Below are 57,671 nucleotides of genomic sequence, written 5' to 3'. Positions count from 1 at the left end.
TGGCAGCATCTCCCAATCAGCTATACTGGATATGTTTACGGTGCTGCACTTGCCTGGAATGTAGATAACAATCTAAAAGTGAACACTGCAAAGTATCTAAATACATTCATCTTTGCCGATCGCTCCGAGGGTATTGGTCAACTACTCCTTGATCTCGGCAATTACTATCAGCTTGAATCCGAGATTATTCGTTCAAATGATACGGAAATGTCCCTGCTTCTTCGCACTAATCTCGACAATTTGTTAATTGTAGAGAAACTTACCGAAGAACATTTCAACAATCTCGAAGAATACATGCTCTCTATCGAGGCACGACTCTCGGGACTTGATCTACAATGTGATGATGCTGATCTTGTCCTAAAGGAACTGAGTAACGGAATCCATTTTGTGAAACACGCTGTGCAGCTTGGCAGAATCAAACTGCAGCTGGCATCCTCACCAGATTCGATTGACCCTAACCTGATTACGGAGCAAATCAATGATTTGAATGTTCTTCTTCATCAATATCGTCTATTGTGGACCGAGCGCAACCGACTCGGTGGCTTGGATCAAAGTATTTGGAGACTTCTACGTCTAAGAGGTCAATACGAAGCATTGAAATCGAAGTAATTTCCTCATCCTAGCTACGCTTGGCGAGTTTAACGTTAAATCTAGCGTTTTCGACTCGCTAAGCGCAGCTCTTCATATTGATTCTCAAGCATCTCCCGTTCCCGCTCCTCATGCTTTTCTCTGCCAATTCCCTCTTTCATACTTTCCTCATCCTCATAGATTTGCCACAAATCAGAGAACAAATAATCCTTGATTTCTACTGTTTTTCCATTCAAGATCCCGTTTCTCCAAATAAGACCCGCAGAGGTACGCATCACAATGCGGCCGTCTGGCGTTTCAGCCTTTTGCCCCATTCGAATCGTCATAAGCATTTGACCCAAAGTATAGCACTCCATTTGTCCTTAAACCTCCTAAATTTTAGTTGTAATGGAATAAAGAGAAGGATATAATCAGGGCGAAAGAACCAGGTTTTTGTAATTTCATTAGAGGAGGGATGCAATGTATTGGCTAAATGATTACGAAGAAGAACTCCGCTTAGTATTTCAAGAGAGCAAAAAGATCATCTCCGAATTTCCAGCGCCTCTAAATTCACAAGGCATGTCCTATCTTGAACATTTTAACGTATTTAATGCGGAAAGCCACAAAAATTACATATGTTATCTATTACCCTTTTGGCTTCAGAAAGGCTGCGGACTCTCAGCAGAAATTACCCGTCAAATGTCGATGGGCAATGTCTTCTTTATGCTATATTTTTTCATACAAGATGACCTGATGGATAGCAAAGAATCCTCTACATACGAAAGACTACCTTTGGCGAACCTGCTCTATGTTGAATTTTTGAATATCTACAGAGGTTTATTTCCGAATGACTCCTCTTTCTGGACTTCATTTAATCGCTATATTGCTCAATGGGCAGACAGTGTTAGTAATGAATCCACCAGCGATTATTTTCTTAGCGATCGAATCAAAATCTCTTATAAAGCCAGTCCGCTCAAATTATCCAGCACTGCTGCCCTTCTTCTATCTGGTAAAGATTCTCTTGTACCGCAGACTGAGGAAATGATCGACTCCGTTCTACTTACCCTACAAATGCTTGACGACTATGAAGACTGGAAAGAAGATTTAGCAGAAGGCAGCTATAATTGTATACTCTCACTTACACGGAGTAATCTATCCACTGATAAAGAAACCTCACTCACATCGAATGAGGTCGAATTTTTCCTATTCACTGCAAGCGGACTACATACCTATACCGAATTAGCGCAGGATACACATCATAAAGTGATAGCTTCCAGCTTAGATGTACCTCATCTTCTTGCATTTCATTCTATGCTAGTGACGAACTTACAACAGATCTCTGATTCGATTGAAGCAGAAAAGCAGCTATTACAAGGTGGAGGCTTATTTTATTATCTTTCAAAAAATATACAATAATTCTATTATTTTGTAGAAAAAAGAATAGTATTAGAACAATTGCTATGTTATATTATTTAAGGTAAATATATACATTTTGGAAAGGGTGATTATTATGTCAGAAGCAGTTCTTAGAAATCAAGTCATTCAAAAGGCATGGGAAGATCCAAGTTTCAAGCAAAGACTACTCGCAGATCCAAAAGCAGCTCTCCAAGAAGCGCTAGGCGTAATCATTCCCGACAGCGTTACCTTGAAAGCCGTTGAAGAAGGTTCAAATGAATTCTATCTTGTAATCCCACCAAGTCCATCATCAGATGTATTGAAAGCAACCGCAGCCCCACGCGGTTCTTGGTAAGACAGCAAGATTAACCTCATAGGGAGTAGGAATCATCCGGGGCTTCTGCCAATGGCAGTATGGTGATGGATTCGGTTCCTACTCCTTTTTTGCTTGTAAATCTTACTTCGCCATGCATAGCTTCTATGATACGAAAGGTGACCATCAAGCCTAATCCTGTTCCTTTATTTTTCTTCGTGAAATACGGTTCTCCGAGTCGGTGCAGAACATCAGCGTCCATTCCCTCCCCATTGTCTTTGATGTGAATAATCACTTTATCATCTTCGCCGTACACCGACATATAAATGAACCCTTCCTCCCTGAAAGATTCAATGCTGTTCTTGATAATGTTGATGAACGCCTGTTTAAACTTCGAGGAATTTCCTTTTACCCATAATGGACCGGATACATCCAGAATCATCTTTCCTCCATTGATGTGACAAAGAGGCTGCATAATGCTCTCAATATGCTTAAATTCATCATATAAATTCAGGCTAGAGATCGTCTCAAATTCCGGTTTAGCAAAGGTCAAGAAATCGGTAATTATATTAGATGCGCGATCAAGTTCGCTTAAGGCCATTGACATATAAATTTGTTCTTCGTTAACGGACTTCTCGCTAATCAGCTGAAGGAAGCCTCGAGTTACTTGTAGTGGGTTTCGCACTTCATGGGCTACGGATGCAGCAAGCTCGCTAATGATCTCCATTTTTTCTGAACGCTCCAATTCATTGTTGAAACGCTCTAATTCTCTAGAATAATTAACAACCTGTTGATGGCTATAGGCCAATCTTCGCTCCAGAATTACGATCAAGGAAATAATGAAGACAACAAGCCCCCACTTCCACAAGAACAAATCATAGTTCCCTTTTTGGATGTAATACCATAGTAGCTCTGCAACTACTGTAAACGCAGCGATCCCAAATCCAATAGCAAAAACATCAGCATCTTTATTTCCTTTAAGCGAGAACATAACCACACATACGATTAATAGAATGAATTGGAGGATGAAGATGAACCCTATAATAGTGGTAGAAACAAAATAATAGAACTCAATATAACGATTATTCGATAGGAGATTGATAAAAAGACATAGGAAACAAAAAGAGGAGTAAAGGACTTGAAATTTACGGAATTTTTGAATGATACTGAACTTACCGCAACCGAATAACTTTTCAAATAAAAAGGTGAGGGCCGGTAAAAGTGAAAAAAGGGCTAAGTCCAAGCAGACATTGCTGATTGGTCCCAATTTACTGTAAAAGGTATAAATGAAGGGGGAGTAGGTTAATGAAAGGATGCCTGTAGACGCTATAACCACTGCTAATGAGGCAACACTGGAGAAATATTCTTTGTTTATGTAAAAGGCACTTATAAATAGAACGATGGCCACCAGAAAAAAAGCGCAGCCCAGAATCACATCGCTTAGTCCATTCTCAATATATTTATTTATTAATTGACTGTGTTCACCAATCACAACACTATCTTTAATTCCGATTCTGTCTTGCATCGTTGCTGTCCAGATATATAGTGTTTTCCCGTTATCTTCTTTACTTAAAGGCAATAGCAAAGAATAATTATCCTTGATATAATTACGATCTTCCTCGAAGATCAAACGGTCCTCCACATAAACCTTCACATCAAGAGCATATAAAGTATCGATATACACCGAAGGAGATACATATGTAAGATCAGGTAAGGCAATACGGGTCCAAGAAGAGGATACCCCTGAAGGTAAATCTGGGATTCCCTTCTTAGAATCTACGTTCATCCAGCTTTGCTGGCCTTCACTCCACGGAACCTCTTTTCCTGTATTTCCTGTTTCAGGCCCCCATTTCATTTGCCACTTTGTAATTTCTTGAGATGAATATGGGTTTGCCGCCGATACAATAATAGAATCTAAACCTATCCAGAGGAAAGAAAGGATGATAACAATGTGGAGTATTTTAACCATCAAGCGCATATAGGCACCTCAGAAGGAAGTTTCAGAAACAATATTCTGTGTGTACTACTTCGCTCACTACACTACCCTTTCCTCCTAAAAAACGGAATAATCATAAATTTCTCCTAAATTTTTCTATACTTTGGTAACTTGATGATAATCTCCGTTCCTTCCCCCTTCTCACTTTGAAACTCCGTTGTCCCTTCCATCGCTTCAATAATTCGGAAGGTGACCATAAGTCCAAGCCCTGTTCCTTTTGTTTTATTAGAGTAATAAGGCTCACCCAATCGGGCTAGTTCACTGCCATTCATCCCTTCCCCGTTATCACGTACACTGATCATTACATGAGCTCCGGATTCCCAGGCTGTAACTCTAATCAGTCCATTATCCTGCAAAGCTTCGATGCTATTTTTTATAATATTAATAAAGGCTTGTTTGAATTTGGCAGATGACCCAATTACGCAGAGATCTGACTGTAGGTTGAGTTCAATCAGTCCCCCTTGCAAATTGGCAAGCGGAGAGAGAATACCAGAAACATGGCGTAACTCTTCGGATACATCAAGCCTTTCAATAGTCTCCAAGCCCGGCTTAGCAAAGGTAAGGAAGTCTGAAATAATAACCGTGGCTCTATCCAGTTCTGCGATGGCCATCTGCATATATTCCCTCTCCTTATGATCTGACCGTTCCCCTAGGATCTGAAGGAAACCACGGGTCACCTGTAAGGGATTTCGTACCTCATGCGCTACAGAAGCCGCTAATTCACTAATAATCTCCATCTTCTCGGAGCGCTGCAAATCATTATTGAACTTCTCAAGCCTACGAGAATATTCAACGAGTTGTTCATGGTTTCTCGTAAACCTTCTCCCTAGAATGACGATTAAAGATAATACGAAAAACATCAACCCCCACTTCCACCAATATAATTGATAGGATTCTCTGGATATGTAGTACACGACCAATTCAGTAAGAGATACAAAGGAAAATATAGTAAACCCTGTAGTGAAAACAATGGCATCTGCATTACCGCGATAAGTATGAATAAACGCCAAGCTTACCAATAATATAAATTGCAAAATCATAAAGATGCCTAGAACGTTAGTTGTCATAAATCTATAAAAGTCTTCCAGCTGATACGACAGAAGGATATTAACAACCATTAGAGAAAAACAGAATATAGAATAAACCATTTGAAATTTACGGAATCGGGTGACGATTTGTTTTTTCCCTGAACCGAAAATTTTCTCAAAATAAAATGTTAAGGATGGTAATAAGGTATACAAAGCTAAATCAAAAAATACAAGCACGATTTTCCCATAATCACCGAGGACGATCGGCAAGAACGAAGAATACGTAACCACTATTACTCCAATGGATAAAAGAATTAGCACCAGTAAAAATCCGTCTGTAAAAAATCCTTTTCTCATGAATAGCGAGCAAATCAAGAGCACAATAGCTACAAAGATAAACGTCGTCCCAATGATGATATCCAGTAAGCCCTGCTTCACATAAATGGACAACAACGTACTATAACGATCTACTCTAATTTCGCCTTCAATCCCTAAATCCTTGCTTCCTCCCTGGGTCCATATGTATAGTTTTTGCCCTCCATCTTCTTTGGATAGAGGAATTAGAATTTTGCTGCCGTTGAAATTATACTTATCCTCAGAATCGTATACTAACGCGTTATTCAGATAAGCCTTAACGCTATTTCCATATATCTTATTAATGAACAATGCTGATTTGTCACTTAATTGCGGCAAAGAAAACCGGAGCCACGCTGAGGATACACCTCTTGGTGTCTCTGGTTTATTATCTTGAGGCGTTACGCGAATCCATTCATCATCTGAAGCTGCTACAGCTTCTTCGACAGTCTCTACTTCAGTATTTCCAAATCTAATTTCCCAACCCGGCAGCGCAGAGTCTGATGATCCAGCACTCACTATCGCCGCACCGTAAGGCACTATTGCTGTTAGCAATAGAAATAATAGCAAAGTAGCCGCTATCTTTGGTTTTGGCAACTTCATCGTAGCACCTCAGTAATTCATTAGTTGTTTAAATGATCATATATGATTCTTAATTTCGACAACGTTCGCACTATTCCTGCCTATTCTTGTAAATTTTCTCGAAAAAAGACGTTATTTATCAGCGTTAATTCCCTGATTATTTGTAAAACGATTCGATCATAGGCATTCGGGTAAAGATACATAAGAGAAGTCCAAATCTTATCCTACTGAGGGAGTGAACGGCTATGGAAGATACACCTAATAAAACTGAAGCCGATTTTGTATATGAGCGTTATATACAAGCAGATATTGATGTAGATGATGTTGTCAATGAAGATGCCGACCCCGTGTTGGTTGGCGATAAATATTTGGCGGCGGATATTGGTTTAAACCAACCTGAGGAAACACTCGAAAGAAATGACTTACTGGAATCCGATGCATTCCTGGCTGCTGAAACGGCAGGACTAACAAGCAGGGATATGGATGATGCTGAGGACGAGGAGCTACTAGAGATGGAAGAGGAGGATCCGCCACTGGAGGATATTCCCGATGCAGATGAGGTGTATCCTGGATCCATCATCGATCCTGCTTCACCGCCAGTGGATGGCATGCCCGGAACAGACTTCTTAAACGGATCACATGGAGATTAGAATAAATAAAGCCGCCGGGCTAGAATCCGGCGGCTTTATTTGTTTTTCAATACAAGTGCTGACCTCAGTAAGGGTTACTATTGAAGCACTATGGTTATTCTGCTGAACGTGCTGCTGCGATTTGTGCATCCAGCTTGCGGGTCTTCACCAATACCGCTGCTACAAGCAGCATCACCCCATTGATTACAAACACCCAACGAATCTGGATAAATGCCCCAAGTAAGCCGCCTATAATAGGCCCGGCCATTGTCGCGAGTTGAGATGCCGCTTGATTGAGACCAAAAGCACGTCCACGAAATCCGGGCTCAATCACTTGTACAATCATTGCATTTACAGATGGAAGTACACCGGCATAAAACAAGCCATAAGCAAAACGAAGAACGGCGAATTCCACATAACCTGTAACAAAGAACTGCAGAATATTACCGATACCTCCACCAATTAAACCAATGAACAAGATCATTCCAAAGCCCTTACGGCTTCCGATTCTACCCCACTGCGGAGCCATCAGCACAGTAGCAATACCCACAGCAGAGAATACAATTCCTGAGCTAAGCGAGGCTCTGCTTTTGGCGATTCCCATGTCTAGCAAATGTATCGGAATAAGCGGCTCCAGAATCATAACTGAAAAGGTGCTAATCCCCGCCAACAATAGCAAAGTCATAAATGCGCGATTACTTCTCGCTTCCTTGATATCATCACTTACATGGGATCTCGGAGCAGATCGATCAAAGTTCTCCTCCTTAGCAAAGAAAGTAGCGATAAGTGCCGAAACAAGCACAATACCTGCTGAGAATAAAAAAGCAACCCGATTGCTAGTGTAAAAACTCACTAAACCGCCGATCAACGGACCAATGATACTACCTGTTGCTCCGGCCGTAGACATAATACTCAGCGCGTATCCTGTCTTATCTTCAGGAGTGTTCGTGGCCACCATGGCAATCGCAGCGGGAACAAATCCAGCGAGCAGCCCTTGCAGTACGCGCACGATTAGAAAGACATAAGGATCATGCACGAAGTAATTAATCAGATATAAGGCTGCCAAACTAAAGCCCGAGCGAATAAGCATCGGCTTCCGACCGTATTTGTCGGCGAGGGAACCCCAGTAGGGAGAAATTAAAGCGCTGGCTAGAAAGGTTATGCCAAAACTAACCCCAGACCAAATTTCCAAATGATTCGTAACCCCAAGCTCGTCACTCAAAAAAATAGAGAGGAACGGAATAGAGATCGAATACGCCGTACTACAAAAAAAGACACCCACCCAAAGCACGATTAAGTTCCGTTTCCATGAAAAGCGCATGATCTACACATCCTTTCTTGATGTTCTCGCGGAAACATTCCTATTATTGTAAACCTCTTTTAAGAATGTGCCAATCCCACAAGTCACAACTGACCTTTGCATGTAAAGGGACAAAGAGGTTATTATGAGAAGTACCTACGAGATTATTCAAGAAAAAGGAGAGATTGATTAGTGAAGTCTACAAGAGCAAGATCTGCTATCCTAATGGTCATGTTATGCCTGGTGATGGTTATTGCAGCGGGTTGCGGGAATAAGCCTACCAATAACAATGCCAGCAGTAATAATGGAAGCAGCAGCGGAGCAGCAGGAAATAACACAAGCAATGAGACAAATTCCGGGGCTAACGAAGGACTTCCTTCAGCTACAGCAAGCCACCCCATAGTGACCATTGAGATGGATAACGGTGGCATCATCAAAGCCGAGCTTTATCCTGAAGTTGCCCCTAATACTGTGAACAATTTCATCTCACTGATTCAAAAAGGATTTTATGACGGCACCATATTCCATAGAGTAATTCCTGACTTCATGATTCAGGGCGGTGACCCTGATGGTACAGGTATGGGTGGCCCAGGGTATAGTATCGCTGGAGAATTCTCCGGAAACGGGTTTACTAATAACTTGTTGCATACAGAGGGCGTTCTGTCCATGGCAAGATCACAGGCTCCAGATTCTGCCGGTTCCCAGTTCTTTATTATGGATGCAGCGTATCCAAGTTTAGATGGAAGCTATGCTGCTTTTGGTAAAGTTACCGAAGGCATGGACGTGGTTAAAGCTATTGTTGGTTTGAAAACAGACAGTTCAGATCGTCCGGAAGAGCCACCGGTGATGAAGAAAGTAACCGTCGACACACTGGGCGTCACTTACCCGGAACCACAAAAGGTACAATAACGAGCAAAAACGCCTTCGGCGTCCTTAACGGACGGTAAGCGTTTATGCGAGAAAAAATATAAGGATAATATATAGCGTGAAACTTATAAATTCTTATATTAAAAAAACTCGGTATGCTCCCATCCGGAACGTGATTCGGAGGGACTACCGAGTTTTTTTTAATATAAGCTTACCGTCCTTTAGGGACGACAATGGCGCTTTTATGTGAAAGACTAATTTAAGTACCTATGCGACCTATCCCCGTAGTGATCTTCTGCTAAGAGCATGTTGGCCGTTACGCAGGAAAGTACTACGAGTATTTCTTAATAAGGATATCCGTTCCTCTGCAAGCTGATTTGCCGCGACAGAAGTTGGAATTCCATTTAGACGTGAGATTTCCAGTACGCGGGTGATGTTATCATAAATTTTCGAAACCTGCTTAAACGCACGCTCCCTATTATAACCGTTCAACTCATCCGCGATATTAATAACGCCACCGGCATTAATCACATAGTCAGGAGCATACACAATGCCCATTTCGTGAAGAGTATCGCCGTGATAGGCCTCTTTTAACTGATTGTTGGCCGCACCTGCGATCACCTTCGCCTTAATTACCCGAAGAGACTCATCATTGATCGTTGCTCCGAGTGCGCATGGAGCATAAATATCACAATCTGCACTGATAATATCTGCGGGATCGACGGCTTTAGCACCATAAGCCTCTACCGCGCGCGCCACAGCTTCTTTATGAATATCGGTTACAATAAGCTGAGCGCCCTCTTCATGAAGGTGCTTGCAGAGTGAAAAAGCTACATTTCCAACGCCTTGAACAGCGACAGTCTTCCCTTCGAGTGAATCATTGCCAAATGCCGCTTTGGCCGCCGCCTTCATCCCTTGGTATACGCCATAAGCCGTAGCTGGTGACGGATTGCCCGAGGAGCCGTATGTAGGTGATGTACCTGTAACATAATCTGTCTCCTGATAGATTATGTTCATATCTTCTTCTGTTGTGCCAACATCTTCGGCAGTTATATAGCGTCCATTCAAGCCCTGTATGTATCTTCCGAAAGCACGGAACATCGCTTCGTTCTTATCCTTCTTGGGATCTCCTATGATTACTGTCTTCCCACCGCCTAAGTTCAGACCCGATACTGCATTTTTGTATGTCATTCCTTTTGCTAATCGAAGTGCGTCAACAATTGCATCCTCTTCTGTAGCGTAGGTCCACATCCGTGTACCACCCAGTGCGGGCCCCAGTGTTGTGTCATGAATGGCAATGATGGCCTTTAACCCTGATGCTTTATCCTGACAAAACAACAGTTCTTCGTAATCGTCCCGCTCCATTGCTGCAAACAATTCCATTCTTAATATCCCCTGTCTTTTTGTTATATTCCACATGTTGGTGATTACTCTTACCTCTCAAAGTATTGTAGCAGAATGCGTCGTAAAACAAAAAGAACCGCGTCACCCTCATAACTTCTAATGGATGACGCGGCTCTTATATGAATGCTACTGCACAGAATAGAGTGCAAGGGTCAGCATGCGTTACAGCTTAGCAATGGTTTCTGTAAGAACAGGTACGATTTGCGATTTGCGGGATACTACACCTTTGAGAAGTGCCTTATTGTCATCAAGCTTCACGTTGTACGCCTGTTCTACTGCTCCTGCAACACGGCCCAGAGCCAGACCTACGGAATCGTTATTGAGGATATCTGTAACTACGAACAGGAACAGATCCAATTCTTTTTCAGCAATAATGGAAGTAAGTGCAGTTTCCAGTTCGGCTTGCTTGGAGAGAACATCATTAACATCCACCGCGTTTACTTGTGCGATTTCTACTTTGTATTCACCCATTTTAAATTCCTTTGCATCCAAGGAAATCAGTTGAGCGATACTCTTGTCGCTAAGGTCAGCGCCAGCCTTCAACATATCAAGACCGTAGCTTTCTGCATCTACACCAGCGATTTCAGCAAGCTCGCGTGCTGCTGCTACATCTTCCGCTGTGCATGTCGGTGATTTAAACAACAAGGAATCGGAAATGATGGCAGACAGCATCAATCCAGCGATTTCTTTAGGGATAGCAACTCCGTTTTCTTTATACAACTTGTTAAGAATAGTAGCTGTACAGCCTACTGGCTCAGCACGATAGTACAACGGATGTGCAGTTTCAAAGTTTGCGATCCGGTGATGGTCGATAACTTCAACCACACGTACTTGATCAATGTCATTCGCACTTTGTTGGCGTTCGTTATGGTCAACAAGAATAACCTGATTGGCTTCACCAGCAACGTTCTCTACCAGACGAGGAGCAGCGACTCCGAAATGATCAAGCGCAAATTGCGTTTCACCACTAACGTCGCCCAGACGAACGGCCTCAGCATCCCAACCCAATTCCTTTTTGAGTGCAGCATAAGCAATTGCAGAACAAATGGTATCCGTATCCGGATTTTTGTGTCCAAAAACCAAAGTTTTTTCCATTTCCAATCTCCTTACTATGTTTTAGTGAGATTAATATACCATACATTGATAGCGGCTTCCAGATTGTCCAGTTTGAAAAAATGCTTTATGGCCATTCTAAGGCTGTTCACGTCTAGTCTTTGGAAGCGGATCTGGTTTGGTTTCACCATGCAGCGGTTCATTGTCCGAGAAAAGATCTGGATTTTCCTTCAACATCTGACTCAGAATATTCGTAGTTTCTACCGTCCCGCATACCCTAACCAGCGCATCTCCAAATTTCCCCTTTCGCATGGCACCACCTTCCTCAAGCTCGCGTTCCACTTTCCAAAAATGCTCCGACCAAGAGAGACCACAATGTCTGCGGGAAGGCACCATGATTTCATCTCCATCCGGTGTCACCGTGTATAACTCCTCATGACTATCCGTCATTCTACCTGGAATATCGACCCACTCTTCAATGCCATGAATGAACGTATTCCGCCGCAGATCAACGCCCAGCAGTACAATTTCCGCCTTCCGATCAAGCAGCTTGCCCCATGCTGAGCCACGGGCACACGGCGTATCCCAGCGTTCATCCCCCGTAGTGAACTGCTCAGCATCTGCACCTAAAGCCGCTACAGAATGTGTCGGATGCCAAGAGCGAATGACATCAGGACGTTTACGAAACAGTTCCGGTAATATACCTACACAAGATGGGGAATCTAGAACTGAGAACCGCGGATTATCCGCATTAATATAAGCCCATGTATGAGTTGGCAATACGAGCAGTCCGTCCTTCATATATTCACTGAGTACATCCAGTACTGTGTTCGCACCTCCATCTACTTCGCCAACGCTTTTTAATGAAGAGTGGACCAGAATGGTTCCGTGTGGATCAAGCTTCAGCTCCTGCAATTGTTTCATCAAGCTAGTTGTTGTGTGCATTGTACGCTCTCCTTATGTATGGATTAGATTTTGCGATTCATAAATATAAACTTGCAATTGTTTTAATTTACTATTAAAATTATAGTAACTTAATAATATTCACTAATTATTGAACGATCACAATATAACTTGCTCACATTCAGCATTTACACGGAGGTAATTTCACATGACTTTAACATTAAAAGGACTGCACCACGTATCCGCAATTACAGGCAAAGCGCAGGAAAACTTCAAGTTCTACACCGAAATCCTTGGACTGCGTCTCATTAAAAAGACAGTAAATCAGGATGATATTTCAGTGTACCATTTATTCTATGGTGATGAGAAGGGTAATCCCGGAACCGAATTAACTTTCTTCGAACTCCCGATGACGGGTCGCAACCGTGAAGGTAATAACAGCATCTCCGCGCTCTCTCTTCGAGTACCGAGCGATGCCGCACTTACCTATTGGGAGCAACGCTTCACTGAGCTTAACGTAGAGCACGGAACGATTCAAACACTCGGCGGTCGCCAGACTTTATCCTTCCGCGATCACGAAGGGCAACGTTTCATTCTCGTATCTGACGAAAATGATTACGGTGTAGCCGGCGGAACGCCTTGGGCCAAAAGCCCAGTACCTGCTGAGTACGGGATTATCGGTCTAGGTCCCGCACATCTTACTGTTGAAAGTGCAGAGCATACAGCGGTTGTACTGGAGCAATTGCTTGGCTTCCGCCGCAAAGGCACTTATCCTTCAAGCGTAGCGGGCCAGCCAGATGTGCTCGTATTCGAGACTGGAGAAGGCGGATCGGGCGCAGAAGTTCACCTGGAGGAACGTAATGATCTAGATCAGGAGCATTTAGGACGAGGTGGTGTGCACCATGTCGCATTCCGCGTGGATAATGAGGAGGAATTGAAGCAATGGGTCGAACATATACGCACAGCTCAGCTTCCTAACTCCGGATTCGTGGATCGTTTCTACTTCCGCTCCCTTTATTTCCGTGAGCCTAACGGTATTCTTTTTGAACTGGCTACTGACGGACCTGGTTTTGCTACTGATGAACCGATGGAAAGCCTTGGCGAATCCCTTGCCTTGCCACCTTTTCTTGAATCCAAACGTGAGCAAATCGAAGCTTATCTTAAACCGCTGAATACTCGGCAGTAAGATTCTTCAGTTCGTTTAACAAAAGGTGTGAGTCGCTTATGCGCTCACACCTTATTTTTCATTAATGATTAGCCATCTTCCCTACAATGTCTAATAGCTCCGACAGATCTCGAATTTCATATTTCGGTTGAACAGCCGATGTGTTCTCTTTACCCAACGGGTTAAACCAGCAAGTATCGATCCCATAATTGATTCCGCCTTGGATATCAGAGGTTAAGGAGTCACCAACAATCAGCACTTTTTCCTTATCCGAAATCCCCAATTTAGCAAAAGCATAATCAAAAATCCCTGTCTCCGGCTTCTGACAGCCAGCCTCCTCAGAAATAATGATCTGCTCAAATGTTTCACTAAGCGGCGAACCTTGAATTCTGGAGGTTTGCACTTCTTTAATTCCGTTCGTGATGATTGCTAATCGGCAGTCCGCAAGTTCCCCGCACAGCTCAATCGCTCCCTGAATCAGAAAAGTTCCCTCGCCTAAGAAACGTAGATAGGCTTCACTAAAAGCCTCAGGATTCAGCTCCAGCGCATTTGCAGCAAATAACCGATTGAACCGTTCCACACGTAATGCCGCCGAACTAATCTTCCCTTGCTCCAAATCCCGCCACAGCGCATGGTTGATCTCCTGATAACTGGCAGCATAGTCCTCAGCACCTGTTGGCAAACCAAAGTGTAAGAATGCGTTAGATAGTGCGTGGCTTTCTGCCATTCCGTAATCAAACAGTGTATCATCAGCATCGAATAAAATAACGTCGTATTTCATACAATATCCCCCAAAACTCTTTTCTCAAAAAGGTACTACAGTGATACAATCAAGTCAACTTATCAGCCAGACGACAAAAATTTACTTTTTTAAGGTAGTTTTAAGCGAACTGTGTTATTTTAAAAAGAAAACGGTGGTGAGCGTCATATTATACGTTTTATCGTTTCTAATGTCTTTTTCTATCGTATACTTTCTAATTCCGCCGCTCGGCAGACTGGCTTTCCGGCTTGATTTTGTGGACAAGCCCCGTCAAGACGTTGAGCGTAAAATCCATAGAGAACCTATACCGCTAACGGCCAGTTACGCCATATTCATCGGATTCTTTATCACTTATCTGGTATTTGCCCGTGAATTCTCCATGGAGACCGTCGCACTGTTTGCAGGAGGCGTGCTGCTGCTAACCATAGGTACCATAGATGACTGGTACAAAACAAAAGGTAAAGATTTCCCGGCACTGCCAAAAATGATTGTTCAGGTTAGTGCGGCTGTCCTTGTATATCTTTCTGGCAACGCATTTACAGGCTTCTACAACCCCTTCTCAGGGGATTATATCGTTCTACCCGTAGTATTACAGTTTCTGCTGACGATTATCTGGATCTTTGGCGTAACCACTGTCATTAATTTCTCGGACGGCATGGATGGTTTGGCTGGTGCTTTGACGGCTATTTCAGCTATAACACTATTTATTGTCGCATTAACTAAGGGGCAATCCTCTTCTGCGATTATGGCGATTGCACTCGTCGGCGTTACCATTGCTTATCTACGCTATAATAAACCGCCTGCCAAAATCTTTATGGGCGACGCCGGGGCAACCTTCCTCGGTTTTATTCTTGCGGTAATAGCACTCGACGGCGCGTTTAAGCAAGCCACAGCCCTGTCGCTATTCATCCCGATTCTGGCGCTGGGCGTTCCGATCTTCGACAATATTTTCGTCGTCGTCAAGCGCTTTATCCAAGGCAAGTCTATTTATCAGGCTGATGCTACCCAGGCTCATTACCGCCTGCTCCGTGCAGGTCTGAGCCAGAAGCAAGTCGTTGCCGTGTTATGCTTGATCAGCGTTTGTCTATCCCTATCCTCTATCATTCTGTTGTTGATCGAGACTTGATGTATTGTTAGCGAAGGAATATCGTTATAAACAAAGTATCATCAAGAAGGCCATTGAAGGAATAAAAACGAGCAAGTTTCCAGTATGGAGACTTGCTCGTTTCTTGTTTGAAGCTACTTGAAGAATCCGGATTATTATGGTCCTCGGGATCTAAGTTGGGCTGTGGTGCGTACGCCGATCTAACTAACCTTGGGGCTGTCTGACCCAGGAAGCGTTATTCGTCGACGATTCCCTTCCAATAACGACACCTGAGTCCGTTAGCTACACTCGCAAATTCTCAATTCAATGATTCCACTAATCGAACCTCCACTTAGTTCACTAATCAATGTTCTACTCAGTGTATCTACTCATATCCCAAATTTAACTCCCTGCCTACGCATCCAAACACATCACATCATCTCAGATGTCACTTTCTTGCGTAAACTCAGCCAATCTACTGTAAATGCGAATGATCTCATCCATCGGCATTCTAACCAATCCACTGGAAGAGGGGGCGACGAATTCACGTACACCATCTACCGTAGGAGACACATCTCCCTGGAATCCCCAATCGACTTTTTTTCTCCGGCTAAACTCTGTATATACACCTTTTCCAACGAAGCAAGCCACCTGTGGGCGATATAACTCCAGCTTGGAGCGAAGCAATTCGCGGCCCTCATTATATTCCTCACGAGTAATATCATCGATTCCGCGTGTAGGCCTAGCAACAATGTTCGTAAAACCATAACCCAGCTTAAGCAGCTCCCCGTCCTCAGAAGCGTCGTACAACCGAGGCGTAAGTCCCGACTGCTGCAAGATTCTCCAGAAATTATTACGCGGATTTGCGTAGTGATGCCCCAATTCACCTGAGCGGATACTCGGGTTAAAACCTATAAATACGATCTGTAGTCCGTGATCTAAATGATCTGGAATTTCATCCATGTGATTTTACCTCCTACCAAAACAACGCTCTTATTTCCCTATTGGGTGTAAATACTAAGACAGGAAGGCGGAACTGGTGCCGCCAACCAGACCTCATTACCTGCATAATAAAAGGTTACACCCATTTGACCAGCGCTAATCGTATCAACAGTCAGCAAAATCAATTTCCCTCTACGACTTCCAGCCAGACTGGCAAAATGTGTCCCCTCGGACAAATGAACATACTGCCGTCCCATTGGTCGGAGTCCTTCCTCCATAATGACAGGAAGCGCACCAGAGTGGGTACCGTGATATAGCGTAGGTGGAGGAGTCCCCGGCTCATAAGTGATTTTCGTATGGCTATGCCCATACCGCGCTTTGATTCGTTCACCTTCAATTTCAATCCGTTGCTTCTCACAGCCTGCAACCACTTGCCGAATATCTCCCACAGTTACCTCAGACCATCTAGGAGACTTCACAAGCACGGACAGCAATTCGTCTAACGTACAGGAACCATCCTCAGGGTCCAAAATAAGGCCATACTGCTCTGGAGTATGCCGGAGCAATTTAGTCATAAATTTGCTTAACGACATTTCTGTAGCGTTGCTCAACATTATATTACCACCTCTATTCACAACTCATTTCTATTCTTCTACAGCCGCATTCCGGAGCTTCTCCTCCATTTCCATTATCCACGAGGTAACATCTCGCCCTGATCTTTCAGCCTCACGCAGCTTTCCCAATAGATGTTCCCGATCTAGTAAAGCAGCTTCAGCGACATGGGCATTTTGGGAGGAAATCAGCTCGCGTGCTTTCAAGTTACACGGTACGATCTCCGCGTCTAGGAGCAGCAAATCGGTGTTATTGTTCGCAAAATAATTCGCCGTACGAGATCTTCGTTCATCCTGCGTAACACTTCCGATTCAGTATCCCTATCAAAAAAAGCTCGGCCTGTACGTGTATAAATCGTGCCTAGCGTCGGTCTGCCCACATAGAATCGCGGTCTCTTCATCTCGGAATAACAATAGGATGGCCCGGCTGACCATATGTTTTTTCTCCTCAATCATTGTCTTAACAACCTGCACCTGTCGCCTTGATGATCAAATGCATAAACTTCACCTCTCCTTAATTAACAATTATTGAAATTCTGATTTACCAGCTCCACTGCCCCGTTTCCCCCCAGACCTCTATCAGTGCTGATCGGAACAAGTCATCTAACGCTTCATCCATAACACCTACGCTCTGTTCAAAAGCAGAAGCAACCGCCTCGTAATGAACAATTCGTTCCTCCAAGTACATGTTGATTACATCCAAGCGCGGCTCCAGATTTAGTTCCTCACCTGACATTTTGCGAGATAACAGGTTCTGTACGGTTTCCTGTAATTCAGAACCATGCGGAATCAGATCCTGTACAAGAATGTTAAAATCGAGTGGTGGCACTTCGTTATATTTTTCAATCCAAGCGCATGCTAAGAGTGGTCTTAATACGTAAAAATATTTCTTAATCTTAACCTCACTGCCTTGCAGATAATCCCGGTAATTTCCCCGCGCCATGTTCAAATAGTGGTAAATACATGATTTTGGCGAAAAGCTTTGTGGTGAGAGCGCACGGATCTTTTCGGCTACAGCGTATTTCTCTTCATAGCGGATAGGAGACTCTAACCATTCCAACAGAGGCGGATTAGATTTACGAAATAGATTAAGCCCCTTCTTCAAGTCCCAACCGTTAATATCAAGCATCTCACTGATCGGCCGCTCTATTACATCTCTGTGCTCAAAAATGGATAAATACGCCTCAGGTCTCCGTATGTATAGGAATCTAACATCATAATCACTATCCTTGGATGGAAACCCCCAGGCCCGGCTACCCGATTCACACGCATACAGAATGCGAACATTTTCTTCAGATTCGATAGTCCGAAGCTGCTGAATGACCGATTGATGAATTCCCTTCATCTTAATTCCTCCCTTTTAACTTCTGAATATGCAAAAAAGACCACGGACTCCATCGTCCATGGTCGGGCTTCAACCTGATTACAGTTATATTTACCGGGTAATAATGAAATGTTATTTAACCGGAAATGAATACACTGGTTCTGAGGTTGACCTGTAAGCCAAGGTGAGAGATGGACGAACATATGAGAAAACATTATACGAAAACGAAAGCTGATTATTCATATTCTCATTCATCTGTCCTTACCCCCTGATCATTTTGTATACACTCAGTTCCATTTATTACCTAACACATCTCCAAAAGCATAATCTAACTATCCAGTTTCTGTCAACCAGTAGTCTTTTCTCTGTAGTCTTCTACCTACCACTATCCCTTACCTTATTTTAGTAATGCCTTCAATTCGGACGTCATTCCCGATGCTTTTAACATTACGAAATCACTATAACCCTCCTTGTATAGCAATTTCACAAGATAGTTGCCATTCTCTACTCCATAATTGAAACGTTGATCCAAAATATCCGCTAATAGCGTCTTATCCTTCGTAACAACTGTACGATTCTTTTCACGTGCAAGCACTACTCTTTGTTCAGGACTGGTAGGATTCTTAGGTGTTTGCTTATCCATAAAGTCATCTTTTATTATCTCTGCCGATTGTATATCTTCAGCGGTTGTCCGGATTTTATCCGCATATCCTTTATTAATCATCCATTTCTCTAACTCATGAAAAGATGACTTCCACGGATAATAATAACCATAACTTGAAGATGGCTGATTACTTTCCTCTTTTACCTTTACCTCTGTTTGGATACCAGCCACATCAGGTTTCCCGTCCTTATCTATCTGTACTTCGTAGGACATATTCGAAATTTCGCGTTTGATAATCTCTTTTAGCTCTGAAATTTCCCGAGGATCAGAGATGGCTACTTTTTTATTCCTGTTAGTAACCCACATATAATCCAGGTCTTTGTCTAAGAGAGCTAAATTATACTTTTCATACTTGTAAGCTTCGGTATCCTTAACCGCCTTGAGCTCTGATTCAAACCCCTTATTAGGGATCCAGTATTCCCTCACTAGCTTGTCACCGTTCTCCAATTGATAGGCCAGAGTAAAATATTCATAAACGTATTGTTGTGAGTTAAGCTCTGGGCGTACTGCAACTACCGCTTGATGAAGTTTACGGACAGCTTCTATATAATCTTTATTATTGGAAAATGGGTCCTGCCCCATATAGGGTGTAGTGTATAAATCATCCGTTGGGGTATACATCCGATAGTTAGATCCCATATAAACACCGCTAATCTTATCACTAGAAGGCACTCTAGCTTCATACCCGGTAACACTTGATACTGGGATATACACAAGCAGCCCTAACATTACTGCATAAACTGCAAACTCGGCTACCACTTTACGCGTCATAATCTGCCAAGTTTTCCGAATAATCATTTCTGCAGCAATATAACCAATAATGGCTCCAATGGCATATCCACTAATCACCCAGCCCATTTGCTGTTGCTTCATTTGTGCAAAATAATTACCGGAAATAAGCATGGCACATAACATAACCCCTGCTTTAAAAAGCGGGTTGAAATATCCAAAAGCGATAGCCTGACCAGCTTTTTCCGTATTACGTTTACGGTATAAAAGATAGGATAATCCAATAAACAAAAGTGACAATACACCATAAACCCATAATTCTGTATTGGTGAATGGTTTGCCGGTATAATAATATACAATATGAACAAAGGGAGACCACATCTGCAAACTAGAATCACGTAAGTTTACATTTGCATTCGCATAACCATAAAGATACATGGCTAAATGACTATTGATTAATGAGATCAGTACAGCAGGCAGAATAAGCAAAATATAAATGATAATTCCCTGAAGAATAGATTGACCTGTGCATATTCCCACAAAAACACTAAAGCAGAAGAGAAACAAAGTCAGAATACTAACTGTGATACACCATTGCCAAATATCTGCGCCCTGAAAAATATAAAAATTACCACTCCATGACTTAACAACCGCAACCACCCCAGCAGTTAACCAAACCGGTAGCAACAGTAAGGTAAGTCCACTTGTCAGATGAGCTGTAAATAAATGCTCTCTGCGTAAAGGCAAGCTATGCCAAAGATCTGAGGGTGATTTCGCCTGAAGGTATCTGAATAAGAATAGTCCGGCCGCAACAGGGATCGTAATAATGAACAATGCTTGCACACTACCAGCGATTCGAAATAAATGATCAATTTCCTGCGGCTTTGCATTTGGATTGTTGCTCATGAAGAGCTGCAATGGAAGTGCGAACAATAAGCCAAGTGCATATATAATCCCTATCCAACCGTGCTGGCGGAAGTTTTGACGAAAAACACTGCTATTAAAGTAGTAACGGCTGCGCGTCATATCCGACATCCCCCATTTCATAAATAAAGATCTCTTCTAACGTCAATGGAAGCAAATCGAATACGTATGGCTCGTATACCTGAAAAGCCGCTTTGATCCGTTCACGGTCCCCTTTTACAATGAATAGGTTCACACTTCCCCGGCGCTCTTGATGCAGAATTTGCAGCTTCGCTGCTAACGGAATTTCATGCCGTTCATCTCGGAATGCCACTTGAATCTTATGTGTATCCGCCTTAAGATCATCGAGATCCTTCTCAATCAGCATTTTCCCGCCGTGCATAATTCCGACATGATCGCACAGGTCCTCAATCTCACGAAGGTTATGCGAGGATATGATTACTGTCAGCTCGCGTTCAGCTACCTCCTGAAACAGCAGATTTTTGATCTGACGCCGCATGACCGGATCTAACCCGTCAATCGGTTCATCCATAATAAGCACATCCGGCATACAACTTAAACATAACCAGAATGACGCTTGCCGCTGCATTCCTTTGGAGAAACGACTAAGCTTACGCTTCTTATCGAGCTGAAATACAGTTCCCAAATCTTCAAAACGCTTCTGATTCCAACTCGGATAGATCGAGCGATAGAAGGCTACCATTTGCAGCATTGTAGATTGCGGGAAAAAGTACGGAGAATCCGGCATAAAAATAACCCGTTGCTTAGACTTCGGGTGTTCGAACACCACTTCACCATCCACCTTCACGGTCCCTTTATCTGGAGAGTAAATGCCCGCCAAGGTCTTCAGCAGCGTAGTTTTACCCGCGCCATTAGACCCGAGCAGCCCATATATGGTTCCTTTATGTACTGTTAAAGAGATATCGTCGACTGCCTTCTCGCCTTGAAATAACTTGCTGACTCCTCGAATCTCAATCATCGCTCTTCCCTCCTTCTCTCTGCTTCTCTACTTGTTTGTACAATGAACTAATCTCAGCTGCGGTGAATCCAAGGTATACAGCTTCTGCCATCAGTCTGAGCAGCGCATCTCGGACTTCAGCTTTTTTGGCCTCATTTTGTTCCTTTTTCATCGGGGCTACAAAACTGCCTTTCCCCTGCAATGAATAGATATACCCTTCACGCTCCAATTCACGATAAGCCTTCTGAATCGTATTGGGATTCACGGTTAGCTGTTGGGATAATGTCCTTACCGAGGGCAGTTGTTCATCAGTCTGCAAAATACCATGTAAAATCATCTCCTTGACCTTGTCGGTCAGCTGCTCATAAATCGGCTTGCGACTGCGAACATCCAATTCGAACATAATCTTCCTCCTCCCACTATCTTACAATAAACCCATTATGACGTGTATTAACTGTACTACTATTATTAATACAGTTTGTTCTTTATGTCAACGCAAAAAATCCCCGCAGTTATATAACTACTGCGGGGATTTTTTCTCATAAATAGACAATTTATCAGCTGAGGTATTCACACCCTCGATTCTTGGCTCAGAAAAACCCGGGTTCGCTCCTGCTGCGGATTGTCAAAAATCTGCTCCGGTGTTCCAGACTCCGTTATCTCACCGTCATCCATGAATATCACACGATCCGCTACGTCACGAGCAAAGTTCATCTCATGAGTGACAACAATCATCGTCATCTTCTCCTCAGCAAGCTGACGGATAACACGTAGCACCTCGCCTGTAAGCTCGGGATCAAGCGCGGAGGTGGGTTCATCAAATAATAAAATATCCGGATTCAGCATTAACGCTCTCGCAATGGCAACCCTCTGCTTCTGTCCACCGGAGAGATTAGCAGGATACACATCCGCTTTTTCAACAAGACCTACCTTAGAGAGCAAGTCCTTGCTTCTAGCCGTAATCTCCTTCACGCTCTCCCGCTTCAGCATCCTTGGAGCTAGCTCTAGGTTGCCCCGCACCGTTAGGTGTGGAAATAAGTTAAAGTGCTGAAACACCATTCCCATGGACGCCGTGATCTCACGAATATTTGCTCCACTAGCGTATTTCCCATTCTCAACGAGCGGCTTGCCTTGGATCGAGATGCTTCCGCCTGTAACTTCCTCTAGATGTACTAAACTACGTAGCATCGTACTCTTACCTGAACCCGAAGGCCCGATAACAGCAATAGCTTCACCCGCCTCGATATTGAAACTAACCTTCTTCAATACATCCAAATTGCCGAAGGATTTCTGTAAATCCCTTACTTCTATCATGCTACTCATATTCGGACAGTCCTTCTACTCGAATTTAAAACGTTTCTCCAGTGCTTTAAAGAATAAAGTAAGCACTAGCGTCATCAGTAAGTAAATCACTCCCGCTACTACAAAGGGAGTTACTGTAAAGTCTCGATTTACTGCTGTTTTGGCATAGTTCAGTAGCTCAGGTACAGCAACGGCATACAGTAGTGCCGTATCTTTTACTAATGAAATTGATTCGTTGGCCACAGCTGGCAAAGCTACTCTGAACATTTGTGCCAGAATTACCTTACGCAGTGTTTGCCATTTACTCAGTCCGAGCACCTTAGCTGCTTCATGCTGCCCTTTATCAATGGAGAGCATGCCCCCACGGAAGATCTCTGCAAAATACGCTCCATAGTTAAGAATAAATCCAAGACTCGCAGCAACGAAGCGATCCATAACCAGATACTGACCAATCACCGGAATCTGTGGTAAGCCAAAGCAAAAAAATAACAATTGCAGTAAAAGAGGGGTTCCCCGCATGACATAAATATAAGTATGTGCAATCCATGCCAACGGTTTGATCACACTCTTCGCCATCAAAGTGACTAGGAACCCGAGCGGAATCGACACTAAAATAACAATAAGGAACAATAAAACAGTTGTACGCGCGCCTTCTAACATCGGCCCGGAAATTTGTATAATATAATCCATTTTCATTTCTCCAATAAACTCTGTATATTGACCTTCTATTTCAATACCTTATTTTCACCAAACCACTTTGTGGAGATCTTCTCAGCCGTTCCATCGTTGTTCATTTCATCCAAAGCCTTTTGAAGTTCTTCTAGCAGGGCTTCATTGCCTTTCTTTATTCCAATACCGTACTGCTCAGGAGCAAGCGATTCATCTAGCAGCTTAAAGGTATTCGGCTCTTTTGACATATAATATCTAGCTACAACTTCATCAATCACAACACCGTCTAGACGCTTAGTCTTCAAGTCAGTGAGCGCTAGGACGTTATCCGGAAATTCCGACAGATTAGCAATTTGGTCTTTAATCGGATTAGCATTTAAAGCATCGGAAGCGGAGGATAGACTTTGAAGCCCTACCTCTTTACCAGCCAAATCCTCAAGCTTTGAAATAGAGGAATCCGCTAATACGACTACTACCTGACTATTCTCAAGATAAGGCTTCGTGAATAATACCTTTTCCTTGCGTTCATCTGTGATGGTATAGCCATTCCAAATCATATCAATACGACCACTATTCAGTTCTGACTCCTTAGCGGACCAGTCAATAGGCTGAAAAGTAATTTCTTTACCCATTTTTTCAGCTGCAGCTCTGGCGTAGTCGATATCAAACCCAACAATTTCATTGTTCTCATCTCTAAAGCCCATCGGAGCGAACTTATCATCAATCCCGATCACCAGCTTTCCATCCTTACTCCCAGAAGATGAGCAGCCTGATAAAGCTCCAATTACCATGATCATAAATAAGATTAGCAATGCATTTTTCTTCATCTCTTTTATCCCCCATCGTTGACACAACTGCGTGTGCTTTAGTTCGCTAATACGTTATCAGAGTATCATGATAACACGACAGATTAACTACGTCGATAGATTAGAGAAGCCTACATGTGTCAAATCTACAAAGATTCAGACAACAAAAAGAGACGACAGATTAGATCTGTCGCCTCAACGATAGGAATCATTTGATCTTAGTATCCAGAATTAACGTTTATCATTCCAGAAGTTGTTAGGTTCCATATCCGAAGTAATAATATGAAACGCATAGCCTTCCTTCTTCAACGTTTCTAGGATGCGTGGAAGAACTTTAAGTGTAGCCTTTTGATCATGCATCAGAACCACTGGGCTGCTCTTCTTCAGATTATGAACCTCTCTCATAACCGTATTATAGATGGAGTTACTATCATTCTTAAATCTCCAATCCTCAGAGTCAACGTTCCAATCCCACAGATGATACCCTTGTGTTAGTATCTTATCTCTATAAGATTTGGTTAAATAAGGTTTACTACCATATGGTGTGCGAATCAGTGTTGTACTTTGACCCGTAATCTTCTTCAGAATGGCATTATCGTCATTCATCTCTTTCAACGCAGAAGCAGGAGAAGCATAAAATTTATCTTTCACATGTGTCATACCGTGTAAACCAGGTGCATGTCCTTCCTTCACTAAGCGTTTCACTTGAGACGCATGTGCGTTCATGTTATTTCCTAGCATGAAGAACGTAGCTTTCGCATCATACTTAGCTAAGATATCAAGTAGTTGAGAGGTTGTAGCGGATGGGCCATCATCAAAGCTAAGATAAACAACTTTACCGTTCGTGCCTGTAGTTACATTTTGTTGCAAAGCTTTTTTATGTTGATTCACAAATGCAGCATCGTCTAATTTAGCCCCGGAATTATGAACTCTTAATAAAGATTGAGCTGGTTTAAACGAAATTGAGAACCCAAGATGAGTTGTCATTTTCACCGGAACCATAGTTCTTCCATTTTTAATAAATGTATTCAGGGCGATTGTCTTTCCATTAGGAAGAAGTGCTGTTGCGTGATCATTCAGCAGTTTGATGGATCCATTATTTCCCTTAACATTAATGCCATCGCCCTGAGCGATTAGATGAAGATTCAGTTCCACAGACAAATCACGTAACGGAACAAAATATGTATCTTTTATCGACACTGCATCAATGTCAGTTAATTTATCATTTACACCTAATTTCAGGGATCCTGCACCAGCAGCATCTACTGAATCTATTTCTCGTACCAATCCAGTACATACGAACAATACTATAAATAATAGCCACACTTTCTTTTTAAACATCTCAAAAAATCTCCCATCTCGTATATTTATCTATAACATTACCATAGATTAATAGAAAGAAATTTGAGAGATTGTAACTTAATACATAATAATTTGTTACCCTTTTTGACACTCACAGATATTTCGACATTTTTCGCAAATGACGTATTCTAACTAATTCCTAACACACCAACAAAAATGGTTAAATTCCAGTCCTTTTGCGCAAAATAGATGTGTCCAAATTAGCAACTTTAGTAAATTATTGAACAAAGTTTGAACGGATTTAAATAACCAGCAAACGCCGTGGCTACAGTGATCTTTATCATATCATTAGGAACTTGTAACAAATTGATCACACATATTTAACTTGATCGCCATTTTTAAGGACTATTGTGGCTAAAATGGCAAAATAAGTCTTTTGCTTTCTTTCTCATTAATTCTTACTATATATGAAGGTAATGATGAGGGTTAATTAATAGAAGTATTGAAGGAAGGAGCTTAAGCATGAAGAAAAAGGGACCGTTATACGCTTTATTTCTCAGCCTAATTTTACTCTTGCCAGGATGCAGTTCAATCGCTGTTCTGAATCCGAAGGGGCCGGCTGCGAGAACTCTGTCTGACACGATCATCCTCTCCATTGTTGTGATGCTCGGTGTTCTAGCAGTTGTCTACATCTTATATGTCTTCGTACTATTGAAATACCGCGCTAAGAAAAGTAACGAAGATTATATTCCTCCTCACGAGGAAGGAAACAAATGGCTGGAGGCCATCTGGATTACGATTCCGATTATTATCGTGGCATTCCTCTCCGTGGTCACTGTCAAAACGACAGTAGATGTAGAAAACGTTGCAGCGGATTATAAAGATCAGAAACCGCTTGTAATCTATGCTTCCTCCTCCAACTGGAAATGGCACTTCAGCTATCCAGAGGAAGGTATTGAAACTGTAAACTACGTGAACATTCCAGTTCACCGTGCTGTCGAGTTCAGATTGTACTCTTTCGGTACGATCTCAAGTCTCTGGATCCCACAATTGGGAGGACAGAAATATGCGATGAGTGACATGCTTACAACACTGCATCTTTCAGCAGATACTGTAGGTTCTTATACCGGAAGAAATGCGAACTTTAATGGTAAGGGTTTTGCCCACATGGAGTTTGAAGCCCTTGCGATGACTGATAAGGACTATCAGGAATGGGTAAAAGACGTTAAAGAAACAGCAGGTCCATTGACCGAAGATGAATTCAAAAATCTTTTGAAAATGGAATATGTCGGACGTAAAACGTACACCAATACTCACTTATCCTTTAGCCCTCCTCCGGGAGATCATGGCGACCATATGAGTAATAATGGCACCGAAATGGATATGGATAATGGAACGACGGAACACCAGGATAATAAAGAAATTCACCCGACTCCTGCACCATCTAGCGAGACGGAATTCAACAGTGAACCTAATCCAGAACTGGATGAACAAAGCACTACACATGACGGACATTAGTCAATGTTAATTGAGCAACTTGAAAGGAGCGATTCCTAATGGATTGGGATAAATTTAAGGTCCACGGCGAACCCCTGATTTACGGGGCAATGGCAAGTATTGTTCTGGCTACAATCGGGATTATCGTCGGCCTAACCTATTTTAAAAAATGGGGATATTTATGGCGCGAATGGTTAACTACCGTTGACCACAAACGTATCGGGGTTATGTATATCCTCGCTGCGCTACTAATGCTTTTCCGCGGCGGCGTTGACGCTATTATGATGAAGCTACAAACCGCAGCCCCAGACATGAAATTTCTTGACGCACAGCATTACAACGAGGTATTTACAACACACGGCTTGATCATGATCCTCTTTATGGCCATGCCGTTTATTATCGGTCTGATGAACGTTATCGTACCGCTACAAATCGGTGCCAGAGACGTTGCCTTCCCACGTCTTAACGCCGTCAGCTTCTGGCTCTTCTTCTTCGGAGCAATGCTGCTTAACATCTCTTTTGTTATCGGGGGATCACCAGATGCTGGTTGGTCTGCGTACTTCCCGCTGGCAAGTATAGAGTTTAGTCCAACGGTGGGTAACAACTACTACTCGCTCGCGCTGCAAATATCAGGTATCGGTACACTCATCACAGGCGTTAACTTTATTGTAACGATTCTGAAGATGCGTGCTCCTGGCATGAAGCTGATGAAAATGCCAATGTTTACATGGTCGGTACTAATCACGAACGTAATTATCGTATTCGCATTCCCAGTGCTTACGGTAGCGCTCGCTTTGATGATGTTCGACCGGTTATTCGGCTCTCAATTCTTCACGATGGCCAACGGCGGTATGGATATGTTATGGGCCAACCTTTTCTGGGTATGGGGACATCCAGAAGTATATATCGTTGTACTACCTGCCTTCGGTATTTATAGTGAAATTATCGCCACCTTCTCCAAAAAGAACCTGTATGGATATACATCCATGGTCTTTAGTATGTTGATCATCTCCCTCTTGTCCTTCTTAGTATGGGCTCACCATTTCTATACAATGGGTCAAGGCGCTATGGTTAACAGCTTCTTCTCGATTACTACCATGGCCATTGCTGTTCCAACAGGTGTGAAAATATTTAACTGGCTATTCACCTTACGAAAAGGGCGAATATCATTTACGACGCCGATGCTATATTCGCTCGCCTTTATCCCGATCTTTACGATCGGTGGGGTAACAGGTGTCATGCTGGCTATGGCCAGCGCCGATTATCAGTACCATAATACAATGTTCCTGGTAGCGCATTTCCACTACGTTCTCATTCCAGGTGCTGTATTCGCCGTAATCGCAGGTTTCCACTACTGGTTCCCTAAAGTATTCGGCTTCCGTCTAAACGAACGTCTTGGTAAACATGCCTTCTGGTGGATTATTATTTCCTTTAACGTATCGTTCTTCCCACTGTTCCTTCTCGGACTGAAGGGAATGACACGTCGACAATACACTTATTCTGCGGATACCGGATTTGGTCCGCTCAGTATGGTCTCGTTCATAGGGGCGATAGGTCTTACAGTCGGATTTGTAATTCTGGTGTATAACATCTACTGGAGTACACGTTATGAACCAAGAGATACAAATGGAGATCCATGGGATGCACGTACACTGGAGTGGGCAACGAAAAGTCCGATTCCAGCTTACAACTTCGCAGTGGTTCCAACCGTAAAAACACGCGATGCCTACTGGTTCTCTAAACAAGATAAAGTACCTCTATACGAAGACAAGATTACTAAGATTCATATGCCAAGCAATACAGGAAAACCATTTATTCTGGGTGTTATCTTCTTCGTTGCAGGATTCTCTCTGGTATTCAGTCTCTGGATTCCAGCCATTATCTCCGGAGTTGGTATCCTCATCGTTCTAGCTGCTATGTCCTTTGATCGGGATCACGGATTCTACATCCCAGCAGAAGAAGTTATTGCTACTGAAAAGAAATTGCGGGGTGAGACAGTATGAAAATAGATGCGTCTAAGCCGCTTGAGTACTCAACAGAGGAGAATAGTAATAAAATCTTTGGCTTCTGGGTCTTTCTAGGAGCAGAGATTGCACTGTTCGCTACGTTGTTCACTGTTTACTTTGTAATGGTAGACCGCTTCGCTAGCGGCCCTAGCGGGCCGGACCTCTTTGAAATTGGTCCAGTGATGATCGAAACATTGCTGCTCTTGACAAGCTCGTTTACAATCGGTCTTGCAGTACATGCCATGCGGCATGGCTACCAAAAAGCCATGATGGTCTTCTTCGGACTAACCCTGTTAATGGGTCTCGGCTTCCTTGGTATTGAAATCACGGAGTTTGTCACTTATGTTCACGAAGGGGCTACACTTCAAACCAGTGGTTTCCTATCCAGTCTCTTTGTACTGCTGGGAACACACGGAGCTCACGTATCGTTCGGGTTCCTGTGGGGTGCGGCTATTCTAATCCAGTTGAAGCGTCAAGGTATTAATCCGGCTACGGCCAATAAATCCTTTATCTTCTCGCTGTACTGGCATTTCTTGGACGTTGTCTGGATCTTTATTTTCAGCTTCGTCTATCTGAAAGGACTGATGTAGCATGATGAAGCAACTGTTTCCAATTCGCCATGTGATGGGTTTCTTAGCCTCTCTTGTCCTTTCTGTGGCTGCACTTGCCGTAATCTATCTGGATCTATCCAATACTGCAAACATGGCTATCCTGCTTGTTACAGCCCTCATTCAGGCTTCCCTGCAGCTCTTCCTGTTCATGCATATTGGAGAATCAGCGGATACCAAGAAAGAACTTTATATCAATATCGCCTATGCCTTATTCGTTGGCTTAGTTACGATCTTTGGTACGCTCTTCATCTTCGTATGGGGCTGGTATGCTTAATTCCATTCAATAACACACAAAAGGACGTCTCCAAAGCCTAAATGGCTCTGGGACGTCCTTTTTTTCATTTCGCGTTATAATCTAAATCGCGCTAAAGTCTTCTGCAGATCTTCCGCCAGCACCGCTAAATACTGAGCTGATGCGGACATTTCCTCCATAGCAGACAGTTGCTGCTGACTAGCTGCACTGGTGTCCTGAACACCCACTGCCCCTCTATTGGATATAGCATTGACCTGTTCCATTGCTGCTGCTACACCTTGTGACTCTAAGGAGACATGCGCAACCGCCTCTCTAATCTCTTCCGTCTGCAGCGTAGCCTCTTTAATGGAACTTTGAATCTCATGAAACGCTTGAGATACGAACTGACTTTGAACTACGCCGTTAGAGACTAGTTCAGAGCCTGAAGCCATTGATTCTACTGCTTTTTCAGTTTGCTTTTGAATATGCGTAATAATATCTGTTACTTTCAGTGAACTGTTTCGCGTCGCTTCTGCAAGCCCCCGAATTTCTCCAGCAACTACAGCAAAGCCACGTCCATGTTCTCCAGCTCTCGCTGCCTCGATAGAAGCATTAAGCGCCAGCAAGTTTGTCTGTGTTGCAATTCCGTTAATCGTAGTAATTATTGTATTTATATCCTGAGACAGCTCCCCAAGGTTACTAATAATCTCTTGGCTCTGAGTTACGCTGGAGTCGATTTCCTTCATCTGTTCAATAATGTTATCTACGGCGATTACCCCTCGATCTGTTGAACCAGAAGCAACTCCCATAAGGTCGGACATTTCAAAACTGCTACTTTCTACGGCCGAAATATTATTAGTCATAGCTTGTATAGACTGAGAGGTACGATTAATGCTTTCCGTCTGTTCATCAAAGCCCGCTGCAATCTCACCTGAAGATTCGGCGATCATTTGCGAAGCCAGCGAGGTCTGCTCAGCACTAGCGCTCATCTCTTGCGATGAGGCTGATAACAACTCTGCACTCTCCGCGATACCTTGCATCATCTTTCGTAAGCTCTCCAGCATATTGTTAAATGAGCTATTAATTTGGCCGATTTCATCCTTAGCGGTATACGTTGCTATGACGGTTAAATCTCCATTTTCCGCCCGCTTCATTAAACCTTGCAGTTCCTTGAGAGGTTTCGTAATCAGTCGAATGATTGCTACACTAAGCACGATACAAATAATCCAAGAGAACGATATCAATACTATACTTTTAGTCCTCATTCTTTCAGCGGAAGCAGTGGACTCTAAGTTATATTCTCCAGCTCCCTTTAGCAACGAATCGCTTATTCCTTTAAGCATATTGATCATTTTCTCACGAGAAATACTAAAATCCCCCGTGAATACTTGAAAGGCCTCTTGTCTACCTTTGCTATCGGCAATCTGAATAATACTGTCCCTTTGTGCACGATAGTCTGTTAGGGAGGACTCATATTCCTTTATTTTGCTCAAAATGGCACTATCATTGTACTGGACGGTCTTCAGCTTGTTCAATAGATCATTATTTTCCTGAACTTTTCCCTTAATGCTCTCTAACAAGTCTTTGTTCTTGTTTGCATCAACGCTAATCAAACGCTCCAAAAGAAAGGCTTCAATGGCCCGATTATTTGTACGCATTTGCCCCACGTAAGAAATTGGCAACAAGTTTTCATTGTACGTCTCTTTTGTTTTTTGGGTCATTTTGTCCATGGTGGTAAAGCCAGTTACCCCCACGATGTTCAACATGACTACTGAAAATACTAAAAGAATTCCAATCTTGAACTTCACTTTCATATTCTTCATCTACATTCCGCCTTCACATAATCTAACTCACTATCTATTTTTATCGGTTAAAGAAGTGAATTGTTTGATGATTTTAAATAAAATTATGAATGAAATTGTCGAAAAAAAGTGTCTGTTGTCAAATATTGCAACGAACAAAAATAAAAACGGACACTCGATCCGCTAATACTCCGAATCGCAGTGCCCGTCTTACGAATAATCAAACGTACTTATTCACCCGATGAATAGTACCAATATACCGTATCACCGTTCTCTAAAATGTAGCTGTCTGCACTTATACTTGGATCAGCATCTCTATTCGTCTTGTACTTCCATCCACTGCTAGGTCCGCCATCAAATTCGGCCAAACCATCTATAGATTTCACGTATTTACTACCAGCGTTTCCGGATGATACTACCTTATCCCCTAATTGACTGATCAGTAAGCTATAAGCTGTCTCACCTTCTTTTAGAGCTACTGTAGTATTGTTAAGGATCGTTCCCTTCTTGCTATCCCCAATGACTGACAGGGTGGCCGTAGCTTTAGCAGGAGTAACAACACCTGAAGTCATGTTTAGTGACTGAGTATAACGCGCCACACTAGGCACACTATCTTTAGCATATCCGGTAACAATGATCGTATAGGTATTCGCTGGTAGACCTTGGTCAAATGCAGCTACACCCTTAGCATTTGTGATCGCCTTCTGATCACCGATCAAGACCTGCACGCCAGCGGCTGGAGAAGTCACTGGATCGGAAGTAAAGGTATCCTTATTCCACACCCATTTTTTCTGAGAAACTGTTACTGTGAAAGCTTCACCCGGCTTCGGCTGTGCAGGAGATACAACAGCAGTATCAACAACCTGTGTGGTTTCTCCGGCATAATAGACAAGAACACGGTCGGATTCCTGTAATTCAAAGCTGTCCATGCCCACACTAGGATAGATCCATTCTCCGCTGCGCCATACAACGAAGCTCCACCAACCGTCATAAAGACCTTGCGTAATGCCATAAATGCCAGATACAAAATTACCATACGACGATTTCGTGATATCTACTTTAAAATCCTTAGACGCCGCCAATTGCTGCAGTGCTTCAAGCGCATTGGAAGCCTTTAAAGTCCCCTCACCGATCAGGCCTTGCGGACCTTCAACGGTAAGTGAAGCCGTTACATTCTTTGGAATCACCTTTAGATCTTGAGTATATTTAGCAATCGATGGTGCTTTTCCTTCACGATAGCCTGTTACAGTCAGCTTGTAGTCACCTGCTGGAACATTCCCTGAGAATAACGCTTCACCTTTTGCGTTCGTTGTTACGATGCGATTTCCAATTTGGACCTGAACGCCAGAAGCTTTGGCGATTACCGGAGAGGACGTATTCGTTACAGCGTCCCATTTCCATGTCTTACTAGTCACTATTACAGTAAAAGAATCGCCCTCTTTGAGGCTTGGCTTGGACACCGTTACCGAATCAACAAGTTTAGTATCATCTCCGGCATAATAGACCAGAACCTGATCTGAATCTTTAAGCACAAAATCGTTCATTCCAACATCTGGATTAATCCATTGACCATTACGGGATACAACATACATCCAACCATCGTAACCGCCATAGGTTCCAGCCAGAATACTTCCAATTCCAGTGACATAAGCACCGGAAGGATTCGTGATTGGCAATTTCGTCTGAAGAGCCAGCTTTTCTAGTGCACCTAATACGTTGCCAGCATATCCATATCCCTGTGCTAAAGTACTCTCAGGACCCTCTACAGTAATCGGTGCATAGATAAGTGCATTCTGAACGGATGACTTAGAAAAATCGTACAGTTTACTGTTGCTGCCTTTATGAAGTAGATTGTAGGCTACAAGCGCCTGAAGGCCCTGTTCTGTAGCTAGAATATTGCTGCTTCCGCCACGGCTATGAGCGAAGCTGCCGTCAGCGAGACGGTAGCTCAGTAGATTACCGATCAAACTCACTTTATTCTTGGTATATTCTAACCCACTTGGATCTACACCAAAGGATGTGAGACCTAGAATAGCTTGTGCTGCACTTTCAGCACTATCTCCGTAACCTCCATGGCTATCCTGAGCTTTGGATAACCAAGATACGGCTTGTAGTCCTGCTGTGTAAGCTTCCGGATTACTCTTATGTGCCGATAGAGCGGTCAAAGCTATTGCTGTCATATCGGGCTCACTGGCGCCTGTAGTTAAGGCAAAGCCACCGTCTTGATTTTGCTTGGAAAGAATCTCAGCAAGAAGCTTATCCGTTGTCCATTTCGCATCTTTAGGAATATTATATTTCCCTGAGTCCAGTGCGAGCAAAGCATAAACCGGATTATTAAGCGTCTGTCCACTGATTTTGTCATGATTATAGATCTTCTCTATTAAGTTATAGCCAGGACTTGTTCCGCTTCCAGCAAAGCTGGTAGGATCGGCTCCTATTGCTCTTACTGCGAGTACGATTCTCGCGTAATCCGTTACGCTCGCGAAATTCCCCTCTGCATCTTTCACCTTTTTCTCAAGAGCTGCTCGATAACTTACTGGCAGCTTGTATCCCGCTTGAGCCAGTCCAATCGCTTGCCAATCCGACTGCACGCCACCCTTTAAAATAAATTCCGCAGCCGTATAGGTCGCATCCGCAACATTAATCCGTTCTACATTAGCAGCAGAATCGCCAGATGCTTCCTGCCCGGAGCTAACGCCCGCCTCCGCAAAGATGGTTCCTGCCGGAGCAAGAGATGTTCCAAGAATCGATATGACCATGAATACGGCCAGTCCAAGTACAAAAAACCTGGAGGAGAATATTTTCTTCATTGTTCAGCCTCTTTCTTTAAAGGAATGGATACTACACAAAATAAGAGCGCACAACATAAAGACCGCCCCTATGAAGGGCGGCCCGGGAAGATAACAAATCGAGGCTGGGGCGCGTGAACCTCTACGACCACACAGTCTATCTGTATATGTTCCACATTCTTACCCCACGAAGAATAGAAACGCTCACGAAAAAGGCAGGTCTCCTGGCTAATGCTTCATTGCCGCTCTTCACCTTCCCGTCCTAACTGCTGACAGTGGTTCATAGAAGAGACGCTCCGCATTTACAGTGGCGGGACCGCGCCGGAATTTTACACCGGACTTCCCTTTTAAGCAGACTCTGATTTAGGGGAGTCTGCACCTTTTCCAATATGTATTATCTTATTTTCATAATCATATCTATTAATACACAGCATGTCTATAGAAAAGCTTTGTATGAGCAACAAAAAAAGAACAGCAGAACCAAACCTTTCGGTATCGTCCTGCTGATCAGAAATTACTTTATTCGGCTGTTCCTTCCGGACTTGCAGTCGCTGAAGGTTCAGCACTTGAGTTAACACCCGTTGTATCCTTTGGAGCGGGATCTACGATCAACGTAAATCTACCAGCCTTGATCATGCTATGCTCGACGATTGTCGCACCCGGCTCCATAGTAACCTCCACCTGATAGGAAGGTTGCTCACCTTCTGTAATAGCTGTCGCGGACGGCACAACTGTGCTGCCCTCTGCATCAGAGGAAGGTGTAGGAGATGGAGAGGCCTCGTCTGCAGTATTAGTAGCATCTACGCCTTCCGCCGTCCCCGCAGTCGTATCAGCGGCGTTCGTATCGCCAGATAAGTCTCCATCCGTTGACGGCACTGAACAAGTCCCAGTGCTAGCAGCAACCTTAAAGCTCTTATCCACTACATCGGATGAAGTCATTAAACTAATCTCCGTCGGATTAAATTGCACACAATCATCCGCGTTGGCAAACGTGAACACCAATACACTGCTTCCTTTATCTCCTTCGGTACCTAGATCCTTCAGGTATACGGAAGCCGGAGGAAGCATACTGCCTGCACTCTGAACAGGTGTCGGTGCAGGGGTTGTCCCAGGCAGGGCCGTCTTTGGATCTTCCGGACGCAGCATACTGAATACGATAATTGCGATAATCACCAGAATGCCAGTGATGGAACCGGAGATCAGGAGTCGAAATCGGCTGCGGCTGATCCAGCGCGCCAGCGGGGAAGCCAGCTGGGAGCGAGCCTCATTGTAGACATTTTGTAGAGCAGGCCGAGCTGTAGCGACATAGCTTTTACGAAATTCACGATTCTTGAATGCCTCGCGGTCACTGCTCTGGAAATACTTCAGAATCGCCCGGCGGTATCCCGGGTGAAGCTTTTTATTCGATATCGTAAATAAAGAATTTCCTTGAGACCATGCAAAGAATCGATAGATCACATCCTTGTCGTTACCAGCTTTATGCTTAACTAACTCCAGCAATGCGTCATAATCCAGCGGACCACCCTCGCGTTGACTCGTGTAGTAGAAAGCTAGTGGAAGACGTTCAAACGGTTCTAACACCCGAGCTTCCTTTAGTAAACGGCGACCGAGCAGCTGTACATCATCCAGCTCCTTCGGAGACAAGCCTGCAAATATCTCTTCATTCGGCTTCTCTTCACCAAACCAGCGATAAGCAGCGCGGAGTGCATTTTCTTTCTGCTTGCTAATTCTATCTAGTGGCGGCTGCCAATCCACAACATTGCCATAACGTAAGAAAACAACCTCTAATAAGTCCTCCTGCGTCATTTCAGTAAGAGATAGCCGATTCAGCAAGAATCTGTCTGCAGATGCTGCAAGATCCTGCATGAGCGAGAGTACTTTAGGAGATACGCCTGTCCCTCTACGTCGATCTTTCTCCGCTTTATCTACAGTGCTATGAATTTCCGCCACCGCAGCAACCGGATCCGTCTCCAGTTGTAGCTTTTCCAGCAAGTAATCCCTTACTGCATCCTGAGCAAAAGGTTGCTCTAACGCAGCTGGCAGAAAACGGCCCCAATGGAGTACAAAATTCAGAATGTCCACAGATTTAGATGCAGCAATTAGTCTTGACTCCATATAAGGCTCTAATAACTGCTTGCGGAAATACGATTCAGACATTACCCGTTGAAAAAACGCAGCACTTAGCTCATCATTACTTTCAATGATCCCGTAAGCTGCATTAAGAACATCTTTGCGTCCCGCTTCCACGCTATGAAGCATTCCATTAATGAAATAATCAACGATTCTGGCTTTGTAATTATGATCCTTGAGCACAAAATAATCTTTAAAGCACTCCATTATAGCAGGCTCTGGAACATTCCTTTGCCGGACTAAATCAAATTCTCGGTCGAACCGCTCCAAGAAAATATCGTTCAGTCGGATTCTGGAATGAATAGCACCCTCCGCCTTAAGGTAAGAGAGCAATCCGCTTAGCACCGCGCTCTTATTCTCTGTATATAAATGCTCATTCCCCTGCTCAATCTCATAAAATACAGCTAACTCATTATAAAAAGCGAGCGATAGCTTATGCTCAGGACTTTCTCCACGCAGGATCTGATCAGCAAAACTTACGAAATCGTCAAGATCCCCTGGATTTAGAAGTAACAGCTTCCAAACCAAATCAGCATATGGCTGACGAGACTCTCCAAAATCCACATTCCCCATCCGACCTGAAACCAAATCAAATGTGAAATCCTTCTCGATATTGCGATCACCGGGACGAAGCGAACCTTTTTCCACAAAGCTAAGATGAATATATTTACGGCTTTGCGGTTCATTGGCATACGTAATCACGCCTAATCTACGGCGGAATTCATACGGCAGCACGCTATATAAAATCTCTGTAAGCTCCACCGCACGTGCGGACAACTCCGTGATAGATACATTAAGGGCGATATAGATTTTTTTCTTACCTGCCACAGAGAGCATCACCGCTTGCAGCAATGCCTTAAATATCCCTTCATTAATTCCTAACAAGCGTAAGCCCGCTATAGGATCAGGGCGACGATCCGTACGTATAACTGGAATATCAGACAGCTCCGGCAAGGTTCCGCCTAGCTCTCCGTCATAGCTTCTTGCGGAATCAGCATGTAGCCAATCTCCGTAGTTCTGAACAATCTCTTCTGATCGTGAGGCAGGAACTACAAAGTTATGTGCGAAAAAAGCGCTGCGTTGGCCCGTAAAATCCGTTGCTTGATAACGACTCATCCCAATGACTGTGTCGCCATTCTCTGCATGGAACAGGTGCAGCGCACTAGGATATACAGACTCATCCTTCTCTCCGCGCGCGGCCAGCTCAGCTGGAGCATCATAGAGGCAGAAGGGATGCAGTGTTTTTTTGATAAAATTATTGTCTAGACTGTCCGACTTCGCTACCGTATCAAAGCCTTCTGTGGAACGAAACAATCCGCGGCGTTCGCGGGTGTACATCTGTTGGGCGATCTTAGACCCTGAGAATGCATTCACGGGCCGTCGCTCCCCTCAATATACTTCAGCTTATGCAGCAGCCAAATAAATGGCTCGTCTACGCGAATCGGGCTTACCACACCCTCAATCTTCTGATTTACAGGATTACTGCCCAGAGCAGATACCGCAAAATAGCCCGTATTTGAGAAGTAAACATCCATCGTATCTTTAAAAGGTCTGTCCACTTTACCAATAAATCTGCGAATCTCTCCGTCGATATTATGGAACTCATCCATATTCAATGTTTTGCGATGAACATAGTTATTGAATACATTACTGTTAGACTTGATGTAATCGCCATCCTCATCCTTCAGCGAATGCAGCATATCACTTTTTGCAAGAACGACTGCTGTTGGAATGTCTGTTTTGCTCTTTTCCTGATAGGCGATAAAATCACCGAACATTGTCAGCACAACGTCACGCGGCTCGTCATATTGCGAGACCCATTCTCCCGGACGATCGCCGATATTAATATGAATCTTCTCACGGATCGAACGGATTTGCAGCGGATCGACCATAAACAGAATACCGGCAGAGTTCTTGATATGCTGACCATGTAGTCCCAGATAATCCTGATCCACCATGCCCTCACCTGCTACATCGAAGAACACGAGTGTCAGCGGCGGCTTCTCTTCATCCTTAAAGACGAATTGAAAAATAAACGGCTCTTGCATTTTTTCCTTTTGAGTAGAAGCAAGCAGATCCCCACGCTCAAAAAGCGGTTCTTCATATAGCGTACGGAACTTGCGGCTAATCTCTGCATTAAGCGGCATACAAGCGGCATCAAAATGACCTGCTGTCGTATGCTGCAAGGTATGAATCAGCGCGGTCATATACACCGACTTCCCGACTTGGGAAGCACCGATAATCGAGATAATGTTACTAGGAACTTTGCCTGCAGTCACAGGCAGCTCGTTATGACAGGATGGACAAAGGCGTCTGCGTGTGAGCACTCCATAGCGATCCGTAAGCCCTGTTAACACATGATCGGTATAATGATGGTATTCTTCCGGAATATCCGCCGGATTAATGATCGCTTCTATGTCATCCACCGTATCGAGCCCAAAGCGCTCACGGTATTTATTTAAGGCGTCATCCTCGCCCAGCGCGTAATTCTCATCGTCCTCTCGGCTATGCATAGCCCGAAAGACCACATCCTCCGGAGAGAACTTGGTGAAGCAATAAGGACACACTATATCGTAAAAAAGCGGCCTTGGCTCCGGCTGATTCTTTTTCATAAAACGGCTAAAAAAAGACATCTACTCATCCTCCCAAAAGTTGTATCTGCGTATCTTGCTACGGACAGGCAATGTCCAACATTCGCTTGTACGCGTAGACTGATATCTTACTCCGGCACCAACTCGTAATAAAGCCCATACTTAGGACCATCGGTGAAAAAGATGCGTACAAAATCATCCTTACCGATCTCGATCGGCGGGAGTACGTTTCGTCCAGGGGCGAAATCTTGCACAAAGGGAAAGAGAATACCATCCTCTTTCCCTGCGGGATGTCCTCCCCGTTTCTTAACATAACAGAGGACATCCCGGGCTACTGGAACTTCTGCCGTAATTGCCATATGTACGGTCTTTTGTTTTCCGAATAATCCTCTTTTTTGTTGAATGGAATAATAAATTCTGGCTTTGCCTGCACTGACCACCACACGGTTCGCACCGTCACTTTGCCTCACCAGCAGTGTCTCTCCGTTCTCAGCAAGGCGAGCAAATATGGTATAGGAGACTAGGCCGATCTCATCCAATCGGTCACGGTATCCATTGTTAGACTTGTATTCCTCACGAGTATAAAGCTTCATTCCGACCGGCGGAATATCTCCTGTTCCCATGGAAGCCTCTTCTGCGGAGGTCTTGTGGATGTACACTGCCTGCACGCCGTCCGGCCAGCGCCATCTCAGCGCACAGAACCGGTCATCCACTTGAGATGTCACATCCGTTATTACCAGAGCGGAAACATTATCCTCGGCGTACCTCATTACTGTAAGCCCCTTTCAACTACTAGAATCCTTTGCTGTTCCGATTTCTCCGTCGGCCAGGAAAGCTTTCTGACGTTGGAGTTGACGCTGCATTATTTCTTTTATTACGGTAAATACGTCCTTCTCCTACCGGAATGACGCCTGTAAATAATGAGATGATTGCAGCCAATATAAGAACAGCTAGGAGGCGAATAAGTCCATCAGTGAAATTATGACCGCTAAGTCCGAATTCCAGAACAAGTCCTGCGAACAACCCTGAGATTACGCCGCCAATCCCGAAGCTTTTTGCTAAATGACGATTATCAAACATAATGCCAAGTCCGAGTCCAAGTCCAGCACCGATTAGCATCAGCGACAAAATACGAACTGCAGCATAGTATGGACTATCTGCTGTAGCATCACTGCGCACCGTAAGCAATGTACGATCTCCCAAACGATCATAGATTTGCTGGAATACATCACCCAAAAGGGTCGTATCTGTCACATCATAATAGTGACCGCCTGTTATTTTCGCAATATCCTGCAGCAACTGGGTACCCGCAGGATCCTGCATCCCCAGACCAATGGTATTTACAGCAATTCCACGATCTATATAGGTCTGCAATTCTCGTGAAGTATCGAAATTGCTTACGCCATCCGACAGCAAAATGACCATAGCGCCCTGATTCTTTTTGCCGTCACTGTCTATCTCTTTAAGTGCTTCCGAAATCGCACCGCTAATGTTCGTGCCACCCTCAGTTGGCTTCAAATTATCAATTGCAGTCAGCACCTTCTCACGATTCTGCGAATCTGAGAGTGGTGTTAACGGCTGGACGACTACTGCTTCGTGGTTAAATGTCACCACCGCTACCTGATTGTCATTGTCCATTCTCGCAATTAACGCCTTAGCGGCTGAATAACGGCTGTTATCAGGATCACTCTGCGCCATACTGCCAGAGTCATCGATAGCCATAACTACATTCTTAATCGGCTTCACACCGCCAAAATTCAGCTCATAAACAAACTCCGTTAATGCACCTACCCCAAGTGCAAGTACAAGCATTATTGGCAGCAGCTTCCAGGATAGACCTAGGTAGCGCTGCTTCCATGAGGCTCCGTTTAACCGAGGCGAGATCATCTCCGCTAGCAGGCAACCGATACCGATACCGAGCGCTACTATGGCAAAATAAATGCCTACGAGCAAGATGGAAGGCATATCATTGTACCAGCTTAGCAGCCACTCTCCAAAAAGAAAGGCGACCCCGCCGCCGATCAGACTGAAGAAGAGCAGGAGCAGATTGATTTTTCGCTGCATCTTTATACTTCCTTTCCGGGAGAAACCTGAATTGTACTCCGATGTTTTTAACATTGTTCGGGGGTTATGCTGCCTGATAAACGGGCTACCCGGATGTGTTATCATCCCCCAGATTGCACTTTGTGCAATAGAATGGAACAGAAATCACATCTATTTCAATTCTATTGCATAATGTGCATTGGAAATAAGGAGAAATGTCCCTATTTCAGATATCTTCTTAAATCTAATGTACTAAATACAATAGAATTCTAATTAAAGGCTGTATCCGATGATTCTATTGCACAAAGTACAATAAGAGACTCAAATTGAGACTACTATCTATTACGACGCCATCAACGCATTTCGGGAAGCTGATCCTCACTCAATCCATGAAGCTGATAACCATTCTGAGCATACGTTTCATAATAAACCTTACCATTACGGTAATAGAGCAGATCCTCTAAATGGAAACCGCCCATCAGATTTAGCTTCTCAACACCACTTCTACGCTGCTCATGCACGAAGCCTAAGCGGTAAATGCGAGTCGTCTCATCCACACCAAATGCGTAGCGCAGGAATTCAGATGCACTGTCTCCGAAGAAATATTTTTCCTCATGACGATGCTCTTGCGTGTATTCGAACAGACGAACATTGATCGTCGCGCCATCCTCCAGATTATGATACAGACGCTTGAACAACTCTTCCTTCGATAGAACCTGGCGGTTCTCATAAGCAGCCGCAACATTCGCACGCCGCAGAAGCTCTTCCTCGAAAGATAGGGCAAACGGATCTGCCGTTAATATTTCCCGTTGGCAAATGCTAATCAAGCGTTCCGCTACCGCTTCTTTGCCTTGCTCTAAGAGCTTAGAAATGCTGCCCATATACTTCTCACTGAAGAAAATCCCTGGGCCACGCCGAGTTTCGATCTCTTTCATCACTTCTTCTGTGACGACTCGGTAGTATTCCATCACGTTCTGGCCAGTGGTTTCGTTCGTTCGCCCAATGCTGTCCATCACAGTAATACGCAGCTCTTCTTCGAGCGTCTCCATAGCTTTCACACGAGCCACACTTTCCACATGAAGCTGCTCAAGCGCAGATTCCAAACGACTGCACAGCGCAAGCTCACTTTCCATACATAACAGCTCATATCTTTTACCATAAACCGCTGAGAATAAATAATGAATGAAATTACGTACCGTTCGTTTGTCAAAAAGCGGCACTCGCTGGAACGGCTGGCGCTCCACACTTTCCGCATAAAGATCTTCAAGCTCATCCTGTGCGGAGACCATTGCTGAACGCAGTCCAGTCATATGCTGACGTAAAGCATGCAGCACACTGCCACCCTCATCGCGATCAGCTGTCCACTCCGCAAGCTGATAGAATGTTATTGCTGGCGTAGCTGTTTCCTGTGCCGCCAATATAGTGCGCCATCCACGAAGCGGATGAATACCTTCTACTCTCCGGTTAGACTCTGCGACAAAATTATTGCGGAAATAAGCTTCTCCCCCGTCACCGAACAGCTGCTGTTCAGCTTCACGTAGTGATAACTGCTTCAGCTCATTGTAGGACGGACGTCCGTGGCTCATTAGCCCCGTCATTTCACTAAGGCCGTCTTTCTCCGGAACTAGCTGCGTCGCACGCTCCCGCAAACTATCAGGATCCAGTCCTAATAGGGATTGACGCTCGCGCATTGTCCACGGACTCCCCTCACGCATATCCGCTGCAAGGCGCCGGAAAGCGTGATACAGCACAGCCAATGCAATCTGAACATTAGGTCTTCTTACTCCAGAAAAGCCCGCAGAAGCATAGCCTTGTCTTCCTGTACTGCCTCTGATACCGCTTTTGAAAGTCATATTGTTATAGCCACCGTGTCCGGTTGCCTGATCAGAAGTCGGACGGACACGATTCTTAAGTAGACTGATATGGGAGATGATCTCATAGTTATCATCCATGCCGTGAGCAGACATCATGCCGCGCTCATTCTTATCAGAGAGCAAATACACAAGGTCAAATAATGCAGAAGGACCATGGCCAACCGGAATCGACAGACCATCTTCGGTTACAAGCAGCGGTGCGTTAAACGTATAGTCCGTTGCTTGCATTCTGTCCAATTCACGCAGAAAAGCCAGCCCTACCGAGCTGGAATATCCAAAATTATCCCCTTGCTCCCGCTCATTGATTAGAGCGTAGAGATCCGTCTGAACCGACTTAAAAGACTGGCTGAGTATTGCACGAGCCAGCAGTGTAATTTCCGGCAACAATACATTAAGCGGGTCATCGACCCGCGTGATGATTGAAAGATGAATCACGTCAAAAGATGAATATAGACGTCCATAATCCGCTATACTGTTGCTCAGCCGCCGGACAACTTTATTCATTTCAGCAAGATAACGTGTATCCTCATGAAACTTGCGGTAAAGCTCATGACGCACAGTCCGTGGATCTGACCCTGCCATATCCGGCAAGGCCATAGCCAGCACCCGGTCTCTTCCTCCCGCATCAGATCCACTTTTGCTTCTGTCTGTTCCCTCGCTCTTCGCACCTGAGACAGCATGTAGTGCCATAACACCGCCGGCGTTATCCCATTTCCGTTCGCAGCTATCCAGCACCGGACCGATAGCCGGAGCAACCTTGTCGCCTACGAACAGAAACAGGGCAGGGTAATGGATGCTGCTGCGTCCATCCCCCATGCTGCGCCTTGCCTCTTCCTGTGCCGCATATTGTTCACCATAAGATAATACCTGTGTTTTGATCATAGGATTATTTCAACTTTCTGCGGATACTGCCCAGCTTACTTGTCATGCTCTTGTAGAAGCTGTACATTTCATCGCCGCTCTCATACTCTACCCGTTCGTACTCCAAGCTGTCGCGTGCTTCCAGGAACGATACATACAATCCTTCCAGCTTATAGAGCAATGGAGTAACGTCCTCAGCAGCAGTCATTTCACTTGCACGACGAGCTGCCTTACGCAGCAGAACGCTGCGGCTCTTCTCATCCAGCTCCCGGAAATGGCGGTACACGGCATATTCCACGTAGCTGCGCTCTTTCATCAAGTTGGCAAACGGCTCCCAAGCGTCCTCTTCTTCATCACGATCATAAACATAGAGAGCGCCTTTCTTGATAATGCTGTCCGTGTAGAGCGCCTCGATGAATTGATCCATCCACTTATCTTCATCCAGATATTGATGGAGCAGACCTTCAAGCTCAGCAGCTTTGGCAGTCAGTTCAGCATACTTGGCTAGCTCCGCGCGAACACGAGAAATCAGCTGTGGTGAACGTATAAGATTCTCCTGCGCCATTTCTTTGTTAATGCTGCCAAAGATATCTTTAATGCTTTCCCGCTCCAAGCCCTTCTCACGCAGATTCTTAAGTTCATCAGCCGCCTTCTTCACTTCGCCGAGATTCGGACGTGAAGAATTCAACTGCAAATCAAACCCGCTCAAAAGAGCATCCATATCAAATGGTTTCGTGAACACAACAGAATATCTGTTGCTTGTATTCTCGTCTACACCTTTTTCGATAATCACGCCGCTGGCCAACGCTTTTGCAAAGTCTGCACGCACACGGGCGTTATAATCACGGACACGGGCATTAACATAGGTGTCACCCCATGATTTTTCCGGAATCGGAGAAGGCAGATACGTCCAGTTGTTCTTATCCGTCATCACCAGATGGCGGCCGATCCCTTCCTTATCGAGAATGGTCCGCTCATAGTTCTCTTCAAACACCCGCAGCGGCGTGTATACGAAGAGTGGCACACCATTACGGGTGTTAAGCCAGAAAATACGGTTTTTCACTTGGCTTTCTTTGATCGTAAATTGCGATTTACCCAGCGCATTATTCTGATAATTACGAATCCCCTTCAGAATGCCAGGTGCTTTAACAGGCACGGAAACGAAGCCCCATGATGGGAAATGCAAGCTGCCTGAGCTATTGCTAAGGTGGAAGGTAGGCACAGCCTCTTCGTCCAACTTACCTGCGATAATTCGCTCTACGAATTTATCTAGCGGCTCTTCATGACCGAATTTCATCACAAGGAAGTCTTCCATCGAACGGGTGATCAAATCCCCGAACTTATCGCTTAGGAACTCCGAAATCGAACGAACGATATCTATCTCCTGTTCTTTGACCCAACGTCCGGAATGCTTCAGCATTTCACGGGTGAAGTCACGAATCAGATCGTCGCCGTCCTTCTGATCCATGATTTTGGAGATCGTCGCCGAAATATCCGGCACGTTAACAATGTTCCAATAATACGTTTTGTTTCCTTTATAATCCGCCTGCTCTTCACCATTGATAAGGATGTCTCCATTCTTGGCAAAAATCGAGCTAAGCGCACTAAGAATCTCTGTAAACACACCATAAATCCGATTGTTTTCATCATTTAAGAGCTCATATAAGTCCTCATAGAATTGAATCATTTGCTCTGTGCGTTCTACATCGGCATGCAACCAATACTCATTGATTTTAGCTTCAATATAGGCATTTTTCTTCTTCTCTTTGGATACAAAAGCGCTGCGAGCATCGCTCAGCTTCTCATCCGCACTGTCCTGTGCCGTTTCAATATCGCGTGGCAAACGCAGCAAGCTTTCACGTAACGCCTCAATATAAGACTGAATCAGCTTCAAAATACAGAAGCCCTTCTCGGTGTACAGCAAACGGGAAACGTAGAACGGCCCTTGCTCTGGGTGCAGGAAGATGCGCTCCAGCTCTTCACTGAAACGTCCTACTATTTCGCCAGGCAATTGTTTTTTCGATTTGATATATTCTTCACGGGCACGAGCCAAGAAGTTCTGCTCCAGCTCTGTATCCATGCTCACAACCTGATTCTTAACTACGTTGGCATGGCTCAAGCGTTCACTGTTCTCGTAACCTGGCAATGGCTCAGGCACACGGGATTCAAAGGTTTTAATCATACTGTCAAGATCTATTCCAAGCTTGCGCGCGAATTTCTCTACATCCTCTTGACCAGGCGCCTGTTGGAACATTTTTTCCATTTTGTCAAACAAGCGGAAGGCCAGATAAGTCGTCATTTCCTCAATCGGAAGCACGGCAGACGAGGCACCGATAATGTTGTACTCATAGTTAGCTGGATATGTCTTATTCATCTGCGCAATGTTGGTGCGGATATTACTGATATAGTCATGGATCGCGAATTCTTCACCAGACTGTTTTTCTTCACTTGCCATAAAGTTCGTGATGTTCTCCGCCGTTACATTCATACAGTAATCGTACGCATTCTCAAGCAGCTTACCTTCGGTATTCGTTGCAGAGATCAAATGGCATAGATTAAACGGAGGCAGCGGTGAATTCACCGTCAAAATATTACCGTATTGCTGTTGGAATCGCTCGCCACGACTGTCTACATTCATCCAGTAATCCAGCTCTTTTAGCGCCGCATAACCGTTCTTGCGAATATATTCACGCGTATGCTCACTTAGACTTTTATTAGACAGGTTCACGTCCGGTGTAAAGAGATAACCCAGTGTGTTCACACGGTCAATACCAGCTGATCCATAATCACGTTCAATAATACCGCGTACGATATACGCAATATCAAGGAAAGCTCCACTACCGGTACCCCCTGACAATCCTGTCAAAAGGAAGACCATCAGCTTTTTGTTAGTACCTACGGATAATGTCTTAATTTTCTTATCAATCGCGCCTACCACCTGATTAATCTTGGTGAACAAGAGCAGACGTCCGGCCTGGCGCACACCAGCAGCACCGTTCATACCATCCGTAATGCTCAGCTCAGGCGACAGCCAGTCCGTAATATACGAGTCAAGAATACTGCGATTCTGCAGCAATCCGCCGATCTCAGCATTCGCTAGTAATACAAATTCATTCTGAGGATCGAGCCCGATCCCTTTGTATTTTTTTCCGCGATCCTGTTCATTCGTCTCAAAAGCTAGGAACTCTACATTATCCGGCTTGTCCCGTTTCTTCTTGGATATCGGATCTTCCGGCAGCTTAAAGCGGCGGTTAATCTGATATTTAAGACGCAGCAGGGCATCAATGCCCGTGCCGCCTAGTCCAATAATCAGGATCGGATTATCAATCGTATCCACCCTGATCTTATCACTGACAATCCCTCCGCCTAGTGATACATCCAATTGCTGTATATGCTCTCTTACTACTGGTTTCATATGCTTATCCTCCTAAAAGTTTTGCGGAAGCTGTACTTCAGATCTCTTGCAAAACCACTTCTATACTAAATATTCGAGATAAATCGTCTTATCTACCGTGTGTAGGGATACCGAAACGCGGTCACCACTCTTCAGCTCCAAACCACGTGAGGCATCCGCAGCACGTCCGGATCTCTCTACAGTAACACCTTCTCCGCTGCGTAGCAGCAATCGGTCGTTCTTAGCTGGTGTGAAAATAATGCTCTCGCTTTCCTTCAGCTCAGGCGCTAATTGCAGCAGCTGATGAAGGGTAAATTTGCCTCTGAATCCAGCAAGCTTCTTATATTGTGGGTAGGTCTTCTCACCCGTATTGCCGTCTTTAACCTCGACTACCAGCTGTCCAACAAAACCGCGTGCCGATTTTTTATTCAGCACATACCATGCAGCAGCGGCAGCCAATACCAGAAGAATTCCGCCTATAATGTAATACAAGGTTTTGGACGAAGCTTCTTTCAAAGGTTCTTCTGTGCCATTCCCTGTCGAAGGACTTGTAGTAGCAGTGCCACCTGTCTTCGCGCTGATCTTTACAGGAGCACTTTCACGATAGAAACTGCTTTCCTCTGCACGAACCTTCAGCTCATAGTCATGGCTTTCTTTTACCTCGAAGGTGCCCTTAAAAACATTCCCGGAGTTATCCAGTTCGATTTCCTGCACATCACCTGTATCGATATCTGTAGCAAGCAGTACCGCCTTCATATCTTGATACAAATTACTGAGTGTTACCTGAGTACCATTGCTGAACAGGTGGGAGGTAATATCAATTTTATCACCTTTTTTATAGGTAGCTGATGGCAACGCATCGATCTTAAGCTCCAAATCATAGTTAAAAACTAGATTAATATCAATTTTATCCTTTGGCACACCTTTGACCTGAAGCTTCCAATCTCCTTCCTGCGGTGACAATAGCTTGATCAAGCTATAAGTGGAAGACTTGGACAGCACAACGTCCTTGGACGGGATGGCGACAGCATTTCCTGATGGATCCGTTAACTTAGCGGTCACAGGCTGAGACGACATAATTGAGATATTAGCTTCCAAAACACTGCCGTTAGGCACGTTGACGGTCACATCCTGATAATCCCCATTTGCAGTGATCGACTGCACAGGAACTACCTTCAGCTTCAGATGACTAGCAAAAATCTCACTGAGTATTTGCGGAAGATCATCCGCGGAGTCTGTCGAAAATGCTTTACCACCTGTCTCATTGGACAGATCGGCGAGTTTCTGTTTATTCAGTTTGCCGTCTGCATTAAGCCCAATCGTATAAATGGGATAGCCATTCTTCTTGGCGACCTCCACAGCGGCATTCAGTTCTTTATCCGATTCGCTCTGCGTCCGGCCTGTTGATTTGTTGAAATCGTTATTGCCATCCGCTAGCATTACGATGATTGGCTCATGATTCGGATCGCTGCCATTCTGGAGCACCTTCACAGCCTCTTCTACACCGACAGCAATGTCGGTATACGCTCCGCGGTCCAGTCCGTCAATAAAATCCTTCAAATCCTGCTTATCTGTCTCTGAACTAATTTGCAGCAGAGCTTTCTCCCGCTGCACTTTGTCGGTATAGGCAACAATACCTACTTTATCACCTTGGGTAGATAGCATATCTATGAACATTTTCATCGCTTCATTCGCGACCTTGTTCTTGTCACTAGTCTTCATGGAGTTGCTGACATCGATAAGAAGCACCGCATCAATGTGAGATTGCGCGGACGTTGCCGCATAGGCCTGAACAGCTGCAAAAGGTGAGGCAGCAAGACATAGAGCCAGCAGTAATGCCGGGAAGATACGTTGTAAAAGCGTCTTAGTTATTCTGTTACTTTGATATTTACGAAGCATAAATAGGGCTCCTCTTGTGTTATATTAGGCACATATGACAGGTTCAGCACTGTCGCTAAAATCTGTAAATAGTATGCCATTATGATATAATTAAACCTTGTAAACTTCAACTTTAGGACCGCCGGACCAAAGTAGCAATGCTGCATAGAATGATCATTCTATGCGCCATCCAGACTGCGAGGCGTCCATGAGAAAGGACTGTTCCATGATTTCATACGTCATTCTTGGGATTACGTTCCTAATTGCCGTAATTCAGATTTCCATCTATGCTTCACGCCAGCGTAAACCACTAACACGTGATGATATTAACGACCGCCTACTGGCCGCTTTGAACGGAGGCGATAAAGGCCGTGAATAAGAAAAGACCTGTTACCTTTCGGCCTTTCAAGGCCCCTCGTTACGCTTATGACAAGCTGCGCATTTGTCGCCACTGCGGGCAATACACCGCTCTCGGTGAAGATCGATGCACCAAATGCGGCAGAGCCTCACTTATTACGGTAGAGCAGCAAGCCGCATCCATTGCAGGAAGAAAAATGCATACACGCCTCCTATTCATCTTACTGCTCACATTAGCATCCGTCTATTTTGGAAATAGCATAGAGCAGATGATCCTGTGTGGTGCCGGAGGGGTTCTCCTCGCTGGACTATTGTACTATACGCAGCGAAAAGTACGGCAGAACGAGAATCTTCGTTCTCTTAACGAGCTGCTTGGCCGAGGGATCGGCATCATCAAAGAGGGGCTAGAGATCAACCGCCAGGAGGCTGTCTCCGTACTCCGTGAGGATGATGTCCTTGCCTACGAGAAGCTGCGTGAACTCTCCATCCTGCTTCGTGGTGACCGGATCGCACGGCAACGGATCGCCTTGCTGCATGGTTTTTTGCTTCGCAAGGACATGGATTTAGAACTGGAACAGCTACTTCTGAAGGATTTCGAGCCGCTGCTGGCCGAATATATCGGCGAGATCGCTAAAGTCCGCCCTGATCTGATCAAAGATCGTACACTGCGATACGTAAAGAACTATGAAGAAGAAATCCGTCATATGGATAATGGTATGACCATCCTTACGGGAGTTGCCGGAGCCGCAGTAAGAATGAAGCGTTATGCCCTGCTCTACTCCAGTATGATCAGCCGATACGTGCAAGATCTACCTAAAGACCGCTTTATGCGGTTGTCCAAACTCATTGCTGCGAATCCCCATGAACCATGGAACGGACTGGACCATAGAGTAGCTGACATTCGAGAAGCTAAATATCGCTGGGACCCGGAAGTTCAATAGACATTCTTATATTTCAAGAAGAAACGGCATTGGCATCTGTTATGGATGACAATCGTTTCTCGTAGAAATATAAGGATAAAGAATGATGTGAAACTATGCTTTCTTATATTTCGAAAAAAGAGGCTACTCTATATGACGTTCAAACAATTAATAACCCTGCGAAACTTTATGATCATTTTGTGTATAAGCATGTTTGTGTTGCTTGGACAGAAGGCTTTTCTCATCGCTGATAAAATACAAATAACCAAGGAAGCCGACCGTCTCTATGCTGCTGGCGATCTGATTAGTGCAGAGAATCAGTATCGCTTAGCGGCAGCAAACCATTCCATTCTTTATATGGAAGAGAAGGTTGCGAAGCGGCTTGATGAGCTGTCACCCATTACGGCCATCCGCCAAGGTTTGAATGCCTTGGTATCATCCGCTAAAGCACAAGCAGCGACTAAGGATTTTACCGGATTCATGAAAAGTTATGATACTCTCCTCAGCTTAAAAGCTACATATATGAAGCCCGGTGGGCCTTATGAATCCTATTATCGCCAGTTATCAACCGCTTCAGGCATTTCTGACCAGTTCACAACCTACTTCCGTGAGTTTAAGGAGCAATTTCTTGCCGAGCTTGCTCAGAATCAGAGTGGAAATACGAGTGAAGAGGACACTTTTAAATGGAATCTATTGCTGATTCCCGATGCTTATTACGGAAGCGCCGCTTCCAAGAATGAGTTGCTAGCCTCCAAGTTCAAAAGCCATGATACAGCTAAATTAAAAAACTTAGCAGGCACAGGAAACTTTTCAGGCATGCTGGAGAGCGCACTCTCTATGATGAATGCTTACAGCCAGCATAGTTACGATGCTCCATGGGTACTTCTACAGACAGAAAGCAGTGGAAAGATCATCCTGAACAAAGACCTAGAGGGCAATAACATAACCGCTTTTGCTGGGCATGCTGTAGCCTATCGTAATTTTGCGGGATCTGCGAATATCACCTCATCTAAAGTACTAACCTTAGTCGATACTAGTAAAGCTCAACTACTGAAAAATGCCAAGCGAATGATAAGTAAAGGTCAATATGCTGAAGCTATCCAGCTATACGGCGATCTTGCTCCGCTAGAGGATACTTCTTCCATCATTGCCGCTACAAGGTTGGCTTGGAATATCGCCGAACCTGTGCGCCTCCTTCCGGGCGGTGAAGAGCAAAACAAATATGGGAACGTCATCTCCAGCAAGGGACTACATGGTACAAAGGTCATTGTAGCTGGAACAGATAGCAATGGTGTACTCTATTATGCAGCAATGAATAACGACGAAAGTGTCATTACTTTAACTGGAAATATTTTACCGAATTTCGAGAGCCTTCGCAGTCTTACTTTTAATGATCAGCTCGCTGCCTCTTCAGGCTCTGGTGCCCCCGTAGTTCTGGCTGAATCCGAGGTCAAAGGTGGACGTACCCTTTTTACAGCATATGAAATGAAATCGGATGGTATTTCCCAGTTGTTCTCAATGTCTGGCGATAGCTACGAACTACAGTCCGATGATTCCATACTCGTACCTAACGCGGATCTCGGAGACGATGTCGATGGACAGACGGCACGTTACCGTAAATTAGACGGCAGCTATCAGTTTGCTGAGATTGTTCAGGAGTATGCTGTAATTTCAGCTTCCGATGTAGCGCTTCATCCTTTTGAAAGGGTATCTTTTCACTGTGAAATCGTCGCAGATAACTTCGGTAATATGCTTGCTTACTCAAATGGAGTTTATATTTTACTTCAAGGAGACTTGGGTTCCGTTACAGGTAACGCGTTAGTTAGTGGTCAATATCAGAACGGTTATCAGCTTGTTGGAACGGACATGGGAGAGCAATATGTGCCTGTGTTTGTGGTGGAATCCGTGGGTAGTATGAGTTTTAGACAGTAGAACATATGAGATAACTGCTTAGTCGAATTGTGGGATCGCTCGTCGTGACAAATGAGAGTCCCTTCAGCTTGTGGCGTTGATGTATTGCCTGGGAGAGCAAGCCCATGGAACAGTAATCGGCTATAGTGGTTTAAAGGAGCAAACCTAAGATTAGTAAGGTTATTTTACAAGATGCATAAACCTTGGAGCGGCCATGTCCGCTCATTTTTTTTGTCCAAGGGGGGTTGGTAGTCCGTCTATACTGGTACTGTTCTTCTCTTGTCTATATTCTTTTAGACCTGCTTCCCCTTTTTGGATAGACCAACGTTGTAACGTATCTCGCTCACCATCATAACTCATAAATGGGACCGAAAATCCACAGGAAGTCTGTACTTTATGAACATCGATTAAAATGATCTGTCTAGCTCCCGGCAGAGGTGTAAACATAGGGTACAGCGTTTCCCATTCCAATGATCCAGGCAAAATTACCGCCCCTGTTCCATACAGTCTCAGAATGTTCGGCGGTCCTTGAAACGCACAAAACATAACCGTCACTCTTCCATTTTCCATCAGATGTGCGCTGGTCTCATTGCCACTACCGGTCATATCAAGATAAGCCACCTGATTAGGAGACAAAATCCGAAAGCAATCATGACCCTTAGGCGAAAGGTTAACATGCCCTTCTTCAGAAAGGGGCGCTGACCCTACAAAAAAAAGATGCTGGCGAAGAATAAACTCCTCATGTACAGGTAGCATAGCCGCGAATTGTTTTCCCATTTGGTGTTCTCCATTTCTTTGTGGTTTGTGTGTTGGCTGTTTGGCGGGTTGTTCAACTCCTTTTACCCTTCTTTTGCACCATTTCGGCCAAACACAGCGCAGGATACAAAATTTTCTAACGTTCACTGGTTAACAGCACATCTGCCATAGAATGAAGAGTCCTTGCTCATTCCTTTTGTTGATATATATTCGTTTCAATCGTTGAGTAACCCTTCTCCCGAGGTATTCAGCTCATCGGCGCGAAAAAGGGAGCTGCCTCTCGGCAGCCCCCAAATCCCACGAAACATTTCATTTAGCTGAAAAATCCCTCACCAGGTCTACTTAATCGCAATATAAATCTCAACCTGCGTGTTAGCAGGATCAAAATTCCGAGAATCGTAAATTTCAAAATCGCCCGTATAAGTTCTTACCTCCGTAGACGCCTCAAAATACGCCCAAATCTCCCCCCACGCTTGCGCGACTACTTCGAATACCGGTCCTTTTTTCGTCGTAAACACCATGTATTTGCTCTCCGGAACAACCGCACACGCGAGGGCGCCGCCCTCTACATGACTCTCCATAGCGACTTCATGCCCAATTACAACGGTATACGCACCCGACGCATCACTCTCATAATCTGTATACAAAGCATAGATATACTCAGGCTGAGCCGTATCTATCTGCCCCGCAATATTATTCTGAAAATACGTTTCCCACAGCTGCGACAAGCGCCCATCAGGTCCCATTTCCACTTCATTAGTCGTGCGTATGCTAACTCCAGCCACGGTCATTTTCGGTTTTTGTACAAAATAAGTATCCATAATTCTCCCTCATTTCCTGTAATTGAGCTTAGTATACACAAGGAAAGTGGACAGCTGTCTGTCCAGTTCATCTTACAATTAGTAATTTGGGTTATAAATGCTTCAATGGGGTAATTAATAGTATGGAACTACACTCGAAGGGAATGACAACACCATGTCTAAAATCAAATTAGCCGTCATCTACTACAGTGCCACAGGAACTAACTACCAGCTAGCACAGTGGGCCGCGGAAAGCGCCGAGAAGGCGGGGGCTGAGGTAAAACTTCTGAAGGTACAGGAGCTGGTTCCCGAGGACAAAATTGCCGCCAATCCGGCTATGAAAGCCCTAGCGGAGAAAACAAAAGATATCCCCGTGGCAACACCCGACGATATTGTGGAGGCAGATGCGATTATTTTCAGTTCTCCTACCCGGTTCGGTAACATTGCTTCTCAAATGAAACAGTTCCTTGATACAACCGGAGGCATTTGGGGCAAAGGACTAACGGTAAACAAAGTCGTCAGTGCCATGAGCTCAGCACAGAATCCACACGGTGGACAGGAAGCTACGATTTTAGCACTCTACACATCGATGTATCACTGGGGAGCGATTGTCGCAGCACCAGGTTATACCGATCCAGTCACATTCGGTGCGGGAGGCAACCCCTACGGAACAAGCGTCAGTGTAGATGGAGACGGTAAAATGATTGAAGATCAGGATCGGATCCGTGACGCTGTTTTTCATCAAGCGAAGCGTACCGTTGAAGTTGCAGGCTGGGTCCTAGCAGGCAAAAACGCCAATAGTCAGAACTAGGCTTACACCTATCGTTCGATATAGCAAACACCCCTCGGAGCTACCTTAGTAGCATGTAAACCGAGGGGTGTTTTTTTTTTGAAAATTATTCTCCAGGATACTTAAGGCCCCACTGCGCACGTATTTGATCCAGCAGTTTCAGAATCGCTAAAGACTCATCGAGTGACATCACCAGACTCTCTGTAAGTCCCGCCTGGAGACAACGTCCTACTTCCTCTGCTTCAAAGCAATATCCGATAGAAGCTCGATCATCCACAAAGCTATCTATCTTCTCATCTCCTATATAGAGCGAAGCAGATTTCGGGTTCACTAACGTTCCTTCTACAATAATACGGCCTTCTGTCCCAAATACATGTGCTTCCTCCAGCATATTAAGACGAATACCGCCGTTCAATGAAGCGGTTTTTCCATTACCGTAAGACAGCAGCATAGAGAAATGCTCGTCCACACCAGTCTCACCAATATGCACAGTACTGGCTATAGATTCAGGATGAGGCCCAAACACCATCGAGGCAAAAGAAACCGGATAAATCCCAACATCCAGCAGTGCGCCTCCGCCGAGCTTCGGATTCAGCAATCTGCTCTCCGGATTCCAGTCGGTGCGAAATCCTAAATCCGCCTTCACCAAGCGAACTTCACCGATTCTACCCTCTGCGATCCATTCTCTAACCTTAACAATCGCCGGAATATAGCGACTCCACATCGCCTCCATCAGGAACAGCTTATGTTCTCGCGCATAGGCCACTACTTCTTCCAATTCTTCGCTATTCACGGTAAAAGGCTTCTCACACAGGACAGCTTTGCCTGCACGCAGTGCCAATAATGCATTTTGTTTATGAAAAGGATGTGGCGTTCCGATATAAACCGCATCTACATTCGGGTCATTTACTAATTCCTCATAGGTTGCGTAAGCATGCGGTACTCCATGATCTTGTGCAAATTTATCCGCACTTTCCTGAGATCGCGAACCCACGGCATATGCCACACCATTGCTGGCATGAACTAAATCAGTAACAAACTGATGGGCAATCCAGCCTGTACTAAGAATTCCCCATCTTACCTTGTAAGCGTTGTCTTTATCCATTATATTGTCCTCCTCGTCCTACTGGTTCTACTGTTTGATTCTATCAGACCATTCTAATGAATGTATAGGAACTAATGCCCGCGAACACAACTGTCACCACCAAAATAGCGATATTCCATATCCTGCTCAAAGCCTCTGAATGCTCGTTAGAGCTCTGAGCAAACGCTTTTTGCACAAGGAACTGCAACAGTTTCATGATTATAAATCCCAAACATCCAAGCCCGCTTTGTAAAATAACCTCCAGACTAGACTTACTTACAAATCTATCAGCCATGTTCCCATCGTAATGGATCGGGACCATATCCGGCATTTTGGAATATAAAAATAGATAAATAGCTACAGGAATCAAGGCTACCACACTACTTAAGATCATCGTCAGTTTGGTTTTGAACAACACTATAACCTCCTTGAGCATGAAGATAGGATCTAACCGTCTATTCTCCTTCCACTTCAATTAAAAATACCCGATCCTTAAATCCACCACGACGTTCAGCCTTCTCCGCACGAAGCTTCTCCAGCTCTGCACTATTACTCCCGTGTGTCTCTGCCAGAGCCTGAATCACTTCCAGCATATCGGCAAGCTCCTCAAGAGCTTCTTCATCACTAGCTGCCTGAAAATACTCCTCGGACTCTTCTTTCAATTTTTTACGTAGTTCAGTTATGTATTCTTTAGGCTCTAGTGTCCTTACTCTATATTTTTCACCTTGAGCAGTGATTAAGTTGGGGATTCCGTCACGCACTAGCTTTTGATATACAGGTATTTGAGTTCCTCCTTTCTTCTGCTATGTATTCTATCTCCTTCAACCTGACTTCGATTCCATCACTAGACGTTCTACAAAAGGAAGATCTGCAGGAGCAAATGTAAACTGATCCAGTTCAGCCGGAAGCACCCACTGATATTCGTCATGATCGACAAGATCAATTACACCTCCCTGATATCGGGCTTTCCAAGCAAACAGTCTGATCTCGACGCTTCCATAGTTGTGCTCGTTCACGCCAAAGCTTTCATAGGGAAGGATTGTTATCCGCATCTCCTCCTGAAGCTCTCTTTGCAGACAATCTGCGATGCTTTCATCCTGCTCTATTTTGCCGCCAGGAAATTCCCACAGACCTGCCTGTGATTTACCTTGCCTGCGCCGAGCAATAAGAATCTGTCCTACTTCATTATGTATAATCGCTGCCGCCACCCGGATCACAAGGAACACCTCCTTTATTGCAATTAGTAGACAGATACTTCTATTAAAACATACATTTCATTCCAAACCAAAGAGACTCTCCCAAAAGCCATTAGGCCCGGGAAAGTCTCTTCCGTACAGTCTCTCTATAAATTTCACAGTAAAGTCTTTCTTACGGAAAGACTGCTATTTCGTCAACACAAGCTCCAAGCGAACCTCAAGATTGTTCTCCGTATCCAGCACAACGGTGTGTGGATTGCTTAAGCCAAAATCAGAAAAAGCTACTGTTGTCGTTCCCGACAGCATCAGCTGTCCCCCGCTATACGCGGCTTGAGACTGGAAGGTGACATCCTTTTCCACACCCTTCACTGTTAGCGACCCTTGCATTTCAACCGGCACAGTTGCTCCTTCGGTCCATTCCGCTGGCAGCTCCGAGAATGATTTCACTACAAACGTAGATTGTGGAAATTCCGTAACGGAAAGGAAGTCTTCTCCTTTTACATGCTCATCTCTTTGAC

Annotated in this window: 49 protein-coding genes, 1 pseudogene and 1 riboswitch (2 of these 51 running past the window's edge); of the genes and pseudogenes, 15 read left to right on the top strand and 35 right to left on the bottom strand. The window is 44.4% G+C overall.

Going from position 1 to position 57,671, the window contains the following annotated elements; translation table 11 throughout:
• A protein-coding gene (locus tag ACDZ28_RS13125; protein WP_375104887.1) for a glycoside hydrolase family 20 zincin-like fold domain-containing protein crosses the window boundary here: on the top strand, positions 1 to 609 show its 3' portion. 1,302 nt of this gene lie to the left of the window's left edge; only the last 609 of its 1,911 coding nucleotides appear in the window; its start codon lies off the left edge, out of view; its stop codon occupies positions 607 to 609.
• Between the two features lie 41 nt (positions 610 to 650).
• Here ACDZ28_RS13125 and ACDZ28_RS13120 read toward each other — a convergent pair whose 3' ends face one another.
• Positions 651 to 944, bottom strand: coding sequence for a hypothetical protein (locus tag ACDZ28_RS13120; protein WP_341110639.1), 294 nt, complete (start codon positions 942 to 944; stop codon positions 651 to 653).
• 103 nt (positions 945 to 1,047) lie between these two features.
• On the opposite strand from ACDZ28_RS13120, the gene ACDZ28_RS13115 reads away from it, so the two are divergent.
• Positions 1,048 to 1,983 (top strand): hypothetical protein, encoded by a 936-nt coding sequence (locus tag ACDZ28_RS13115; RefSeq protein ID WP_375104886.1) that lies wholly within the window; start codon positions 1,048 to 1,050, stop codon positions 1,981 to 1,983.
• Between the two features lie 94 nt (positions 1,984 to 2,077).
• On the top strand, positions 2,078 to 2,317 hold the full coding sequence (locus tag ACDZ28_RS13110) for an NHLP leader peptide family RiPP precursor (RefSeq protein ID WP_170880314.1): 240 nt from the start codon (positions 2,078 to 2,080) through the stop codon (positions 2,315 to 2,317).
• Between the two features lie 16 nt (positions 2,318 to 2,333).
• Here the strand turns inward: ACDZ28_RS13110 and ACDZ28_RS13105 are convergent, their stop codons facing one another.
• Positions 2,334 to 4,253: an ATP-binding protein gene (locus tag ACDZ28_RS13105; protein WP_375104885.1), complete on the bottom strand. Its 1,920-nt coding sequence runs from the start codon at positions 4,251 to 4,253 to the stop codon at positions 2,334 to 2,336.
• Between the two features lie 104 nt (positions 4,254 to 4,357).
• Complete coding sequence (locus ACDZ28_RS13100) at positions 4,358 to 6,256, bottom strand: ATP-binding protein (RefSeq protein ID WP_375104884.1); 1,899 nt, start codon at positions 6,254 to 6,256, stop codon at positions 4,358 to 4,360.
• Between the two features lie 224 nt (positions 6,257 to 6,480).
• Here ACDZ28_RS13100 and ACDZ28_RS13095 point away from each other — a divergent pair, with 224 nt between their 5' ends.
• The gene (locus ACDZ28_RS13095; RefSeq protein ID WP_375104883.1) at positions 6,481 to 6,885 is read left to right on the top strand and encodes a hypothetical protein; all 405 of its coding nucleotides are present in this window, start codon (positions 6,481 to 6,483) and stop codon (positions 6,883 to 6,885) included.
• A gap of 94 nt (positions 6,886 to 6,979) precedes the next feature.
• Here ACDZ28_RS13095 and ACDZ28_RS13090 read toward each other — a convergent pair whose 3' ends face one another.
• Entirely contained in the window at positions 6,980 to 8,185 is a 1,206-nt protein-coding gene (locus ACDZ28_RS13090; RefSeq protein WP_042124410.1) for an MFS transporter, read from the bottom strand.
• 204 nt (positions 8,186 to 8,389) lie between these two features.
• Here ACDZ28_RS13090 and ACDZ28_RS13085 point away from each other — a divergent pair, with 204 nt between their 5' ends.
• Positions 8,390 to 9,073 carry a peptidylprolyl isomerase gene (locus ACDZ28_RS13085; protein ID WP_375105346.1) on the top strand — a complete coding sequence of 228 codons (684 nt, stop codon included), beginning with the start codon at positions 8,390 to 8,392 and terminating at the stop codon, positions 9,071 to 9,073.
• 234 nt (positions 9,074 to 9,307) lie between these two features.
• Here the strand turns inward: ACDZ28_RS13085 and ACDZ28_RS13080 are convergent, their stop codons facing one another.
• The 3 genes from ACDZ28_RS13080 to ACDZ28_RS13070 form a co-directional block, all read right to left on the bottom strand.
• A complete protein-coding gene (locus ACDZ28_RS13080; RefSeq protein ID WP_042124408.1) occupies positions 9,308 to 10,414 on the bottom strand; it encodes a Glu/Leu/Phe/Val dehydrogenase in 1,107 nt (368 codons plus the stop codon).
• Between the two features lie 183 nt (positions 10,415 to 10,597).
• Positions 10,598 to 11,530, bottom strand: coding sequence for a manganese-dependent inorganic pyrophosphatase (locus ACDZ28_RS13075; protein WP_042124406.1), 933 nt, complete (start codon positions 11,528 to 11,530; stop codon positions 10,598 to 10,600).
• A gap of 96 nt (positions 11,531 to 11,626) precedes the next feature.
• The gene (locus tag ACDZ28_RS13070) at positions 11,627 to 12,433 is read right to left on the bottom strand and encodes an AAC(3) family N-acetyltransferase (RefSeq protein ID WP_076119854.1); all 807 of its coding nucleotides are present in this window, start codon (positions 12,431 to 12,433) and stop codon (positions 11,627 to 11,629) included.
• A 166-nt stretch (positions 12,434 to 12,599) separates the two neighbouring features.
• Between ACDZ28_RS13070 and ACDZ28_RS13065 the strand changes: the two genes are divergently transcribed.
• Positions 12,600 to 13,577 carry a ring-cleaving dioxygenase gene (locus ACDZ28_RS13065; RefSeq protein WP_375104882.1) on the top strand — a complete coding sequence of 326 codons (978 nt, stop codon included), beginning with the start codon at positions 12,600 to 12,602 and terminating at the stop codon, positions 13,575 to 13,577.
• A gap of 61 nt (positions 13,578 to 13,638) precedes the next feature.
• On the opposite strand, the gene ACDZ28_RS13060 is transcribed toward ACDZ28_RS13065, so the two are convergent.
• Positions 13,639 to 14,337: a YjjG family noncanonical pyrimidine nucleotidase gene (locus ACDZ28_RS13060; RefSeq protein ID WP_375104881.1), complete on the bottom strand. Its 699-nt coding sequence runs from the start codon at positions 14,335 to 14,337 to the stop codon at positions 13,639 to 13,641.
• Between the two features lie 169 nt (positions 14,338 to 14,506).
• Between ACDZ28_RS13060 and ACDZ28_RS13055 the strand changes: the two genes are divergently transcribed.
• The gene (locus tag ACDZ28_RS13055; RefSeq protein ID WP_042124401.1) at positions 14,507 to 15,442 is read left to right on the top strand and encodes an MraY family glycosyltransferase; all 936 of its coding nucleotides are present in this window, start codon (positions 14,507 to 14,509) and stop codon (positions 15,440 to 15,442) included.
• A 399-nt stretch (positions 15,443 to 15,841) separates the two neighbouring features.
• On the opposite strand, the gene ACDZ28_RS13050 is transcribed toward ACDZ28_RS13055, so the two are convergent.
• From ACDZ28_RS13050 to ACDZ28_RS13000, 11 genes and pseudogenes are all read right to left on the bottom strand, one after another.
• Complete coding sequence (locus tag ACDZ28_RS13050) at positions 15,842 to 16,363, bottom strand: mismatch-specific DNA-glycosylase (RefSeq protein WP_375104880.1); 522 nt, start codon at positions 16,361 to 16,363, stop codon at positions 15,842 to 15,844.
• Between the two features lie 38 nt (positions 16,364 to 16,401).
• The gene (locus tag ACDZ28_RS13045; RefSeq protein WP_375104879.1) at positions 16,402 to 16,956 is read right to left on the bottom strand and encodes an RNA 2'-phosphotransferase; all 555 of its coding nucleotides are present in this window, start codon (positions 16,954 to 16,956) and stop codon (positions 16,402 to 16,404) included.
• A 30-nt stretch (positions 16,957 to 16,986) separates the two neighbouring features.
• Positions 16,987 to 17,354 (bottom strand): annotated as a pseudogene (locus ACDZ28_RS13040) (hypothetical protein).
• A gap of 140 nt (positions 17,355 to 17,494) precedes the next feature.
• Positions 17,495 to 18,298: a nucleotidyltransferase domain-containing protein gene (locus ACDZ28_RS13035; RefSeq protein ID WP_375104878.1), complete on the bottom strand. Its 804-nt coding sequence runs from the start codon at positions 18,296 to 18,298 to the stop codon at positions 17,495 to 17,497.
• A gap of 376 nt (positions 18,299 to 18,674) precedes the next feature.
• Entirely contained in the window at positions 18,675 to 20,705 is a 2,031-nt protein-coding gene (locus ACDZ28_RS13030; protein ID WP_375104877.1) for a hypothetical protein, read from the bottom strand.
• Positions 20,671 to 21,573 carry an ABC transporter ATP-binding protein gene (locus tag ACDZ28_RS13025; RefSeq protein ID WP_375104876.1) on the bottom strand — a complete coding sequence of 301 codons (903 nt, stop codon included), beginning with the start codon at positions 21,571 to 21,573 and terminating at the stop codon, positions 20,671 to 20,673. The genes ACDZ28_RS13030 and ACDZ28_RS13025 overlap by 35 nt, the downstream gene beginning before the upstream one ends.
• Entirely contained in the window at positions 21,566 to 21,955 is a 390-nt protein-coding gene (locus ACDZ28_RS13020; protein WP_375104875.1) for a GntR family transcriptional regulator, read from the bottom strand. The genes ACDZ28_RS13025 and ACDZ28_RS13020 overlap by 8 nt, the downstream gene beginning before the upstream one ends.
• A 167-nt stretch (positions 21,956 to 22,122) precedes the next feature.
• Positions 22,123 to 22,875 (bottom strand): amino acid ABC transporter ATP-binding protein, encoded by a 753-nt coding sequence (locus ACDZ28_RS13015; protein ID WP_375104874.1) that lies wholly within the window; start codon positions 22,873 to 22,875, stop codon positions 22,123 to 22,125.
• A gap of 15 nt (positions 22,876 to 22,890) precedes the next feature.
• Entirely contained in the window at positions 22,891 to 23,550 is a 660-nt protein-coding gene (locus tag ACDZ28_RS13010) for an amino acid ABC transporter permease (protein WP_042124383.1), read from the bottom strand.
• Positions 23,551 to 23,579: 29 nt separating this feature from the next.
• Positions 23,580 to 24,350, bottom strand: coding sequence for an amino acid ABC transporter substrate-binding protein (locus ACDZ28_RS13005; protein ID WP_042124381.1), 771 nt, complete (start codon positions 24,348 to 24,350; stop codon positions 23,580 to 23,582).
• 210 nt (positions 24,351 to 24,560) lie between these two features.
• Complete coding sequence (locus ACDZ28_RS13000) at positions 24,561 to 25,670, bottom strand: polysaccharide deacetylase family protein (protein ID WP_375104873.1); 1,110 nt, start codon at positions 25,668 to 25,670, stop codon at positions 24,561 to 24,563.
• Between the two features lie 483 nt (positions 25,671 to 26,153).
• On the opposite strand from ACDZ28_RS13000, the gene qoxA reads away from it, so the two are divergent.
• From qoxA to qoxD, 4 genes are read left to right on the top strand one after another with little or no spacing between them, the layout of a single operon-like run.
• Complete coding sequence (gene qoxA / locus ACDZ28_RS12995; protein ID WP_042124378.1) at positions 26,154 to 27,149, top strand: cytochrome aa3 quinol oxidase subunit II; 996 nt, start codon at positions 26,154 to 26,156, stop codon at positions 27,147 to 27,149.
• A gap of 38 nt (positions 27,150 to 27,187) precedes the next feature.
• The gene (gene qoxB / locus ACDZ28_RS12990) at positions 27,188 to 29,131 is read left to right on the top strand and encodes a cytochrome aa3 quinol oxidase subunit I (protein ID WP_042124376.1); all 1,944 of its coding nucleotides are present in this window, start codon (positions 27,188 to 27,190) and stop codon (positions 29,129 to 29,131) included.
• Positions 29,128 to 29,724 carry a cytochrome aa3 quinol oxidase subunit III gene (gene qoxC, locus ACDZ28_RS12985; RefSeq protein ID WP_042124373.1) on the top strand — a complete coding sequence of 199 codons (597 nt, stop codon included), beginning with the start codon at positions 29,128 to 29,130 and terminating at the stop codon, positions 29,722 to 29,724. Before qoxB ends, qoxC begins: the two co-directional genes overlap by 4 nt.
• Before the next feature lie 4 nt (positions 29,725 to 29,728).
• Positions 29,729 to 30,019, top strand: coding sequence for a cytochrome aa3 quinol oxidase subunit IV (qoxD, locus tag ACDZ28_RS12980; RefSeq protein WP_036680878.1), 291 nt, complete (start codon positions 29,729 to 29,731; stop codon positions 30,017 to 30,019).
• A gap of 74 nt (positions 30,020 to 30,093) precedes the next feature.
• On the opposite strand, the gene ACDZ28_RS12975 is transcribed toward qoxD, so the two are convergent.
• From ACDZ28_RS12975 to ACDZ28_RS12935, 9 genes are all read right to left on the bottom strand, one after another.
• The gene (locus ACDZ28_RS12975; protein ID WP_375104872.1) at positions 30,094 to 31,800 is read right to left on the bottom strand and encodes a methyl-accepting chemotaxis protein; all 1,707 of its coding nucleotides are present in this window, start codon (positions 31,798 to 31,800) and stop codon (positions 30,094 to 30,096) included.
• Positions 31,801 to 32,009: 209 nt separating this feature from the next.
• Positions 32,010 to 34,589, bottom strand: a complete 2,580-nt coding sequence (locus ACDZ28_RS12970) for a DUF4430 domain-containing protein (RefSeq protein ID WP_375104871.1) — start codon at positions 34,587 to 34,589, stop codon at positions 32,010 to 32,012.
• Positions 34,590 to 34,764: 175 nt separating this feature from the next.
• A riboswitch (cobalamin riboswitch) is annotated at positions 34,765 to 34,966 on the bottom strand.
• 121 nt (positions 34,967 to 35,087) lie between these two features.
• Complete coding sequence (locus tag ACDZ28_RS12965) at positions 35,088 to 38,072, bottom strand: hypothetical protein (RefSeq protein WP_375104870.1); 2,985 nt, start codon at positions 38,070 to 38,072, stop codon at positions 35,088 to 35,090.
• On the bottom strand, positions 38,069 to 39,331 hold the full coding sequence (locus ACDZ28_RS12960; RefSeq protein ID WP_042124368.1) for a hypothetical protein: 1,263 nt from the start codon (positions 39,329 to 39,331) through the stop codon (positions 38,069 to 38,071). The genes ACDZ28_RS12965 and ACDZ28_RS12960 overlap by 4 nt, the downstream gene beginning before the upstream one ends.
• 86 nt (positions 39,332 to 39,417) lie before the next feature.
• Positions 39,418 to 40,059, bottom strand: coding sequence for a hypothetical protein (locus ACDZ28_RS12955; protein WP_042124365.1), 642 nt, complete (start codon positions 40,057 to 40,059; stop codon positions 39,418 to 39,420).
• A gap of 22 nt (positions 40,060 to 40,081) precedes the next feature.
• Positions 40,082 to 41,353 (bottom strand): VWA domain-containing protein, encoded by a 1,272-nt coding sequence (locus tag ACDZ28_RS12950; RefSeq protein ID WP_375104869.1) that lies wholly within the window; start codon positions 41,351 to 41,353, stop codon positions 40,082 to 40,084.
• Positions 41,354 to 41,685: 332 nt separating this feature from the next.
• Complete coding sequence (locus ACDZ28_RS12945) at positions 41,686 to 44,088, bottom strand: transcription initiation factor TFIID (RefSeq protein ID WP_375104868.1); 2,403 nt, start codon at positions 44,086 to 44,088, stop codon at positions 41,686 to 41,688.
• 4 nt (positions 44,089 to 44,092) lie between these two features.
• Positions 44,093 to 47,482 (bottom strand): tubulin-like doman-containing protein, encoded by a 3,390-nt coding sequence (locus ACDZ28_RS12940; RefSeq protein WP_339289344.1) that lies wholly within the window; start codon positions 47,480 to 47,482, stop codon positions 44,093 to 44,095.
• Positions 47,483 to 47,542: 60 nt separating this feature from the next.
• Positions 47,543 to 49,360: a VWA domain-containing protein gene (locus tag ACDZ28_RS12935; RefSeq protein WP_052414458.1), complete on the bottom strand. Its 1,818-nt coding sequence runs from the start codon at positions 49,358 to 49,360 to the stop codon at positions 47,543 to 47,545.
• 205 nt (positions 49,361 to 49,565) lie between these two features.
• Here ACDZ28_RS12935 and ACDZ28_RS12930 point away from each other — a divergent pair, with 205 nt between their 5' ends.
• From ACDZ28_RS12930 to ACDZ28_RS12920, 3 genes are all read left to right on the top strand, one after another.
• Positions 49,566 to 49,718 carry a hypothetical protein gene (locus tag ACDZ28_RS12930; RefSeq protein WP_170880313.1) on the top strand — a complete coding sequence of 51 codons (153 nt, stop codon included), beginning with the start codon at positions 49,566 to 49,568 and terminating at the stop codon, positions 49,716 to 49,718.
• Positions 49,711 to 50,637 carry a hypothetical protein gene (locus ACDZ28_RS12925; RefSeq protein WP_076119833.1) on the top strand — a complete coding sequence of 309 codons (927 nt, stop codon included), beginning with the start codon at positions 49,711 to 49,713 and terminating at the stop codon, positions 50,635 to 50,637. Before ACDZ28_RS12930 ends, ACDZ28_RS12925 begins: the two co-directional genes overlap by 8 nt.
• A gap of 132 nt (positions 50,638 to 50,769) precedes the next feature.
• Complete coding sequence (locus tag ACDZ28_RS12920; RefSeq protein ID WP_375104867.1) at positions 50,770 to 52,548, top strand: hypothetical protein; 1,779 nt, start codon at positions 50,770 to 50,772, stop codon at positions 52,546 to 52,548.
• Between the two features lie 201 nt (positions 52,549 to 52,749).
• Here ACDZ28_RS12920 and ACDZ28_RS12915 read toward each other — a convergent pair whose 3' ends face one another.
• Positions 52,750 to 53,304: a pyridoxamine 5'-phosphate oxidase family protein gene (locus tag ACDZ28_RS12915; RefSeq protein ID WP_042124354.1), complete on the bottom strand. Its 555-nt coding sequence runs from the start codon at positions 53,302 to 53,304 to the stop codon at positions 52,750 to 52,752.
• 317 nt (positions 53,305 to 53,621) lie between these two features.
• On the bottom strand, positions 53,622 to 54,104 hold the full coding sequence (locus ACDZ28_RS12910) for a GyrI-like domain-containing protein (protein WP_042124352.1): 483 nt from the start codon (positions 54,102 to 54,104) through the stop codon (positions 53,622 to 53,624).
• Positions 54,105 to 54,258: 154 nt separating this feature from the next.
• Between ACDZ28_RS12910 and wrbA the strand changes: the two genes are divergently transcribed.
• The gene (wrbA, locus tag ACDZ28_RS12905) at positions 54,259 to 54,894 is read left to right on the top strand and encodes an NAD(P)H:quinone oxidoreductase type IV (protein ID WP_042124350.1); all 636 of its coding nucleotides are present in this window, start codon (positions 54,259 to 54,261) and stop codon (positions 54,892 to 54,894) included.
• A gap of 85 nt (positions 54,895 to 54,979) precedes the next feature.
• On the opposite strand, the gene ACDZ28_RS12900 is transcribed toward wrbA, so the two are convergent.
• The 5 genes from ACDZ28_RS12900 to ACDZ28_RS12880 form a co-directional block, all read right to left on the bottom strand.
• Positions 54,980 to 55,978 (bottom strand): Gfo/Idh/MocA family protein, encoded by a 999-nt coding sequence (locus tag ACDZ28_RS12900; protein ID WP_375104866.1) that lies wholly within the window; start codon positions 55,976 to 55,978, stop codon positions 54,980 to 54,982.
• A gap of 43 nt (positions 55,979 to 56,021) precedes the next feature.
• Complete coding sequence (locus ACDZ28_RS12895) at positions 56,022 to 56,372, bottom strand: DUF1648 domain-containing protein (RefSeq protein ID WP_052414457.1); 351 nt, start codon at positions 56,370 to 56,372, stop codon at positions 56,022 to 56,024.
• Positions 56,373 to 56,412: 40 nt separating this feature from the next.
• Complete coding sequence (locus ACDZ28_RS12890) at positions 56,413 to 56,739, bottom strand: phosphoribosyl-ATP pyrophosphohydrolase (RefSeq protein WP_375105345.1); 327 nt, start codon at positions 56,737 to 56,739, stop codon at positions 56,413 to 56,415.
• Between the two features lie 39 nt (positions 56,740 to 56,778).
• Entirely contained in the window at positions 56,779 to 57,174 is a 396-nt protein-coding gene (locus tag ACDZ28_RS12885; RefSeq protein WP_375104865.1) for a (deoxy)nucleoside triphosphate pyrophosphohydrolase, read from the bottom strand.
• Between the two features lie 165 nt (positions 57,175 to 57,339).
• Positions 57,340 to 57,671, bottom strand: partial view of a YceI family protein gene (locus ACDZ28_RS12880; protein WP_375104864.1) — the 3' portion only. Its footprint extends 382 nt past the window's final position; the window shows 332 of its 714 coding nt (coding positions 383–714); the start codon falls outside the window, past its right edge; its stop codon occupies positions 57,340 to 57,342.

This window comes from Paenibacillus sp. RS8 (genome assembly GCF_041956825.1).
Classification (GTDB): Bacteria; Bacillota; Bacilli; order Paenibacillales; family Paenibacillaceae; genus Paenibacillus_AQ.
Note: the sequence above shows the minus strand (reverse complement) of the source record. Positions and strands in the feature narration are given on the sequence as shown.

What these genes read in the sequence shown, in the direction of transcription:
- ACDZ28_RS13015 (WP_375104874.1), bottom strand. Translation starts at nt 22,875, where the DNA reads ATGAGTAGCATGATAGAAGTAAGGGATTTACAGAAATCCTTCGGCAAT.
- qoxA (WP_042124378.1), top strand. Translation starts at nt 26,154, where the DNA reads ATGAAGAAAAAGGGACCGTTATACGCTTTATTTCTCAGCCTAATTTTA.
- ACDZ28_RS13065 (WP_375104882.1), top strand. Translation starts at nt 12,600, where the DNA reads ATGACTTTAACATTAAAAGGACTGCACCACGTATCCGCAATTACAGGC.
- ACDZ28_RS12945 (WP_375104868.1), bottom strand. Translation starts at nt 44,088, where the DNA reads ATGATCAAAACACAGGTATTATCTTATGGTGAACAATATGCGGCACAG.
- ACDZ28_RS12955 (WP_042124365.1), bottom strand. Translation starts at nt 40,059, where the DNA reads ATGAGGTACGCCGAGGATAATGTTTCCGCTCTGGTAATAACGGATGTG.
- qoxB (WP_042124376.1), top strand. Translation starts at nt 27,188, where the DNA reads ATGGATTGGGATAAATTTAAGGTCCACGGCGAACCCCTGATTTACGGG.
- ACDZ28_RS12960 (WP_042124368.1), bottom strand. Translation starts at nt 39,331, where the DNA reads ATGTCTTTTTTTAGCCGTTTTATGAAAAAGAATCAGCCGGAGCCAAGG.
- ACDZ28_RS13100 (WP_375104884.1), bottom strand. Translation starts at nt 6,256, where the DNA reads ATGAAGTTGCCAAAACCAAAGATAGCGGCTACTTTGCTATTATTTCTA.
- ACDZ28_RS12940 (WP_339289344.1), bottom strand. Translation starts at nt 47,482, where the DNA reads ATGAAACCAGTAGTAAGAGAGCATATACAGCAATTGGATGTATCACTA.
- ACDZ28_RS13115 (WP_375104886.1), top strand. Translation starts at nt 1,048, where the DNA reads ATGTATTGGCTAAATGATTACGAAGAAGAACTCCGCTTAGTATTTCAA.
- ACDZ28_RS13055 (WP_042124401.1), top strand. Translation starts at nt 14,507, where the DNA reads ATGTCTTTTTCTATCGTATACTTTCTAATTCCGCCGCTCGGCAGACTG.
- ACDZ28_RS13070 (WP_076119854.1), bottom strand. Translation starts at nt 12,433, where the DNA reads ATGCACACAACAACTAGCTTGATGAAACAATTGCAGGAGCTGAAGCTT.
- ACDZ28_RS13025 (WP_375104876.1), bottom strand. Translation starts at nt 21,573, where the DNA reads ATGATTGAGATTCGAGGAGTCAGCAAGTTATTTCAAGGCGAGAAGGCA.
- ACDZ28_RS13090 (WP_042124410.1), bottom strand. Translation starts at nt 8,185, where the DNA reads ATGCGCTTTTCATGGAAACGGAACTTAATCGTGCTTTGGGTGGGTGTC.
- ACDZ28_RS12935 (WP_052414458.1), bottom strand. Translation starts at nt 49,360, where the DNA reads ATGCTTCGTAAATATCAAAGTAACAGAATAACTAAGACGCTTTTACAA.
- ACDZ28_RS13080 (WP_042124408.1), bottom strand. Translation starts at nt 10,414, where the DNA reads ATGGAATTGTTTGCAGCAATGGAGCGGGACGATTACGAAGAACTGTTG.
- ACDZ28_RS12910 (WP_042124352.1), bottom strand. Translation starts at nt 54,104, where the DNA reads ATGGATACTTATTTTGTACAAAAACCGAAAATGACCGTGGCTGGAGTT.
- ACDZ28_RS12930 (WP_170880313.1), top strand. Translation starts at nt 49,566, where the DNA reads ATGATTTCATACGTCATTCTTGGGATTACGTTCCTAATTGCCGTAATT.
- ACDZ28_RS13050 (WP_375104880.1), bottom strand. Translation starts at nt 16,363, where the DNA reads ATGGATGAAATTCCAGATCATTTAGATCACGGACTACAGATCGTATTT.
- ACDZ28_RS13000 (WP_375104873.1), bottom strand. Translation starts at nt 25,670, where the DNA reads ATGTTTAAAAAGAAAGTGTGGCTATTATTTATAGTATTGTTCGTATGT.
- ACDZ28_RS13095 (WP_375104883.1), top strand. Translation starts at nt 6,481, where the DNA reads ATGGAAGATACACCTAATAAAACTGAAGCCGATTTTGTATATGAGCGT.
- ACDZ28_RS13010 (WP_042124383.1), bottom strand. Translation starts at nt 23,550, where the DNA reads ATGAAAATGGATTATATTATACAAATTTCCGGGCCGATGTTAGAAGGC.
- ACDZ28_RS12920 (WP_375104867.1), top strand. Translation starts at nt 50,770, where the DNA reads ATGACGTTCAAACAATTAATAACCCTGCGAAACTTTATGATCATTTTG.
- ACDZ28_RS13035 (WP_375104878.1), bottom strand. Translation starts at nt 18,298, where the DNA reads ATGAAGGGAATTCATCAATCGGTCATTCAGCAGCTTCGGACTATCGAA.
- wrbA (WP_042124350.1), top strand. Translation starts at nt 54,259, where the DNA reads ATGTCTAAAATCAAATTAGCCGTCATCTACTACAGTGCCACAGGAACT.
- ACDZ28_RS13085 (WP_375105346.1), top strand. Translation starts at nt 8,390, where the DNA reads ATGGTCATGTTATGCCTGGTGATGGTTATTGCAGCGGGTTGCGGGAAT.
- ACDZ28_RS13060 (WP_375104881.1), bottom strand. Translation starts at nt 14,337, where the DNA reads ATGAAATACGACGTTATTTTATTCGATGCTGATGATACACTGTTTGAT.
- ACDZ28_RS12915 (WP_042124354.1), bottom strand. Translation starts at nt 53,304, where the DNA reads ATGGGAAAACAATTCGCGGCTATGCTACCTGTACATGAGGAGTTTATT.
- ACDZ28_RS13030 (WP_375104877.1), bottom strand. Translation starts at nt 20,705, where the DNA reads ATGTCGGATATGACGCGCAGCCGTTACTACTTTAATAGCAGTGTTTTT.
- ACDZ28_RS12975 (WP_375104872.1), bottom strand. Translation starts at nt 31,800, where the DNA reads ATGAAGAATATGAAAGTGAAGTTCAAGATTGGAATTCTTTTAGTATTT.
- ACDZ28_RS13020 (WP_375104875.1), bottom strand. Translation starts at nt 21,955, where the DNA reads ATGTTCGAATTGGATGTTCGCAGTCGCAAGCCGATTTATGAGCAGCTG.
- qoxC (WP_042124373.1), top strand. Translation starts at nt 29,128, where the DNA reads ATGAAAATAGATGCGTCTAAGCCGCTTGAGTACTCAACAGAGGAGAAT.
- ACDZ28_RS13005 (WP_042124381.1), bottom strand. Translation starts at nt 24,350, where the DNA reads ATGAAGAAAAATGCATTGCTAATCTTATTTATGATCATGGTAATTGGA.
- qoxD (WP_036680878.1), top strand. Translation starts at nt 29,729, where the DNA reads ATGAAGCAACTGTTTCCAATTCGCCATGTGATGGGTTTCTTAGCCTCT.
- ACDZ28_RS13110 (WP_170880314.1), top strand. Translation starts at nt 2,078, where the DNA reads ATGTCAGAAGCAGTTCTTAGAAATCAAGTCATTCAAAAGGCATGGGAA.
- ACDZ28_RS13045 (WP_375104879.1), bottom strand. Translation starts at nt 16,956, where the DNA reads ATGTTGAGCAACGCTACAGAAATGTCGTTAAGCAAATTTATGACTAAA.
- ACDZ28_RS12900 (WP_375104866.1), bottom strand. Translation starts at nt 55,978, where the DNA reads ATGGATAAAGACAACGCTTACAAGGTAAGATGGGGAATTCTTAGTACA.
- ACDZ28_RS13105 (WP_375104885.1), bottom strand. Translation starts at nt 4,253, where the DNA reads ATGCGCTTGATGGTTAAAATACTCCACATTGTTATCATCCTTTCTTTC.
- ACDZ28_RS13120 (WP_341110639.1), bottom strand. Translation starts at nt 944, where the DNA reads ATGGAGTGCTATACTTTGGGTCAAATGCTTATGACGATTCGAATGGGG.
- ACDZ28_RS13075 (WP_042124406.1), bottom strand. Translation starts at nt 11,530, where the DNA reads ATGGAAAAAACTTTGGTTTTTGGACACAAAAATCCGGATACGGATACC.
- ACDZ28_RS12950 (WP_375104869.1), bottom strand. Translation starts at nt 41,353, where the DNA reads ATGCAGCGAAAAATCAATCTGCTCCTGCTCTTCTTCAGTCTGATCGGC.
- ACDZ28_RS12970 (WP_375104871.1), bottom strand. Translation starts at nt 34,589, where the DNA reads ATGAAGAAAATATTCTCCTCCAGGTTTTTTGTACTTGGACTGGCCGTA.